Here is a 56,713-nt window from a genome sequence, read left to right on the forward strand (position 1 = left end):
CCGGCGTCGAGCTGACCCTCCACGTATCAGGCCCCACCGCCGGACCGGCCGGCCCCCTCGACGACAATCTCGTGATCCGCGCCGCTCGTGCCCTCGCCGAGGCCGTCCCCGGCCTTCGCATCGGTGGCTTTCACCTGATCAAGCGCCTGCCCGTCGCCGCCGGGATCGGCGGCGGTTCGTCGGATGCCGCTGCCGCCCTGCGGCTGCTCGCGCGCCTCAACGACCTTCCCCTCGATCACCCCGCCGTCGTCGACGCCGCCCGCGCCACCGGGGCGGACGTACCCGTCTGCCTCGATCCGCGCGGCCGGATGATGCGCGGAGCCGGAGAGGATGTCGGGCCGGCGCTGTCTTTCGCGCCCCTGCCGGCGGTGCTCATCAATCCCGGCGTACCGGTCGCCACCGCGCCGGTCTTCAAGGCCCTGGGGCTGACGGTGGGGCAGCGCCATGCCGGCGAGGCCCATCCGATCCTCGCGCGAGGGCTCGGCTCCGACGAGACCCTGGCGGCGGTGACGCCGGCTCGCAACGATCTGGAAGCACCGGCGCTCACGGTGGCCCCCGTCATCGCCGACACGCTCCTGGCCCTACGCGACCGTCCGGGATGCCGGCTAGCCCGCATGTCCGGCTCCGGGGCCACGGTGTTCGGTGTGTTCGCCACCCGATCCGACGCGGTTCGGGCGGCGGCGGCCATCCGCGCGATTCAGCCGTCCTGGTGGGTTCGGGCCGCCTTGCTGCGGTGACGGCACGCCCCTGCCCGGCTCAGGTGACGCGCCGGGATCGGCTCAGTGGGCCCGGGCGATGCAGAAATCGACCACCTGCAGCAGGGCCGACTTCATCGGCCCGTTGGGGAACAGCGCCAGGGCGTCACGGGCGATGGCGCCGTAATGCCGCGCCCGGTCGATCGTGTCCTCCAGCGCGCGGTGCTTCCGCAGGATCGCCAGCGCCGTATCGAGATCGGCCGGCTCGACGTTTCCGTCTTGAAGAGTCCGGCGCCAGAACGCCCGCTCCTCCTCCGTCCCCCGCCGGAACGCGAGCACGATCGGCAGGGTGATCTTGCCCTCGCGGAAGTCGTCGCCGACGTTCTTGCCCATGGAGGCGCTGGTGCCGCCGTAATCCAGCACGTCGTCGATGAGCTGGAAGGCGATGCCGAGATTCATGCCGTAGGAACGGCACGCCGCCTGCTCCGCCCGCGGACGGTCGGCGATCACCGGTCCCACCTCGCAGGCGGCGGCGAACAGTTCCGCGGTCTTGGCACGGATGACGGCGAGATACTCGTCCTCTGAGGTCTCGGTGTTCTTGGCGGCGGTGAGCTGCATCACCTCGCCCTCCGCGATGACGGTCGCGGCGGCCGAGAGGATGTCGAGGGCACGCAGCGAGCCGACTTCCACCATCATACGGAAGGCTTGGCCGAGGAGAAAATCGCCGACGAGCACGCTCGCCTCGTTGCCCCACTTGATCCGTGCCGCCACGCGGCCGCGCCGCATGTCGCTCTCGTCCACCACGTCGTCGTGGAGCAGGGTCGCCGTGTGCATGAACTCGACGCTGGCGGCGAGCTTCACCGCCCCCTCCCCGGCCCCGTATCCGCAGAGATCGGCGGTGGCGAGGGTGAGGATGGGGCGCAGGCGCTTGCCCCCGGAGGCGATGAGGTGGTTGGCCACCTCCGGAATCATCGCGACGTCTGACCCGGTCCGCGACAGGATGGTCGCGTTCACGCGCTCCATGCCCTTGGCGACCAGGGCCACGAGATCGTTCAGGCTCGACTCCGGATCGGAGCGGCCCTCATCGAAGGAAACGACGACACCCAAACGCGATGCCTCCCGAGCTTTTTCACACCGGGCAGATTCCGGCGGCGTACCCGCCGCTCGGGCCGATCCACTCGACCGGGCCATCTCCCGTGACCAACATCCACGCGGGCACCCCTTCGCATGCGCGCCGAGGCGCTGCAACATCCCGCGTTTCTCCCTGTATACAAAGGGCGGCGGCAGGGAGCCGCCGATGGGGCGGGTGGACGCATGACAGAGCTGATCCGGAGCAACGACATCGTCCTCATGGGCTTTGCCGAGTCGCTGTTGCAGGGGGCGGAGATCCCCGTCCTGATCGCCGACACTCACATGAGCCTGCTCGAAGGTTCGATCGGCGCTTTCGCCCGCCGGCTTCTGGTCCCCGACGATCATGCGTCCGATGCGCGACGGCTTCTGGAGGACGCAGGCCTCGCGCACGAACTGCGCGATGCCTGAATTCAGCACCGAGGCCGCGACCGCCGATCTCTGGCTTGGCGGCCGTCTTCGCCTGCATCAGCCGCCGCGCGGGGCGCATCGCGCCGGCACAGACGCGGTGCTCCTGAGCCGTTTGGTGAAGCCGCCACCCGGGGCGGTCGTCGTCGATGTCGGTTCAGCCACCGGGGCGGTGGGGCTGGCGATGGCCGCCTACGAGGCGACGGCGAACGTCGTCCTGGTGGAGCGTGATCCGGATCTCGCCGTCCTCGCGGCGAGGAACATCGACGAGAACGGCGTCGATGGCCGGGTCCGCGTGATAGCGGCCGACATTCTCTCCATCGAGGGGCGGAGAACGGCTGGCCTGTCGCCGAACATGGCGGAACTCGTCCTCACCAACCCGCCCTTCTTCGAATCCGGGCGCCACAGGCCATCGCCCGTACCGGGAAAGGCCTCGGCCCATACCTTTTCCGATGGTGATCTCGAATCCTGGCTGAAGGCCTGTCTTGATCTCCTGAAGCCCGGCGGGACGCTCGGCCTCGTCCATCGTGCCGATGCCCTGCCGGATTGCCTCGCCGCCCTGCATCGGCGTTTCGGCGGGATTGTCGTGAGGCCGGTCCAGGCACGAAGTGAGCGACCGGCGATCCGGGTGCTGGTGACGGGTATCAAGGGTAGCCATGCGCCGTTCAGCCTGGCGCCTCCCCTCATCCTGCAGGGCACCGACGGAGCGATGACACCGGAGGCCGATGCGCTTCACCGCGGGCTGCCCTGGCCGTCCTGATGGTCTTCGCGGCGAGGAAGACTCCTCGCCGCGAACGGATCTGTGTCAGCTCGATTGCTCAGTAGAACCGGCGCCAGTGATGATGGCGGCGGTGCCAGTGATGGCGATGCCAATGATGGCGCCGATGCCAGTAGGGACGGCGCCAGCCATAGACCGGACGGTGATAGCCGTAGACCGGGCGGTAGTACCGCGGCCGCCAGTAGTGCCGGCGGTAGCCGTAATGCGGACGGTGCCAGAAATGGCGCCGATGCCAATAATGATGGCGGCGCCAGTGGTGTCGACGCCAATGCGCCTTCTCCACGAGTTCCGTTCCGGCGGTGCCCGTGACGGCAGCCACGGGTAGCGGCGCCGCGCGTGCCTGGGACAGGGACCCGTAGGCCCCGCCCAGCACCCCGATCAAAACGATCATCCACGTCACGATACGCATGATGGTTAACCTCCCTGCTTTGGCGGATGACTCCCCGGTGACCGCTGGCCTGCGGCCGAGTGCTGCGATACCGGCAGAGTGAAACGGCGAAGCCTGTAAAACGGTTCGATCGTCGCCATTTCGTGATGTCTGGTCTGGAAGCGACGGCACTCCAACGCTTCCGTGCCGTTGACCTCACCGTTCAACCGAGACGAAACCGATGCCCCTGGCCCTGCCGCGCTACCTTCACCCGATGGTTCCGAAGGCATGGCGTAATCGTAAACCCACCGTGGCGGTAATCCGCCTCAACGGTGTGATCGGTGCCGTGTCGCCCCTGCGTTCCGGGCTCTCCATGGCGACGGTGGCGTCCAGCCTGGAAAGCGGCTTCGGCATGGCGGACGTGTCCGCGGTGGCGCTCGTGATCAACTCGCCCGGCGGATCGCCGGCGCAATCCCACCTCATCCACCGCCGCATCCGCGCGCTTGCCGTGGAGAAGAAGCTGCCCGTCTACGCTTTCGTCGAGGATGTGGCCGCTTCCGGCGGCTACATGATCGCCTGCGCGGCGGACGAAATCATCGCCGATCCGACCTCGCTGATCGGATCCATCGGGGTGGTCTCGGCCGGTTTCGGGTTCGACAAACTCATCGAGCGGATCGGCATCGAGCGACGCGTCCATACACAGGGCGAGGCCAAGGCCATGCTCGACCCGTTCCGTCCCGAAAATCCCGAGGACCTCGTGCGGCTCAAGGCGATCCAGGCCGACGTGCAGGATCTCTTCACCACGCTCGTCAACGAGCGCCGGCCCGCCGTGAGAGCGGGCCGCGAGAACCTGTTCACCGGCGCAGTCTGGACAGGGCGACAGGCGCTGCCCCTCGGTCTCGTCGATGAGTTGGGAGATGTGCGAACGACCCTGAGGGCCCGCTTTGGAGACGACGTCGTGCTGAAGCTTGTCGCCGAGAAGCAGGGCTCGTTCGTCGGCAGATTGCTCAGGCGGGCCGTGCCGGGCTCGACCATGATCGGCCTTGCCGGCACCGGTCTCGCGGCAGACGCCCTCGCCGCCATCGAGGAGCGGGCGGCCTGGGCGCGTTACGGGCTGTGACGGCTCAGCGGATGGCGATCGTGCAGGCCGACGACGGGGCGCCGTAGCCCGAGTAGACGACCCGAACCTTGCGCGTGCAGCTCTCGGTAGAGACCGGGGCCGGAACCGAGGAGACCTCGATGGCCGTCACGGGTGCCGGCATGGCGACGATGTCGGTCTTGTCGGTGGTCGCCAGGGCATTCGAGGCTCCGACGACGAACGGCGTGGCGGCCAAAGATGCTGAGAAAATTGCGGCGAATACAGTGATCGACTTGCGCATGGTCCGGCCTCCGCAATGTTCGCCGCTCTTTTGCGAGCCGGCTTATCCCTCGATTTGTGCTAAGAACAAGCGACAAGCGGGACAGTTCCGGCGATAAACCCGATCGTGGCGAAAATGTGTGTCGCCGCGCACCCGCATTCCGGAAACGGCTCGGCTTGACTCCGCAAGCCCGCCTCTTAAACGCTGCCGCCCTTTCCCGCTGACCGGAAGCTTCCCCATGTCGAGCGCACAAGCCCTGCCGAGCGCTGTCGATCTCGCACCCAGGACCTCGTTCCAGGGCCTGATCCTGACGCTGCAGAATTTCTGGGCCGCGCAGGGCTGCGTGATCCTCCAGCCCTACGACATGGAAGTGGGGGCCGGCACCTTCCATCCCGCCACGACCCTGCGGGCGCTCGGGCCGAAACCCTGGAAGGCGGCCTATGTCCAGCCCTCGCGACGCCCGAAGGATGGCCGCTACGGCGAGAACCCCAACCGGCTGCAGCACTACTACCAGTTCCAGGTGATCCTGAAGCCGAACCCGCCGAACCTGCAGGAGCTCTACCTCGCTTCCCTCGATGCCATCGGCGTCGACCTCAAGCTCCACGACATCCGCTTCGTCGAGGACGATTGGGAGAGCCCGACCCTGGGGGCCTGGGGGCTCGGCTGGGAATGCTGGTGCGACGGCATGGAGGTGAGTCAGTTCACCTATTTCCAGCAGGTCGCCGGGATCGAGTGTGCGCCGGTCGCGGGCGAACTCACCTACGGTCTCGAGCGCCTCGCCATGTACGTGCAGGGCGTCGAGAACGTCTACGACCTGAACTTCAACGGGGGCGAGGGCGACGCGAAGGTCACCTACGGCGACGTCTTCCTCCAGGCCGAGCAGGAATATTCGCGGCACAATTTCGAGGCGGCGGACACCGCCATGCTGTTCCGCCAGTTCACCGACGCGGAAAAAGCCTGCCGGAGCTACCTCGATGCGGGGGAACCAGCCGCCGCCGCCAACGACGCGCGCCACCGCATGGCGCAGCCGGCCTACGACCAGTGCATCAAGGCCAGCCACGTCTTCAACCTGCTCGACGCGCGCGGCGTCATCTCGGTGACGGAGCGGCAGAGCTACATCCTGCGGGTGCGCGAACTGGCCAAGGCCTGTGGCGCGGCGTGGCTGCGCACGGAGGGCGGCGGGGCTGCGTGAGGCCGGTCCTTTGACAAGATCTGACGAGCACGGCGGTGCGCTTCGATACACGCCGATGATACCCTGAACATCACCTCGGACGCCCCTCCCCCATGCCTGATCTCCTCCTCGAACTGCGCTCCGAAGAAATTCCCGCCCGCATGCAGCGGCGCGCGGCCGACGACCTGCGGAAGCTCGTCACCGACGCCCTGGTGGAGCGCGGCTTCCTCTACGAGGGCGCCAAGGCCTTCTCCACGCCGCGCCGTCTCGCCCTGCACGTGGCCGGCCTGCCGCCGCGCGGCAAGGATGTGCGCGAGGAGCGCAAGGGGCCCCGCGTCGGCGCACCGGACGGGGCGATCCAGGGCTTCCTGAAGAGCGCGGGCCTGACGAGCCTCGATCAGGCGAGCACCGTCACCGACCCGAAGAAGGGCGAGTTCTACGTCGCCGTCATCGAGCGGCCCGGCCGGGACACGATCGACGTGCTGGCCGAGATCCTGCCCGCGATCATCAAGAGCTTCCCTTGGCCGAAATCCATGCGCTGGGGCGCGGCCTCCACCCAGCCGGGCTCCTTACGCTGGGTGCGGCCGCTGCAATCCATCGTGGCGACCTTCGGCCCCGAGACCGAGACGCCCGAGATCGTGCCTTTCTCCATTGACGGGATCGCCGCCGGCACCACCACCTACGGTCACCGTTTCCTGGCCCCGAACGCTATCGAGGTGCGGCGGTTCGCCGATTACGTCCAGTCGCTCGAGCGCGCCAGAGTGGTGCTCGATCCGGAGCGGCGCAAGGACATCATCCTGCATGATGCCCGCGACCTCGCCTTCGCGCGCGGCCTCGAGCTCGTGGAGGACGAGGGCCTGCTCGACGAGGTCGCCGGACTGGTGGAATGGCCGGTGGTCCTTCTCGGGACGTTCGATCCGAGCTTCCTCGACATCCCGGCCGAGGCGATCCGCGCCACCATCCGGGCCAACCAGAAGTGCTTCGTCCTGCGCGAATCGGGCTCCGACACCCTGGCTCCCGCCTTCATCCTGGTCTCGAACCTGATCTCCAGCGACGGCGGCATGGCGATCACCGGCGGCAACGAGCGCGTGGTCCGCGCCCGCCTCTCGGACGCGAAGTTCTTCTGGGAGACCGACAAGGCGATCAAGCTCGAAGACCGTCTGCCGAAGCTCGACACGATCGTCTTCCATGAGAAACTCGGCACGCAGGGCGAGCGGGTGGCGCGTATCGCGTCGCTGGCCCGTGGCATCGCCTCCGCCATTGGCGCCGACGTACAACTCGCCAGTCGCGGCGCTCAGCTCGCGAAAGCCGATCTCGTCACCGAGATGGTCGGTGAGTTTCCGGAACTTCAGGGCCTCATGGGCCGCAAGTATGCGGCGCTTCAGGGCGAACATCCCAGCGTCTGTGCGGCGGTGGAAGAGCATTACAAACCGGTCGGTCCCTCCGACCGGGTGCCGGCCGATCCTGTTTCCATCGCTGTGGCCTTGGCGGACAAGTTCGATACCCTCGCCGGCTTCTGGTCGATCGATGAGAAGCCTACGGGCAGCAAGGATCCCTACGCGCTGCGCAGGGCAGCCCTCGGTGTGGTCCGACTCATTCTCGAGAATGGATTGCGTCTCAATCTCCGAGAGGATGTGTTGGAGGACGCGTTTTATGTTCAGAAGAACCGGCACGTCGTCGTCATGTCCTTTTCCGGAGATGACGACCGCGATAGGGCCGCACTGGAGAACCACGGGAGCCTCGATAATCCCCTTCCCGGCGATCTCCTCGCCTTCTTCGCCGACCGCCTCAAAGTCTATCTCCGCGACCAGGGCGCCCGCCACGACCTCATCGACGCCGTCTTCGCCCTGCCCGGTCAGGACGACCTCCTGATGGTGGTGCGCCGCGTCGAGGCTTTGGGCCAGTTCCTCGAGACCGACGACGGCAAGAACCTGCTCGCCGGCTACAAGCGCGCGGCCAACATCCTGCGGATCGAGGAGAAGAAGGACGGGCGATCCTACGAGGCCGAGCCGGATCGTGCCGCCATCGCCGCTTCCGGCGAGCCGGAGGAGCAGGCCTTGTCCCAGGCGCTCGTGGCCGCGCGTGACTCCGCTTCGACGGCCGTAATGGCGGAGGATTTCTCGGGGGCCATGCGGGCGCTCTCGACCCTGCGCGCGCCGGTAGACGCCTTCTTCGAGACGGTCATCGTCAATGCGGATGATCCGGCCTTGCGCGAGAACCGCCTCGCCCTGCTCAACGCCTTGCGGGCGGCCACCCGCGAGGTCGCCGATTTCTCGAAGATCGAGGGATAGCCCCTCGCGAGGCACGAGGGGCAGAATTCGGCCGTTCAGGTTCGATGACGGGAACGGTCTAGCTCGCCCCGTCGTTGGAGCGCATGGTTTCGAAGGAGATGTCCATGCGTCAATCGATCCTCACCACCGCCGCGCTGCTGACCCTCTTCGGCGCCTCCGCGGTTCAGGCCCAGACCACGATCATCGAGCGTGAGGTGCCCGAGCGCGTCATCGTCGAGCGACCGGCATCCGAGACCCGTACCGTCGAGACCCGCGAGACCCGTGACGGCTGTCGGGTCAAATCGGTGACCCGCGAGAACGAAGAGGGCGACCGCAAGACGGTGACCCGCGAGTCCTGCGACTGATCCGACACGGGACCGTTCCCCGTCCCGGATCTGCGATCCAGCCATTCCGCATCGTTCCGGGCTCCGCGAGGGGCCCGGAATGCCTGCAGTGGGAGGTTCGCTCGTTCGCCTGTCAGTAGCGCCTGGCTACAAGGCTTTCTCGTAGCGCCACGCTTCCATCCCGTCCTCGTAATACTCTTCGAGGACGGCAAAGCGCGTATAGCCATGGCGCTCGTAGAGACGAATGCCGGCGCCGTTGTCGGCTCTCACCTCGAGCCGCAGGGTCGTGCAGCCATGCGCTTTCGCATCGGCCTCCGCCGCGTCGAGCATGATGCCGCCGAGCCCTTGTCCCGCGCGACCGGGGGACACGGCGATGGACGACAGCCGGCAGGCGAGGCTTCCCTTCCGGCGCTCCAGGGTGGCCGCCGCCACGAGGATGGACGTGTCACCGCCATCGAGCGCCACCAGCAGCGACATCGACGGAGAGCCGATGGCGTGGCGGATCGCCCTCCGCTCCGCTCGGTCGCTGGAGAAGGCGGCGTGTTCGAGGGCGACCAGCGCGTCGAGGTCGCCCAATGTCGCCGGGCGGATCGTGACCGCGGCGACCGCAGGTCTCGCGGGAGCCAGGGCGCTCACGCTGCGGTCCAGGGATAGACCCAGGTTTCGGTCAGCGCTCTCCCGCCGGCACGCAGGAAGGCGCGGAGATCGGTCGATTGGCCCGCTGCGTCGAGGGTGATGTCGATCGCCGCCCGGAGCCCGCCCGTATGCGGGTTCGGGACGAGGGATGTCGCGGTGATCCGTCCCTGCGAGGCGCCGGCCACCACTTCCACCTTGCTTGGATCGGGGAGATAATAGGGCAGCTCGCCACCGGCGAAATCGACGAGGAAGCGATGGCTCAACGCTCCCTTCGCTTCCTCCCCCTTGGCGGCGCCGCTGGCGCTGGTCGCCGCCAGGAAGGTGTTCACCACACGTCCACCCGGATGCAGGTCGGTCCCCGAACTCAACGCACGCACGCGGTAGGCGAGACGGATCGGTTCGCCCGCCGGATAGGGCTGCTTCGGGCGCCAAGAGGCGACGATATTGTCGTTGACCTCGGTGTCAGTGGGCAGCTCCATCAGGGTGACGGCGCCTTCGCCCCATCCGCCTTCGGGCTCCACGAAGTAGCTCGGCCTCCTGCCATAGGAGGCTTCGAGATCCTGGTAAGATTCGAAGGCACGGTCGCGCTGCATCAAGCCGAACCCTTTGGGATCGCGATCGACGAAGGACGAGATGCGTCGCGCCGTCGGATTGTCCAGGGGGCGCCACAGCCATTCGCCCGATCCGGCCGCGATCTGGAGCCCGTCGGAATCGTGGAGCTCCGGCCGGTAATCGTCCGAATGGTGACGGTCGTTCTCGCCGATGAAGAACATGGAGGTCAGCGGCGCGAGCCCGACGGAGGGGAGCGCGACCCTCGGGAACAGGGTCGAGCGAACGGCGACGCTGGTCTCGTCGCCCGGCTTCACAGTGAAGGCGAAGGCGCCTGTCACCGAGGGGCTGTCCAGCAGGGCGTGGACCAGCAGGGCGTCGGCGTTCGTCTCCGGCATCGTCACCCAGAACTCGCGGAAGACCGGGAATTCTTCAGGCGCACCCTCCCCCTCCACATTGAGGGCGAGGCCCCGCGCCGAGAGGCCATAGAGCTGATCGCGCCCGAGGAAGCGGTAATAGCTCGCGCCGAGGAAGACGATAAGCTCGTCGAGGAGGTTCGGCTTGTTGAGGTAGCTGTGGAAGCGGAGGCCGGCAAAGCCGAGATCCACCGGCAGTGGCTTGTCGAGTTTCGTCCGCCCCATGTCGAACAGGCTCGACTGATAGGCGATCGGGGTCGCGATCCCGCGCCGCACGAGGTTCACCGTGACGGGGCGCGTGTAGAGAAAGCCGACATGGAAGAGCTGCAGCCGGAAGGGGCTGCCGTCCCCCCCGAGAAACGCCTTGTCAGGCCGGAAGCGGATGTCGCGCCAGGCATCGTAATCGAGCTTGGCGATGGGCGCCGGCAGGGTCGGCACGCGGGCATCGTAGGCGACCTTCGCGAGCTCCGCGGCGCGCCGCTCGACCGCCTCGAAATCGAAGGGTTTGGGTGCGCGCCCCTCCTGCGCCGTCGACACGGTGCCGGCGACGGACAGGGCGGCGATCCCGGTGAGAAGCGCGCGTCGGGTGGGCTCGGTCATGATCCTGCGCTTTTCGTGGGCGTGTAAGACGGTGAGATCGTATCGCATCGTCCCAACCCGACCAGCTCATCGGCAGGTGCCCGCGTCAGCGGGCCTCCGAGGCCTCTGCAACGCTTTGGCGCCCCGGGACGAGGTGGTGGATCGGACTGGTTCGAACAGCATGAGAACCGCCTGCTCAATGACCCGTTCGGCATCCCTTGGAAAGGGCCCACCGATCCGGGTGAGCCTTTTGGGTCACAATGAGGGGGCGACGGCCGGGTTTCCGGTGCAGGAGAACCCGTTTTTCCTTGTGGCGGAGGCGCATGAGACGTATATGCGCCTTGCCCAATTTCGCACGTGCCTGTGGCCGCGTGTCGGTTGGTGGGCATCCGGCCAACTGCCGGACAGCCGCCAGGGGTCTTAAAGGATCGATGGTCGACAGGGTGGATTCCCTCCGGCCGGCATCCAGGTGGCAACACCGGACCCCGACAACAACCGGCAGCCGGAGGCGAAACCGGCGAACCCCGCTCTCCACGGGGGACGCAGCTTAAAGCAACGACGAACGGGCTTTTTTGGTCTCGTCGGCCCTCCAAAGGCTGGCACCGAAGAGGCTTGTTTCTCTTTGCCCGGCGTGCGGTGGGGATCCCCCTTCCAATCCACGGCAGCTTCCGGGTGCTGATGCGCCCGCGGTCGACGACGTGTCTCCAAAGCACGCCGCCCGTCGCGTCGCATCGCCCCCAGACGCCGGACGGCTGATCGCCGTCCCGATTTCGACAGCGCGCCCCACGAACGGGCGCTCGCGAACCTGTGGGTTGGAACGACCATGACCGATCGTATCCGCGATTTTCTGCGCGCTCGCCGTGACATGGGCCAGGACGAAGGCCCGGTGATGGTGCTCGACCTCGATGTCGTGCGCGACAACTTCACCGCCTTCGCCCGCGCGCTGCCCGATACCCGCGTCTTCTACGCGGTGAAGGCGAATCCGGCTCCGGAAGTCCTGCGCCTGCTCGCCGAGATGGGCTCCTGCTTCGACACGGCCTCCGTGGTCGAGGTAGAGATGGCCCTCGCCTCCGGCGCCACCGCCGACCGGATCTCCTTCGGCAACACCATCAAGAAGGAGCGCTGCATCGGCCGCGCGCTCAAGCTCGGCGTGCGCCTCTTCGCCGTCGATTGCGAAGCCGAGGTCGAGAAGATTTCCCGCGCGGCCGATTCGATCGGGATCGAAGCCGGCGAGGTCCAGGTGTTCTGCCGCATTCTCTGCGACGGCGCCGGGGCCGAATGGCCCTTGTCGCGCAAGTTCGGCTGCATGCCGGAGATGGCCGTCGACGTGCTGGAACATGCCTGCCGCCAGGGCCTGCACGCCTACGGCGTATCTTTCCATGTGGGCTCGCAGCAGGGCAACACCGAAGCCTGGGACGGGGCGCTCGCCTCCGCCTCCGCGATCTTCCGCGAATGCGCGGACCGGGGCATCACCCTGTCCATGGTCAATCTCGGTGGCGGCTTCCCCACCAAGTATCTCAAGGCCGTGCCGGGTGTGGAATCCTACGGCGACGCGATCTTCCGCGCGCTCACCAAGCATTTCGGCAACCAGCTGCCCGAGACCATCATCGAGCCCGGTCGCGGCATGGTCGGAAATGCCGGCATGATCGAGGCCGAGGTGATCCTGGTCTCGAAGAAATCCGATGCCGAGGACGAGATCCGCTGGGTCTATCTCGATATCGGCAAGTTCGGCGGTCTTGCCGAGACCATGGACGAGTCGATCCGCTACGCGATCCGCACCGAGCACGACGAGGACCGCATGTCTCCCTGCGTGCTCGCCGGGCCGACCTGCGATTCGGCCGACGTGCTCTACGAGAAGATGCCCTACCCGCTCCCCGTTTCGCTTTCCATCGGCGACAAGGTGCTGATCGAGGGGGCCGGAGCCTACACCACGACCTATGCGGCGGTGGCGTTCAACGGCTTCCCGCCCCTTCAGCAATACGTCATCTGACGTGGATAGAATCGGCGGCCGAACGGCTTGACGGTCGTTCGGCCGCGGACGCGGACGGTTCCATCGCCCATCTCCGGCACAGAACCGCACGCCGTCACGTCAGTTGAGTTACCCGGTAGGACCTGGGAAAGGGCACGGCCTTGATCGAAATTCGCGACGAACGGCCGAGCGATGTGTCGGCTCGGGAGCAGTTGCTCGATACCTGCTTCGGCCCGGCGCGGGTCCTCAAGACGTCGGAGCGTCTGCGCGAGGGACGCATGCCCGCCAACTGTCTCTCACTGACCGCGGAACTGAGCGGCCGTGTCGTCGGCACCGTTCGTCTGTGGCATGTGCAGGCGGGCCCGGGGCGGCCTGCCCTGCTCCTGGGGCCGCTCGCCGTCGATCCCTCGCTCCAGGGCCACGGTCTCGGCAGCACCCTGATGTGGGCCTCGATCGGCAGGGCTCGCGCCCTCGGTCACGGCGCCATCGTCCTCATCGGCGATGCGCCGTATTACGCCCGCTTCGGATTTTCAGGTGATCTCGTGGCGGGTCTGGCCATGCCCGGCCCGTTCGAGCGGGCCCGGTTCCTCGGGGTCAACCTCCGCAAAGGCGCCCTCGACGGAGCGACCGGTATCCTCTCCGCTTCAGGCATCCTCGAAGAGGCGGCCTGTCCGGAAGGATTGGATGCACGACGACAGGCGGCGTGAGCGCTAGACGGCGGTCGTGGTCGTCGTCGCCTGATCGCAGCGGCGGCGGAAGGCGGCATCGTGCTGGCGGCGCACGGCGCGGATCAGGGCCGCAGCGAGGGTGATGACGCCCGGATCGCGATCGATCGGCTCTTCGGCCGGCGCGGGCGTATTGGCGATAAACAAGGATAACATCGGAACTCCGTCATCTGGCGTTCTGGCGTTTCCCGTCCCTTGGTCTTGATCGATATGGTGTTTGTTGCATTGCAATATCAACGTGGCGCAGACCGTTCGCAACGGCGTCCAACGGGAAGGCGACCCGCGTTTGAATCATGCGTCGGCGCAACGCCATGTTAATGCTCTTCCCCCTCGGCCCACTCGTGGTCCATGAGGCGGGACGCGGCGATGTGGTTGACCGCGCGCCCTCGACCCGCCACTAGCCCGTCGCCTGACCGTCATTTCCGCCGACTAAGGACGTGCCTCGCTCGTTGAGTTCGAGCGGGGCCGAGAAGAAGGAATGCCCGCATGACCGAAGCCGCCACCTCCTGGCCCGTCCACGGCCGCATCAGCGGTCCCATCGTGATGATCGGCTTCGGCTCGATCGGTCGCGGCACCCTGCCGCTCATCGAGCGCCATTTCGAATACGACAAGGCGCGCTTCACCGTCGTCGAGCCCTCGGACGCCCACAGGTCCCTGGCCGACCAGCATGGCCTCCGCTTCGAGCAGGTGGCGCTGACCAAGGACAATTACCGCGAGATCCTCACGCCCCTCCTCACCGAGGGCGGCGGCCAGGGCTTCTGCGTGAACGTCTCCGTGGACACCTATTCCCGCGCCATCATGGAATTGTGCCGCGAACTCGGCGCCTTCTACATCGACACCGTGGCCGAGCCCTGGCCCGGCTTCTACTTCGACAAGTCGAAGAGCCAGGGTGACCGCACCAACTACGCCCTGCGCCAGGACATCCTCGACGCGCGTGCCGCCAGCCCCGGCGGCACCACCGCCGTCTCGTGCTGTGGCGCCAATCCGGGCATGGTCTCCTGGTTCGTGAAGCAGGGGCTTCTCAACGTCGCCTCCGATCTCGGCCTGACCACGCCGGAGCCGAAGACCCGCGACGAGTGGGCCGCCCTCATGCGCGAAGTCGGCGTGAAGGGCGTCCACATCGCCGAGCGCGACACCCAGCGCGCCAAGGGCCCGAAGCCCATGGGTGTCTTCGTCAACACCTGGTCGGTGGAAGGTTTCGTCTCCGAGGGCAACCAGCCGGCGGAGCTCGGCTGGGGCACCCACGAGACCTGGCGCCCGGACAATGCCCGCGATCAGGAGAAGGGCTCGCGCTGCGCAATCTACCTGCTCCAGCCCGGCGCAGACACCCGCGTGCGGTCCTGGACGCCGACGGCTGAAGGTCAGTTCGGCTTTCTCGTGACCCACAACGAGGCCGTGTCGATCTCCGACTATTACACGGTGCTGGAGGGCGAGCGTGCCGCCTATCGCCCGACCTGTCACTACGCCTACCACCCCTGCAACGACGCCGTGCTCTCGCTTCACGAGATGTTCGGCAAGGCGGCCGAGGTGCAGGAGAAGCACCACATCCTCGACGAGAACGAGATCGTCGATGGGATCGACGAACTTGGGGTGCTCCTCTACGGCCATGAGAAGAACGCCTATTGGTTCGGCTCGCAGCTCTCCATCGAGGAAACCCGTCGCGTCGCGCCCTACCAGAACGCCACCGGCCTTCAGGTGACCTCGGCCGTGCTTGCGGGCATGGTCTGGGCCCTCGAGAACCCGGAGGCCGGCATCGTCGAGGCCGACGAGATGGATTTCCGCCGCTGCCTGGAAGTCCAGATGCCGTATCTCGGCCCCGTGGTCGGCGTGTACACCGACTGGACCCCGCTCACCGGCCGCCCCGGCCTGTTCCCCGAGAACATCGACGAGAGCGACCCCTGGCAGTTCCGGAACGTCCTCGTCCAGAGCTGAGGCGACCAAAGGAGGCGCAAGGCCCGGCCGCCTCGCGCCTCCCTGGCTCAGGGAGGACACGTCCGCCGCTCGGGGCGGTCGTGGAAAAGGGTCGGTATCGATCGCGATCCTTCCTGTCCCGCACGGAAGCAGCCCGGCGGAGGGTGGGCCGGAAGTCCGGCGCGATATGCGCCGCGATGAGGCCCGTCTATGCCCGCACGGATGTTGCAGGGCTTCTTCAGGATGCTACCATCGCGCATCCCATCGGGAGCCCCTGCCATGGCCGTCGCCGCGCGCCACGATACCCGCATGACCGTCGCCGAGTTCCGCCCCTGGGCCGAGCCCCGGCCCGACGAGGAACGCTGGGAACTGATCGACGGCATCCCCCTGCTGATGTCGCCGCCCTCGGCACGCCACCAGCGCATCGTTATGAACCTCGGCAGGCGCCTGGACGAACTCGCCGAAGGGCGGGGCTGCAACGCGCTTCCGGGCCTCGGTGTCCTCAGCGCGGCGGTGGACGATTTCGCGCCGATTCCCGACATCGTGGTGACCTGCGGCCCGCTGGGTCCGGACGGCTATACCAGCGACCCCCTGCTCGTGGCCGAGGTCCTGTCCCCCAGCACGATGAGCCTCGATCGCGGCCGCAAGACCGATTTCTACCGCTCGGTGCCGAGCCTGCGGACCTTCCTCATCGTTTCGCAGGACGAGGTCAGGGTCGAGGCCTGGCGTCGGACCGAGGCGGGGAGCTGGACGGTGGAGGCCCTGTATCGCGACGACAGTCTTGTCCTTCCCGAACTTGGTGGCGCCGTGCCGGTCGGCGCTCTCTACACCGGACTTTCCCTCTGAGCCTCTCCTCGCCCTCGCCGCGTCAGGTCCTGCCCTTGCCCCACTTTGAAGATTTCTACGCCGACAAGCTGCGCGGCTCTCTGGGAGTCACCGATGCGGAATCCGTTCTCGACCTGCGCGGGACGAACCGTCCGACGGCCGAAGCATCCCTGAACGACATGCTCGAACGCAGCCGCTTCGGCAAAGGCAAGACCGTGGCGATCCGCTTCGATCCCCCGCCGGAGGGCGGCGGCGAGACCCTGTTCCAGCCCGTCGGGCGGCTGCTGCTCGACGCGAAGCGGAAGGGCATCGTCGACAGGCTTCAGACGCTTCCGGCCGGTGACGGCCTCGGCTTCTACGTGGCACTTGCCGGCAAGGCGGCCCGCGCCGGCGAATAGGACGCGCCGGTCTCGCGCCGGCAAAGAAGTGATGACCATGCCGGAGCGGTCCGCGCCCGATCGGCGTTGGAGATGGCGCGGCCCGTCCGCTCCTCTCCACCACAGGTCATCGTGAAAGTCTCCCCGTGAAGCGACTGGGCCGCAATACGATCGAGCGCCTCGCCCGCATGGGGTTCGGCGCCAGAGGCATCGTCTATTGCATCGTCGGCGGCCTGGCGCTTCTCGCTGCCCTCGGTCAGGGCGGTCGGGCGGGGGATAGCGAGAGCGCGATCCGCTGGGTCTTCCTCGGACCGTTCGGGGCCATCCTCGTCGGACTCATCGCCCTGGGCCTGTTCTGCTTTGCGGCCTGGCGCTTCGTCGAATCCGTCACCGACGCCGACCGCCACGGCAATTCGGCCAAGGGGCTCGTCGTCAGGCTGGCGCATTTCGGCAGCGGCGTCGTGGCGACCGGCCTCGGCATCACGGCGGCGAGCCTCGCTCTCGGCCTGGGCCGGAAGGCCGGTGGCGGCGGCGGATTGCAGGACTGGACCGCTTGGCTCCTGGCAAAACCCTTCGGCCCGTGGCTGGTCGGCCTGATCGGCCTCGGCATCATCGGCGGCGGGATGGCCTTTCTGGTAAAGGCCGGGAAGGGCGATGTCACCGACCGGCTCTCCCTCGACGACGCCCATTGCCGATGGGTGAAGCCGCTGGGCCAGTTCGGCTATGCCGCGCGGGGGATCGCGTTCCTCATCATCGGCGGCTTCGTGATGGTCGCCGCGTGGTACCAGGCCTCCTCGGAGGTGAAGGGCCTCGCAGGCGCCTTCTCTGCCCTTCGAGCGCAGCCCTACGGTGCGGCTCTCCTCGGAATCGTCGCGGCGGGGCATCTCGCTTTCGGCGTGTTCGGCCTGATCCAGGCATGGTACCGGCACATCGACGCACCGGACCTCGACGAAACCGACGATGCGGTCCTGCGTGCGGTACGGTCCCTGACCTGACGGGCGGCATCGAGGTTCGCGGGATGCGTTGACAGAGGGGCGTTCCGTCGCCGATACCCCGCCCGGCCCGGAGCCCATGCAGCAGCGCATCTACAAGTCGGCGGTGATGGTGGTCCACGATTGCGTGGCGACCGTCCTGGCCGTGACACTCACTTTCGTTTTTCGGTTCAACGGTGAGTTGCTCGCCGAGCGTTTGCACGCGCTCCCGATCCTGCTGCCGCCCTTCGTCGCCTTCGCCGCACTGGTCTATGGCCGGTTCAAGCTCTACCGGACCAAGTGGCGCTTCGCCTCGCTTCCCGACCTCGCGGGAATCGTCAAGGCGGCGAGCGTGCTCGCCTTCACGCTCCTCGTCGTCGATTATGTGCTCGTTTCGGCGGACATGTATGGCTTCTACTTCTTCGGAAAGATTGCCATCGCCCTGTACTGGGTTCTGCAAATCTTCCTGCTGGGCGGTACCAGGCTCGCCTTCCGCTATCTGAAGTACTCTCGGTCGCGGCAGAGCCAGGCTCGCGGCGCCACGACCCCGACGCTGCTGCTGGGACGCGGCCGGGATATCGAGCTCCTCCTCCGCGCCATCGAATCGGGCTCGGTGCGGCGGCTGTCCCCCAAGGGAATCCTGTCGCCACGCATCAACGAGACCGGCCAGATCATGCGCGGAATCCCCGTGCTGGGCGGGTTTGCGGACCTCGAACGTGTCGTCGCGACTCTCGCTGCCGAGGGAAGTCCGGTGCGCCGCCTCGTGGCCGTGCCCAACGCCCTGACGCCCGAGGCCGGACCCGACGACCTGATCGCCCGCGCGCGACGCCTCGGCGTCCCGCTCTCGCGGGTGACCAGTCTCGGCGAGGGGATGCGCGATGCCGAACTGGCGCCCCTTGAGATCGAGGACCTGCTCCTTCGGCCCACCGTCTCCATCGATCGGCCGCGTCTGGAGCGCTTCCTCAAGGGAACGCGGGTCATCGTCACCGGCGGCGGCGGTTCGATCGGTTCCGAGATCGTCGCCCGGGCCGTCGCCTTCGGTGCGGCGTCGGTCCTGGTCGTGGAGAATTCCGAGCCGGCCCTGCACGGCATCCTGAGCCAGCCCGCAATCGCCACGGCGGACGTGACCGGCGCTCTGTGCGACATCCGCGACCGGGAACGCCTGCACGGCGTGTTCGCCGCCTTCCGGCCGGATTACGTGTTCCATGCCGCGGCCCTGAAGCAGGTGCCCTATCTGGAGCGGGACTGGTCCGAGGGCATCAAGACCAACGTGCTGGGCTCCATCAACGTGGCGGATGCGACGGTCGCGGCCAGCGCCCGCGCCATGGTGATGATCTCCACCGACAAGGCCATCGAGCCGGTCTCCCAGCTCGGCGTCACCAAGCGTCTGGCCGAGATGGTGGCGCAGGCCCTCGATGCCGAACAGGCCGCCGCGCCGCAGGAGAAGCCGACCCGGCTGATCGCCGTGCGGTTCGGTAACGTGCTGGGCTCCGTCGGGTCGGTGGTTCCGGTGTTCAAGGCGCAGATCGCGCGGGGCGGTCCGGTCACCGTCACCGATGCGGAGATGGTGCGCTATTTCATGACCGTGCGCGAGGCCGCCGACCTCGTCCTCACCGCCGCCTCCCATGGCGACCGCGAGGGACGCAGCCTTGCCCTGACCACCCCGGAATCCGACCAGCGCGCTGCGGTCTACGTGCTGAAGATGGGACAGCCCGTTCGGATCCTCGACCTCGCCGAGCGCATGATCCGGCTCGCCGGGTTCGAGCCCGGTGCGGATATCGAGGTGGTCTTCACCGGTTCGCGACCGGGAGAACGCCTAAACGAGATCCTGTTCGCCCGCGAGGAGCCGCGTGTCGCCCTCGACGGGATCGACGGCGTCATGGCGGCCAAGCCCGTCTTCGCCGACAGGTCCGTGCTGGAAGGCTGGATCGCGGCGCTGAAGCGGGCGGTGGAGACCGGTGACAGGGAAGCCGCCGATCGGGTGTTCGAGACCGCCATCCCGGATTACCGCAACCGGCCGAAATGCGTTCCCGAGCCGAAGCCGGCCTCGGCGACGGTGCCGGCCTAGCCGGCATTCTCGCTGCGAGCCAGGGCTGCGAGTCCCTGGGATGACGTCAGTTGCGGGGACCAACCCAGGGCCGACAGCCCGTCGGAACGCGCCACGAGGTCGCCCGACAGGCGCTCGAAGACCTCCCGGCGACCCGTCACCCGGCAGGCGAGGCCGAACAGGCTCGGCGGGCAGGGAACGAGGCCGGCGCGCCGTCCGAGGCCGGACCTCAGTGCCGCGATCATCTCGGGTAATCTGAGCGCTTCGGGTTCGGCTGCGACGAGGGGACGTCCGAGCCGCCCCTGGTGACGCAGCACCGTGACGATGGCGGCCGACAGATTCTCCACCGAGATCAGGGACCGGCGCCCCGTCAGGCTCGCGAACGGCAGCGGATAGGGCGTGCGCGCGAGCCGCAGGAGCGCGGCCATGTTGCCCTTCACCCCCGCGCCGTAGACGAGGACCGGGCGCAGGGCGACCCAGTCGATCCCGATGTCGGCCAAGGCTTCCTCGGCGGCCAGTTTCGACCGGCCATAGGCATCCGTGGGATGGGCCCGATCGTCTTCGGTGACGGTGCCCGCCGCGCTGATCCCGGTCTGCGCCCGGATCGAGGAGAGAAAGACGAAGCGGCCGACCCGTGCCTTGGCCGCGGCTTCGGCGAGACGGCGCGTCGCGTCGATGTTCGAGCTGCGGTAATCGTCCTCCGGCGTGCCGGACATGGCATGGGCGAGGCCGGCGGAATGGACCACGGCATCGACGCCGGACAGGGCCGCCGCCATGTTCATGGGACGGCTCAAATCCCCGACCACGGCCCCGCTGGCACCTGGCGGCAACTCCACCGGGCGCCGCAGCAACACGCGGACCCGGTAGCCCTGTTCGGACAGCGAGTGCAGCAGGTGGCGGCCGATGAAGCCGGTGGCACCGGTGAGCGCGATGACGTTTCCGCTCACGGGGCGTTTCCTCTTCGCATCGTCGAGAACTGCCGCAGGACCAGGGCGACGAGGGCCGTTCCCGCCCCCATCGCGGCGACCGTGACCGGCCAGGACGGCCAAAGCAAGGTCGCCCCCGCCAGGACCGCCAAGGCGATGTCGAGGAGGAAGATTCGGGTGACGACCTCCATCACCGAGAAGCCGTTCGCGGTGGCGCGCTGGTAGAAATGGCTGCGATGCGCCTGCCAGACGGGCTCGCCCTTGGCGGCACGGCGCAGCAGCGTCAGCGTGGCATCGGCGAGGTAATAGAGCGGAAGGAGTATGGCGGCCGCCAGTCCGCCCTGGAGGCTCAACCGGTACAGAAGCCAGGCCACGAGAAGGCCGATGGGCAGCGAGCCGACATCGCCGAGGAACAGGCGCGCCACCGGGCGGTTGAACGGCGCGAAACCGATCAGCGCACCGAGCAGGGATGCGGCGACGAGGGTCGGCAGAGGCGGCAATCCGCCGGCGAGCCCGAGGAGCATGAGCGCGCCGGCCACCGGTACCATGGCGGAGACCGTCAACCAGTCGAGCCCGTCCATGAAGTTCGTCAGGTTCACGAACCACACCCCGGCCAGCACGGCGAAAGCCCGTTCAGCGGCGAGCGGGACGTCCGGGAACAGCCGGCCGTCCACGGACAGGACGAGACCGGCGACGACGAGCGTCTGAAGACCGAGCCGGAGGGAGGCTGGCAGCGGCCGGATGTCGTCCACGGCGCCGACCACGGCGAGGATCAGGGTCGCGTGAGCGAGGACGAGCGCCTCCATCGCGTCCGGCATCGGCGGTGTCAGCGATACCAGGAGCCCGCTTGCGGCGAGGATGGCCAGCACGATGGCGATGCCCGCACCCTGGGGCGTCGGGATGCTGTGGCTCGACCGGGCGATCGGCCGAGCGAGGGCGTATCGCTGGAGGAGGGGTTTCAGAAGGACGATCAGGATTGCGCTGAGGCCGGCAGCCAGAGGGACGGCGACGAGCGGCGCGAAGGGCATCGTGTCGGGTTCCGCTGATGTCGAGGGCGTCGAGCGGACGCCGTACCGCGCCTCACCGCGGGAGAGAAGAGTGCCTTGCTCTGGCAACGGCGTCTCTCCCGCCCGCTTCGCAGGCACCTTTCCCCGCAAAAGCTACCGGATTCACGCGTCTCGCGGGCTGTGCGCCCCTCCCGCTGTGGAGGCTGGGGCGGAGCCACCCTCCTAACCTCTCCTCACGAGGGGGGAGAGGGACGCGGATCGCCCGGAAAAGCAGACGGGCGAATCAGATAGTCAGCAGAGGGGTGTGCTGCGCTAGAGCTGCGCCCGACCACGTTGGGTCGGGACGCATCTCCAAACCTTTGTTGTGCCGCGCTCTTCATCGCCGAACCGGCATCCACTTCGGCGTAGAGCGCTCTAGAACACCGTCTCGCCACCACCCCTTACCGAGGACCCGCCGATTCCAGCGGCCGCGTCCGCCTTCTCCGCGGCACGTTTGTCGAGGGCGCGGCCCACAACCTTGGCGATGCCGACCATGATCGTGTCGAGGATGTAGTCCTTCGGCGTGTAGACCGCCGTGACGCCCATGTTCTTGAGCACGAGTTCGTCCTCCGGCGAGATGATGCCGCCGACGACGAGGGGGACGTGGTCGAGGCCCGCTTCCCGCATCTTCGCCTTCACGTCGCGCACCAGGGGTACGTGACTGCCGGACAGGATCGACAGGCCGACCACGTGGGCCCCGGTTTCCTTGGCCTTTGCCACGATCTCCGCCGGGGTCTGGCGGATGCCGTCATAGGTCACGTCGAACCCGACGTCGCGGGCGCGGAGCGCGATCTGCTCGGCGCCGTTGGAGTGGCCGTCGAGGCCGGGCTTGCCGACGACGAGTTTCGGGGTCTGCCCCAGGCGCTCGCCGAGATCGGCGATGAGGAGCTTGGCGTCCTCGGCCGCCCCCGAGGAGATCGTGTCGAGGCTGACGCCGGTGGGCGCGCGATACTCGCCGAAGACCTGGCGCAGGCGTGTGCCCCACTCGCCGGTGGTGACGCCGGCCTTCGCCGCCGCGATCGAGACCGGCATGATGTTGGCGCCCGAGCGCGCGGCGGCTTCGAGTTCGTCGAGGGCCTTCTCCACGGCCTTGCCGTCGCGCTTCGCACGCCAGTCGCGGATGCGCTGCTCGGCTTCCATCTCCACCGTCTCGGAGACCGTGAAGATGGCACCCTCCCCGGCCGTGAGCGGCGAGGGCTCACCGGCCTGGAACTTGTTGACGCCGACCACCACCTGATCGCCCGCCTCGATGGCGGAGATCCGCTTGGCGTTGGATTCCACGAGGGCGCGCTTGAGCGCCCCTGTCTCGACCGCCGCCACCGCGCCGCCGATGCCGCCGATCTCCTTGAGCGCCGCGCGGGTCTCTTCCTTGAGGGACTCGACCTTGGCGTCGATGACCTTCGAGCCGTCGAAGATGTCGTCGTATTCGAGGAGGTCGGTCTCGAAGGCGAGGATCTGCTGCATGCGCATGGACCATTGCTGGTCCCAGGGGCGCGGCAGGCCCAGAGCCTCGTTCCAGGCGGGGAGCTGCACGGCGCGGGCGCGCGCCCGCTTCGACAGGGTGACGGCCAGCATCTCGATCAGGATGCGGTGGACGTTGTTCTCCGGCTGCTGCTCGGTCAGGCCGAGGCTGTTGACCTGAACGCCATAGCGAAAGATGCGCTTCTTGGGGTCGGTGATGCCGTAGCGCTCCTGGGCGATCTCGTCCCAGAGCTCGGAGAACGCCCGCATCTTGCAGATCTCGGTGACGAACCGCATGCCGGCATTCACGAAGAACGAGATCCGGCTGAACACGTCGGCGAAGCTCGCCTCGTCGAAATCGGGGTCGTCGCGCACCGTGTCGAGCACCGCGATGGCGATGGCGAGTGCGTAGGAGAGTTCCTGGACCGGCGTCGCTCCGGCCTCCTGCAGGTGGTAGGAACACACGTTCATCGGGTTCCACTTCGGCACTTCCTTGGTCGTGAACAGGATCACGTCCTTGGTCAGGCGAAGCGACGGCGCCGGCGGGAACACGTAGGTACCGCGCGACAGGTATTCCTTGATGATGTCGTTCTGCGTCGTGCCCTGGAGCCCGGAGAACGGCACGCCCTGCTCTTCGGCCACTGCGAGATAGAGCGACAACAGCCACGGCGCCGTGGCGTTGATCGTCATTGAGGTGTTCATCTGCGAGAGCGGGATCTGGTCGAACAGTGCCCGCATGTCGCCGAGATGCGCGATCGACACGCCGACCTTGCCGACCTCGCCGCGCGCCAGTTCGTGGTCGGGGTCGTAGCCGGTCTGGGTCGGCAGATCGAAGGCCACCGACAGGCCGGTCTGGCCCTTGGCGAGGTTGCCCCGGTAGAGAGCGTTCGATTCCTTGGCGTTGGAATGGCCGGCATAAGTCCGGATGATCCAGGGCTTGTCGCGCTTGACCTCGGCGACGGTCGCACTCGCGCTCATTCCACTGACTCCACTCGATTCCAAGGTCGCGCCATATCGCGCTTATTGCGCAGCACCCTATCCAAGCCTCGGGCATACGTCATCTGGCCGAAGGTCCGACTTCTCGGCTCATGGCCCAGAATGTTTCGAAAAATTCTAGACGTGAGGATCAAGCGAATTAGAGACCGCCATGCGACGCGACAGAGGTGAAGTCGTAGCAAATCATTGATTTCGATGCGGATTACGGCCTACTCGGCATGCCTCCGAAGCGATCTAATAATGAATACACTTATCGACCCGACTGGCAGCTCCCATGCAGGCGTGCAGGGACGGGTCATGGCCATTTAGGGGGCCTTGGAGCAGTTCAGGTTCGTCGATATAGGGTCGCTCAGAAGAAGAACTGGGAGAGCCAAGATGTCGGCGAGTGCGGCCTTGAATACCACCGAGGGCAAGGATCTTTACGAGTTGGGCGAAATCCCGCCCCTCGGTCATGTTCCGGCGAAGATGTATGCCTGGGCGATCCGGCGCGAGCGGCACGGGCCGCCGGAAGAGTCGATGCAGGTCGAGGTGGTGCCAACCTGGGAAATCGGCGACGACGAGGTGCTGGTCTACGTCATGGCCGCCGGCATCAACTACAATGGCGTGTGGGCCGGGCTCGGCGAGCCGATCTCCCCCTTCGACGTGCACAAGGCCGACTACCACATCGCCGGTTCGGACGCCTCGGGCATCGTCTGGGCGGTGGGCGCCAAGGTGAAGCGCTGGAAGGTCGGCGACGAGGTCATCGTCCACTGTAACCGCGACGACGGCGACGACGAGGAGTGCAACGGCGGCGACCCGATGTTCTCGCCCTCGCAGCGGATCTGGGGTTACGAGACCCCGGACGGCTCCTTCGCGCAGTTCTGCCGCGTGCAGTCGCGCCAGCTGATGAAGCGGCCGCAGCACCTGACCTGGGAGGAAGGCGCCTGCTACACGCTGACCCTCGCCACCGCCTACCGCATGCTGTTCGGCCACGCTCCCCACACGGTGAAGCCGGGCCAGAACGTGCTGATCTGGGGCGCGAGCGGCGGCCTCGGCGTGTTCGGCGTCCAGCTCTGCGCCGCCTCCGGTGCGAACGCCATCGCGGTGATCTCCGACGAGTCGAAGCGCGACTACGTGATGAGCCTCGGTGCCAAGGGCGTCATCAACCGCAAGAACTTCGATTGCTGGGGCCAGCTGCCCAAGGTGAACTCGCCGGAATTCCATGCCTGGACCAAGGAAGCCCGCAAGTTCGGCAAGGCAATCTGGGACATCACCGGCAAGGGCAACGACGTCGATATCGTCTTCGAGCATCCCGGCGAGGCGACCTTCCCGGTCTCCGCCCTCGTGGTGAAGCGCGGCGGCATGGTGGTGTTCTGCGCCGGCACCACCGGCTTCAACATCACCTTCGATGCCCGCTACGTCTGGATGCGCCAGAAGCGCATTCAGGGGTCACACTTCGCCCACCTGAAGCAGGCCTCGGCCGCCAACCAGTTCGTTCTGGACCAGCGCATCGACCCCTGCATGAGCGAGGTGTTCCCGTGGGACAAGATCCCCCAGGCGCACACCAAGATGTGGAAGAACCAGCACCCGCCCGGCAACATGGCCTGTCTCGTCAACGCTCCCCGCGCCGGGCTCCGCACGCTGGAAGACGTGATCGAGGCCGGTCCCCTGAAGCCCTGAGGTCGAGGATTCCGCTCAGCGCTTGCCGCCCTCGGCGGGCAAGTGCTGGGCATAGGCCTCGCGCTCTTCGCGCTCCTTGATCAGATCGGCATAGGCCTGGCGCATTTCCGGTGACACGGAAACGCTCCGGGCCTTTTCCTTTTTGCGCTTGGGCGCCTTCTTGAACTGGTTGGTGGTGTCGTTCATCGCGTCATCCCGGTCTTCGTCGCCGAGGAGCATACGCGGGTTGCGTGACGCCTGCGAGATGAAGCGCCCTGCTTTCGGCACGCCGACGCTGCTGATATGAAGCGGGGAAAGACGACATCCCGGTGATGACGTGCATCGAGGGGCGCAACGGCCCTCTCCCTCCCCATCAGGGAGAGGCGAGACGCGCGAGCAACCGGCGAACGGACGAACGGCGAAGCATCATGGAAAAGTTCACCACCCTCACCGGCGTTGCCGCGCCGATGCGCATCACCAATGTCGATACCGACCGGATCATCCCGAAGCAGTATCTGAAGACGATCAAGCGCACCGGGCTCGGCAAGGGCCTGTTCTCGGAGATGCGCTACAACGACGACGGCTCCGAGAACCCGGATTTCGTCCTCAACCAACCGGCCTATCGCACCGCGAAGGTGCTGGTGGCGGGTGACAATTTCGGCTGCGGCTCGTCGCGGGAGCACGCGCCCTGGGCCCTGGCCGATTTCGGCATCCGCTGCATCATCTCCACGAGCTTTGCCGACATCTTCTTCAACAACTGCGCCAAGAACGGCATCCTCGCCATCATCGTCTCGGCCGAGGATCTGGAGAAGCTGTTCGACGATGCCGAGCGCGGCGCCAACGCGACCCTGACGATCGATCTGGAGAGCCAGACGATCAGGGGGCCGGATGGCGGCACCCTGCATTTCGACATCGATCCCGGGCGCAAGGAGAGCCTGCTCAACGGACTCGACGAGATCGGCCTGACCCTCAAGCGCGCACCGAAGATCGACGCCTATGAGGAAAAGCTCGCCGCGCGCGGATTTGCCTGAGCCCCGGCTTCATCACGGTTCGTTTACCATGCGCGCGCCTTAAAGGTGGGGAAACGCCGAAAACCGCCGGGAGACCGCCCATGACGTCGCGCGCGAAGCTGACCGCCCTCCTCTGCCTCGCGAGTGCGGCAGCGTCCGTTCCGGCCAAGGCCGATTTCCGCTCCTGCCTCGCTTCGCTCCAGAGCGAGGCGGCCGCGCAGGGGATCTCGGCCCAGACCTTCCGCGCGGCGACGGACGGCATCGCCTTCGACGACAAGGTCATCGAACTCTCCCAGGCGCAGCCCGAGTTCAAGACGCCGATCTGGGACTACATGGCCGCCCTCGTCGACGAGGAGCGGGTGGATGACGGCAAGGCGGCGATGAAGCAGCACGCCCAGGCCCTCGCCAATGCCGAGGCCCGCTACGGCGTCGACCGCTACACCATCGCCGCCGTCTGGGGCGTGGAATCGAACTTCGGCAAGAATCTCGGCAAGATGCCGCTGGTTCAGTCCTTCGCCACCCTGATCTGCTCGAACCACCGCCGCGCCGGCTTCTTCAAGGGCGAGCTGATGGCGACCCTCAAGATCATCGAGCGCGGCGACATCGACCCGTCCCGCCTCACGGGATCATGGGCCGGCGCCTTCGGCCAGACCCAGTTCATGCCCACCACCTACCAGCGCCTCGCCGTCGACGGCGACGGCGACGGGCGCCGCGATCTCGTCGATTCGGTGCCCGACGCGGTGGCCTCCACCGCCAACTTCCTGCGCGTGGCCAAATGGTCGAACGGCCAGCCCTGGGGCTACGAGGTTCGGGTGCCGAAGGGCTTCAATGCCGGGGCCGCCGGCCGCAAGAACAAGCACGCCGTAGCGCATTGGGCCTCCCTGGGCGTCACCCGGATCGACGGGCGCCCTCTCTCCGGCGACGGTCCCGCTGGCATCCTGCTCCCGGCCGGCATCAACGGTCCGGCCTTCCTGGTGACCCGGAATTTCGACGCGCTCTATTCCTACAACGCCGCCGAATCCTACGGACTGGCCATCGCGGTGCTGTCCGACCGCCTGCGCGGTCGCTCCGGCGTCCAGGCGGAATGGCCCACCGACGATCCGCCCCTGTCGCGTGCCGAGCGTCGTGACCTTCAGACCCGGCTTGCGGCTCGGGGCTACGACGTCGGCGAGCCGGACGGCAAGGTCGGCGCCAAGACCCGCGACGCGATCAAGGCCATCGAGCGTGAACTCGGCATGCCGCAGACCGGACGGCCGGGCGGAAAGGTGCTCGAGACCCTGCGTCGGGGATAACGTTTCGCGGAGGTGGAGCGTCCTCTGCCCTTCGTTTCGCTGACCCGACCTCCGATGCCCCCGTTGTGGGCGCGGATGAAGCCCACCCCGCCTTCGAGACGGCGCCGGCCGCCGCCTCGGGCCATGACGGCCGGCGGCCCCGACCTGAGGGGGACGTTTCCGCAGACGTCCTTTCATCCCTTGGACTCACGGGGCATGATCGTTAATGCAAGATGACGCCGATCTCTATTGATCGTGTCGAGATCGATATTCGAAATAGAGCATCGATCGATCGGACCATTGGCCGTTAGTCTGCCAGTCGTCTACGTCATTCCACGTCGAAAGAATCACGCCCGGACCCCGTGAGGCGGTTAATCCACCCCTCGGAACGCGATGTCGGTCATTTCCTCTTGGCCCGTGTGACACCGCACCCTGTTCACGGACTGGGCTGGGTGACTTAGGATTAGGCATAATTGGCCGTCCGTTGATCCTTATGTAGCTGAAATATGCACTAAGGAAAATCATGTTGTACAAAAATGTAGCAATTGCGGTTGTGCTCGTTCTCGCGACAGCGTCCTCGGCTGCGGTTGCCCAGACCTCGGGAAAGCGCGGCGTTCAACAGCGTTATCAGGATATCGATGCGACCCACGCGATCGACCAGCGCTATGATCCGTCGCGGATGTTGAGCCCCGCACCTAAGCAGGAGATGAAAATGATCCCCTTCCCCCGTGGCGGGCGGATGGAAATGATCCTCGTGCCGGCCAATCCGTCCTCGTAGAGGGTGCGACCAGGGACGAGGCGGCCGAGCAAGTCTCGGGATGCCGGACTACCTTGGGATGCGAGACGGTTTTGGGGTGGATGCCGATGCGGCGTCCATCCGGCAACGAAAAAGGCCGGGCAATGCCCGGCCTTTCGCAATTCCGACGTGTCGCGCCGAAGATCTTACTCGGCAGCGGTCACTCCGCGGCGGTCTTGGCAGCCGACTTCGCGGCCTTCTCGGCCTTGCGGGCGTCCTTGTTGGCCTTCGAGGCATCGGCCTTGGCGGCCTTCTCGGCGGGACGGTCGGCGCGCTCGACGATACGGGCCGACTTACCGCGACGGTCGCGCAGGTAGTACAGCTTGGCGCGACGGACCTTGCCGCGACGCACGACGGCGATCGAATCGATCATCGGCGAGTAGACCGGGAAGACGCGCTCGACGCCTTCGCCGTAGGAAATCTTGCGGACGGTGAAGCTCTCGTTGAGGCCGCCACCGGAGCGCGCGATGCACACGCCTTCATAGGCCTGCACGCGGGTACGCTCGCCTTCCTTCACCTTGACGTTCACGGTCACCGTATCGCCGGGCTGGAAGTCGGGAATGGTCTTGCCGAGCGCAGCGATCTGCTCCTGCTCGAGCTGCTGGATGATGTTCATGGTCAAATTCCTGCCGGTGCGCGCCCGCGATCCCAGGAGGGGACTACGTGCGTCAGGATTTCGGCATCCTGTTTTGAGTTGCCGCGGGCCATACAGGAAGCATCGGCTCTTGTCGACATCCCCTCACCGCGAAAGCGCGCCGGCGTGTAGTCCCGCCTGGCCGTGCAGGTTGAGAAAATCCCGCGCGCGGTCCACATGGATAGAGAGGCGCGGGCCATTCCCGGCGCCCTTCCCGGCCGGCCTTGAACCGGCGCAGCGGACGAGGATACGTCAAAGCCATGTTCATCCAGACCGAAGCCACTCCGAACCCCGCGACCCTGAAGTTCCTGCCCGGCCGCGTGGTCCTGCCCGAATCGACCTTCGAGGCGCGCGATGCCGACGCCGCCGCCCGCTCTCCCCTGGCGCAGCGCCTGTTCGACGTGCCCGGCGTCGCGGGGGTGTATTTCGGCCATGACTTCATCTCGGTGACGAAGATCGAGAACGAGCATGGCTGGCCGCAGGTGAAGCCCGCGATCCTCGGTGCGATCATGGAGCATTTCCAGTCCGGTGCCCCGGTCCTGGCCGAAGGCGTCGTCCTCGGCGGCGACGACGCGGAGGAGTTCTACGACGAGGCGGACCACGACACCGTCGTCACCATCAAGGACCTGCTCGAGACCCGCGTGCGCCCGGCCGTGGCCAGCGATGGCGGCGACATCACGTTCCGCGGCTTCAAGGAAGGCGTGGTCTACCTCGAGATGAAGGGGGCCTGTTCCGGCTGCCCGTCCTCCACGGCCACTCTCCGGCACGGGGTGCAGAACCTGTTCAAGCACTTCCTCCCCGAGGTGCGCGAGGTCCAGGCGGTCTGATCGCCGTCGCAAGCGCGCAACACCCCGCGCCCTTCGTTGCTGTCGAGGCCGCCCCGCACTGACGGGGCGGCCTTTTCCGTCGTAAACTCCCGTGCCCGACGGGCATCCCGATCTGGAGTGACGTTGCGTATCCTGGCTATCGACACGGCGCTCGACGCCTGCTCCGTCTGCATCGCGACGGATCTCTCCGACGATCTCCTCGCGGAAGAATCCATGACGCTGGCACGTGGCCACGCCGAAGCGCTGCTTCCCATGCTCGAACGCGTGATGGCGCGGGTGGAGGGCGGGTTCGAGAGCCTCGACCGGGTCGCCGTCACCGTCGGCCCCGGTAGCTATACCGGTCTGCGCGTCGGCCTGTCGGCCGCCCGGGCCGTCGGCCTCGCGGCAACGATTCCGGTGGTCGGCGTCACGACCCTCTCCGCGCTCCTGGCTCCGCTCCTCGCCACAAACGGCCAGGGCCTGATCGCAGCCGCGATCGATGCCCGGCACGGCTCGGTGTATTTTCAGGCCATGAACATGGCCGAAGGCATCGTCGTGCCTCCGAGCCTGTTGCGGCTCGAGGAAGCGGCGGATCACGTCGGCCGCGACACCGCCACCCTCGTCGGGTCCGGGGCGCCCGCTCTCGCGAGCCTGCTCAGATCCCGCGGCATCGCCGCGACGGTCAGCGATGCCGGGCCGCCGCAGATCGCCTGGATCGCCTCCCTCGGCATGCTGGCCGACCCCGCCCAAGCCCTGGCTCGCCCCCTCTATCTGCGCGGACCGGACGCCACTCCCCAGGATCACGCGAGGCTGGCCCGTCGATGATTCGTCCCGTCTCTCCGCTCTGGGCTCTCGATTGGTGGGTGGCCTGGTGGGACGCCTGGGGCGGCGAGCCCTATGTCGCGCCCCTGCGCGATTCCGCCTCCGCCTCCGCCCTCGCCCGCCTCCATGCCACCGCCTTCGCGCGGCCGTGGGACGCCCATGAATTCGAGCGGATGCTGTGCGAGCGCTCCACCGAGGCCCATGCCCTGTGGCGCGCCGGTGCGATCCAGGGCTTCATCCTCTCGCGCCGTGTCGCCGACGAGGCCGAGATTCTCACCGTCGTCCTGGCGCCCGCCATGCGCGGCGGGGGGCTCAGCCACAAGCTCGTGCGCGAGCATCTCGGCCATCTCGCCCTGAACGGCGTGCGGAATGTCCATCTCGAAGTCGACGAGGGCAACGCCGCCGCCCTGAAGCTTTATGCCCGGCACGGGTTCAGGCAGGTCGGCGAGCGGACGGGGTATTATGCCCGCCCCGATGGCAGCCGCGCCACCGCCTTCACCATGACGGCGTCCCTGTCGTGAGCTGCGATCCGTGACCGGCGGCGGACGATGACGCGTCTCGGCACCGTCTTCCGGCTCCTGATCTGTCTCCTCGCCTTCGGCGTGCTGGTCGGGCCGCATCTCCTCAGCCTGAAATTCGGGCGGGGGCGCATCGCCGCCCATACGCCCACCTATTTCCACCGCATCGTCCTGGCCCTGTTCTCGGTGAGGGTGACCCAGAGCGGTACGCCGCCCGCCCTGGGCGAGCCGGCCCTCGTCCTGTCCAACCATATTTCCTGGCTCGATATCCTCGTCCTCGGGTCGCTGCGGCCGCTCTCCTTCGTGGCGAAATCGGAGATTTCCGGCTGGCCCGTGGTGGGAACCCTGGCGCGGCTGCAGCGCACCGTCTTCATCGACCGGGCGCGCCGTGCCGCCACCGCCAGCGTCAACGCCACGGTGGCGAACCGGTTGACCGACGGCGATCTCATCGTCCTCTTCGCCGAAGGCACGACGGGGGACGGGACGCGGCTGCTGCCGTTCCGCTCCTCCCTCGTGGGCGCCGCCCGCGCCGCCATCGATGCCGAGGGCGGCACCCGTGACCGTATCCGGCTTCAGCCGCTCGCTCTCACCTATCCGCGCCGCAACGGCCTACCCGTGGTCCGGTCCGAGCGGCCGGGCATCGCCTGGTATGGCGACATGGAACTCGCGCCGCATCTTGCGGTCTTCCTGAGAGAGGGGCCGATCGACGTCCACGTGGTCTGGGGGGATCCCATCGGCTTCGAGGCCGGCACCGACCGCAAGCGCGCCACCGCCATGGCCCAGGCGTCGGTGCGCAGGGCGATGCAGGCTTCGGTGACGGGGCGATGGGACGGCGGGGCGGCGGGGGCTCCCGGCGCAGCGCCCGTCGTCGCGACGCTCGTTACCTCCGACATCGCGGCCTGAGCCCCGTCAGCCGCGTGCGTAGTGTCGCAAGGAAGCGACGGGCCGGGTGAAACGTGCTAGCACCGCCGACAACAGAGGACGTCCGAGCGACGCCCGAGGATCCTACGGTGCTGGAACGGTCGCGTTGAAGAAAGCCTTCGTCAAATCCTACGGCTGTCAGATGAACGCCTACGATGCGGGCCGCATGTCGGACCTGCTCGCCAGCCAGGGCTATGCCGCCACGGAAAGCGTCGAGGAGGCGGATGTCGTCGTCCTCAACACCTGCCACATCCGTGAGAAGGCCGCCGACAAGGTCTATTCCGAACTCGGCCGCCTGCGCGTTCTGAAGACGGCCCGGGCCGAGGCCGGCCTCGACACCCGGATCGTGGTGGCCGGCTGCGTCGCGCAGGCCGAAGGCAAGGAAATCCTGGCGCGGGCGCCCTCGGTCGACGTCGTCGTCGGCCCGCAGAACTACCATCGCCTCCCCGATCTCCTCACCCGCTCCGCCTCGACGCGCGTGGTCGACACGGAGTTTCCCGTCGAGGACAAGTTCGATCACCTTCCCATCCGGCGGACGGCGGCGGTTTCGTCCTTCCTCACCGTGCAGGAAGGCTGCGACAAGTTCTGCGCCTTCTGCGTCGTGCCGTATACGCGCGGCGCCGAAGTCTCCCGCTCCGTGGAGGCGATCCTGGACGAGGCGCGAAAGCTCGTTCGGGGCGGGGCCCGCGAACTCACGCTGATCGGGCAGAACGTCAACGCCTATCACGGGATTGGTGCCGATGGCGTTCCGGTGACGCTTCCCGCGCTGATGCACGCCCTGGAGTCGATTCCCGGCCTCCTGCGCCTGCGCTACACCACGAGCCACCCCAACGACATGGCCGACGACCTGATCCGGGCGCATGGGGAGATCGCCGCGCTGATGCCCTACCTGCATCTACCGGTTCAGTCGGGCTCCACCCGCGTGCTGCAGGCGATGAACCGCAAGCATACGAGCGACGCGTATCGCCGGCTGATCGAGCGCGTTCGTCGGGTCCGGCCGGACATCGCCCTGTCCTCCGACTTCATCGTCGGGTTTCCCGGTGAGACCGATGTGGAGTTCGAGGAGACGATGCGCCTCGTGGCGGAGATCGGCTTCGCGTCGGCCTATTCGTTCAAGTACAGCCCGCGCCCCGGCACACCGGCCGCCGAGCGGGAGGACGCCGTGCCCGAGACGGTGAAGTCCGAGCGGCTGGCGGCGCTCCAGGCCCTGCTCGACGCCCAGCGTCACGCCTTCAACGCGTCCGCCGTGGGCCAAGTGGTCGAGGTGCTGGTGGAGAAGGCCGGACGTCATCCGGGCCAGGTCGCCGGCAAGACGCCGCATCTCCTGCCCGTCCAGTTCGATGCCCCGGCCGCCGCCATCGGTACCGTCGTGCCCGTGCGCGTGGTCCGCGCCGGCTCGAACAGCCTGTTCGGCGAAGCCGTCACCGACGAGGCGGCGGCCGCTTGAGCGTGCGCATGCCCGGCAACCCCCTTTCCACGCCGGGCGGTGGGCCGCCCGCGTCGTGCCGTCCCCGATCCATTCGCGATGCTCGCGATACCCACAGCAAGGAGCCCCGGCGTGCCGGCATCTGACGGTCTGAGTGGACGGGGGGCGCCCCTGCGCGGGCGTGGGCCGGCAGCGCGCATCGGAGAGATCGTGGAGACGGTGGACGTATCGCTGACCTTCGACGACAACCGGCTCGCCAGCCTTGTCTTCGGCCAGTACGACCAGAACGTGGCCCATATCGAGCGGCGCCTCGCCGTCACCGCCACGGCCCTGGGCAACCACCTCGTGGTGAAGGGTCCGCCGGATTCCGCCGAGAAGGCGCGCAAGGTGTTCGAGCGGCTCTATGCCCGCGTGACGGCGAGCGGCACCGCCCTCACCCTCGGCGATGTCGACGGCGCCATCCAGGAGACCACGCTCCAGGGCAACCTCTTTCCCTCCGCCGAGGTGAGCGCCGAGCCGGATCGTCCCCATTTCGACCAGATCGCCACGCGCAAGCGCGGCGCCGTGCGGGCGCGCAACGCGGCCCAGGACACCTACATCAAGCTCCTGCGCAACCACGAACTCGTCTTCGCCGAAGGCCCCGCCGGCACCGGCAAGACCTGGCTCGCGGTGGGCTATGCGGTGTCCCTGCTGGAACAGGGCCATGTTGAGCGGCTGATCCTGTCCCGTCCCGCCGTCGAGGCCGGCGAACGCCTCGGCTTCCTGCCCGGCGACATGCGCGAGAAGGTAGACCCCTATCTGCGCCCGATCTACGATGCGCTCTATGACTTCATGGAGGCGCGGCACGTGGATCGCAGCCTGCAGACCGGCGTCATCGAGATCGCGCCCCTCGCCTTCATGCGCGGGCGGACCCTGACCAACGCCGTCGTCCTCCTCGACGAGGCGCAGAACACCACCTCGATGCAGATGAAGATGTTCCTGACGCGTCTCGGCGAGAACTCGCGGATGATCATCACCGGTGATCCGAGCCAGGTGGATCTGCCGCCCGGCCAGAAATCCGGCCTCGTGGAGGCCGTGAACATCCTCGACGGCGTCGAGGGGATCGGGCGGGTGACCTTCCGCGACGTCGACGTGGTGCGCCACGACCTCGTTCGCCGCATCGTCACGGCCTATGAGACCGCCGCCCATGGCCAAGGCGATGCCGATCGCTCACCCACGTCCCGCCGCCGTCCCCTGGCCTGACGCCGATGCCCGAGATCGAATCCGAGATCGACGTCGCCGTGGAGGACCCGCGCTGGGATTCCGTGGTCCCCGACCTCGAAGCCTTCGTCATCCGTGCGATCGAGGCGGGCCTCGCCATCGCCCCCGACGCCCCGGATCATCCGGTGGAGGTGAGCGTGCTCCTCACCACCGATGCCGTGGTCCAGGACCTGAACCGCACCTGGCGCGGCAAGGACAAGCCCACCAACGTCCTGTCCTTTCCCGCCCCGCCGCAACCCGCCCATGCCGGTGTCGCGGTGCCCCTCGGCGATGTCGTTCTTGCGTATGACACGATGCTGCGCGAGAGTGCCGAGCAGGGAAAACCGCTTCAAGACCACCTCGCGCACCTTCTGATCCATGGCACGCTCCATCTTCTCGGCCAGGACCATGAGACCGGCGACGCGGACGCGAACGCCATGGAGGCCCTGGAGACCGAAGCCCTGCACGGCCTCGGTATTCCCGACCCTTATGCCGACTGAGGGGCGATTCCGCCCGCAATCCCAGATCAGAGAGACATGACGAACGATCGAAGTCGCGGCGCGGCTCAGGCTGCGCCCAGTAGCGGTGATGGTGAGGTACAGGCGCGCGAGCCCTGGTACGATCGCCTGCTGCACGCCTTCCATCTCCGACCGCGCGATTCGTTGCGCGACGACATCGAGGATGCGCTGGCCGAACCCGATTCGGGCGAGAACGTGTTCTCCCCCCTCGAGCGGGCCATGCTCAAGAACGTCCTCGGTCTGCACAAGGTGCGGGTGGATGACGTGATGATTCCGCGCGCCGACATCGTCGCCGTCTCCATGGAGACGAGCCTCGGCGACCTGCTCAAGCTCTTCCGCACCGCCGGCCATTCGCGGCTTCCGGTCTACGGCGAGACCCTCGACGACCCGCGCGGCATGGTCCACATCCGCGACTTCGTCGACCACATCGCCGCGAGGGCCGAAGCGACCATCCGTCGCCCGAGCGCCGCCGCCGCCAGCGCCCTCCCCGACACGTCGGGCGATGTCGTCGCCGTGGTTCCCCCGCGCCCGCGCCGGGGCACCCGCGCCTTGAAGGCGCTCAATCTCGGCAATGTCGATCTTTCCGCGACCCTCGCGTCGACCCGGATCCAGCGTCCCGTCCTGTTCGTGCCGCCGTCCATGCCCGCCATCGATCTCCTGGTGCGGATGCAGGCGACGCGCACGCACATGGCCCTCGTCATCGACGAGTATGGCGGGACCGATGGCCTCATCTCCATCGAGGACCTCATCGAGATGGTGGTCGGCGATATCGAGGACGAGCACGACGTGGCCGAAGGCCGCCTCGTCCAGCGCGTCGACGGCGATGCCGACGTGTTCGTGGCCGACGCCCGCGCCGGGCTCGCCGAGGTGTCGGAGGTGAGCGGCGTCGATCTCGTGGCGGCGGTGGGGGAGATGGCCGAGGAGATCGACACGATCGGCGGCCTCATCGTCACCCTGGCCGGGCGCGTGCCCTCGCGCGGCGAGCTCATCACCGGGCCGGGCGACCTCGAATTCGAGGTGCTCGATGCCGATCCGCGCCGGGTGAAACGGCTGCGGCTGCATCGCGGCCCGATGAAGATCGCCCCGCTCATTCCCCTGGCCCTGCCACCGCCGAGCAGTGGCCCCGTCGCCGAAGCCTCGTAGCGCCTCGCGCTCGATGGCGCGCCGCGGACATTGCGCCAGGCTTTCGTCTCCCATCAGCCTCCCCCGAGACGTGACGGATACAGCTCGGGCCGACGCTCCAGCCGGGATGACCCGAAGATGAGCCACGCCTTCGACGGTGCCGGGTCGCGCCCGGCGCCCGTGCGCGGAAGCGCGACCGGGCCGCTCGCTCACCTCGCGCAGTGGATCATGCTCACCTCCGGCTGGCGCCGCATCCTCGTCGCCATCGCCGCCGGTGCCCTCGGCGCATTGGCGATGCCGCCGTTCGGCGCCCTGCCCGCCCTCGTCGTTTCGCTGAGCACCGCCGTCTGGCTGATCGACGGGGCGGCGACGGGGCGGCGGGGAAACCGTGGTGCGGTTCTCGCTTGCGCCGTCATCGGCTGGGCCTGGGGCTTCGGCTATCTCACCGCCGGCCTGTGGTGGCTCGGTTCCGCCTTCCTGGTGGAGGCGGACGAGTTCCTGTGGGCGTTGCCCCTCGGCGTGATCGGCCTTCCCGCCGTCCTGGCGCTGTTCTACGCGGCGGGGTTCGCGCTGGCGCGCCTGCTCTGGTCCCGTGGACCCGCGCGTCTCGCCGCTCTCGCCGTCGGCCTCTCCGCCTGCGAGTGGCTGCGCGGTCACCTCTTCACCGGGTTTCCCTGGAACACGCTGGGCATGGCCCTCGGCCAGAGCCTGTGGCTGATGCAATCCGCTTCGGTGATCGGGCTCTACGGACTCACGCTTCTGGCCGTCGTGATCGCGGCCGCGCCCGCCACCCTCGCCACGGCGGAGACGGCGCGCGGGCGCTACGCGCCGGCCCTGCTGGCCTGTGTCGGATTGGCGATGATGGCCTCGTTCGGCGCCACTCGCCTGCCGGCGAGCCCCACCGCCACCGTGCCGGGGGTGCGCCTGCGGCTGGTACAGCCGAACCTCAACCAGGACGCCAAGTTCAGGCCCGAGAACCGGGCCGACATCATCGACTGGTACATCGGTCTCAGTGATCGCGCCGCCGCTCCCGACCGGACCGGCATCGCCGACGTCACCCATGTGATCTGGCCAGAATCGGCCTTTCCGTTCCTGATCCAGCGCGACCCGGACTCCCTGGCCCGCATCGCCGCCGCCTTTCCCGCCGGCCGCCAGCTCATCACCGGCGCGGCCCGCGCCGAGGAGCCCTTGCCGAACGAGCGGCCGCACTTCTTCAATTCGATCCTGACGATCTCGTCCGGTCCGACGCTCGGCGATATCTACGACAAGGTTCATCTCGTTCCGTTCGGCGAGTATCTGCCGGGTCCCCTCGACGCCGCCCTGAGGGCGGTGGGGCTGCGCCAGTTCGTCTCGATCCCCGGCGGATTCACGCCCGGCACCCGCTCCGGCCAGCGCCTTCTCGACGTGACGGGGCTTCCTCCCGTCGTCGCCACCATCTGCTACGAGGCGATCTTCCCCGGTGAAATCCTGCCCGGACATGCGCCCGACGGTCCGGCGCCCGTACCGGGGCTGATCCTGAACCTCACCAACGATGCCTGGTTCGGCGATACGCCGGGGCCGCGCCAGCACTTTGCCCAGGCCCGGTTGCGGGCCGTGGAGGAGGGGCTGCCCCTGGTCCGTGACGCCAATACCGGCATCTCGGCGGTGGTCGATCCCTATGGCCGCATCACGGCCAGCCTGCCCGTGGGCGTGGAGGGCATCCTCGACGCGGATCTCCCCGTCCGGTTGCCTGGCCGCACCACCTATGCCGCCCTGCGTGACCTGCCCTTTGCCGGGATGCTCGCCGGCCTCGGCCTCATCGCCCTCCTGGCCAAGCGTCGCTCCTCGTGAAAGCGTCGTCACTGGCGAAAGCGCCGCATCGCATGACCGAACCGACATTCCGAAGCGCCCGCCCCGTCCTCGTCGGGCTCGGGATGATGCTGGTCGCGTTCAACATGCGCCCCGCCCTCACCTCCGTCGGCCCCCTGCTCGATGCCATCCGGGCCGAGACCGGCCTGACCGCCGCGGGAGCGGCGTTCCTGACGACCCTGCCGGTCCTGTGCCTCGGCCTCGCCTGCGTGCTCGGCCCGGTCATGGTCCGCCGGACGGGGGCGGAGCGCGGCGTGCTGGTCGCGGTCCTGGTCATCGCCCTCGGCTCGGCCCTGCGCGGGCTCGGCGGGCTCCCTCCCCTGTTCGCCGGGGCCTGTATCGCGGCCGTCGGGATCGGCCTTGCCGGCGTCTTGTTGCCGGGATTGGTGAAGCGGGATTTCTCCGGGCAGGCCGGGTTGATGACAGGCCTCTACACGATGGTCCTCTGTCTCGGCGCGGCCACGGGTGCCGGATCGGCGGTGCCCCTGGCCGATGCCTTCGGGGGCTGGACGCGGGCAATGGCGGCCTGGGCCGTGCCCGCCGTGGCGGCGGCCATCGCCTGGATCGTCTTCGTACCCCACCGGGAGAAAGGGCCGCCCCCCGCCCGCCGCCGCCCGCTCTGGCGCGATCCCCTCGCCTGGCAGGTCACCGGGTTCATGGGCCTGCAATCCTCGCTCGCCTACATCACCTTCGGCTGGCTCCCGGTCGTGCTGCAGAGCCGCGGCCTCTCGGCGGTGGAGGCCGGGTTCGTCACCTCCATCATGAGCATCGGGCAGGCACCGAGCGCCCTCCTCGTGCCGGCCTTCGCGGCACGCCTGCGCGATCAGCGCGGAATCGCGATCGCCCTCCTCGCCCTCTCTGCGGCAAGTTTCCTCGCCCTCGTCGATGCCCCTGTGGCCTTCGTCCTCCCGTTCGGCATCGGGCTCGGGCTGGGGATCGGCGGCCTGTTCGGTCTCGCCCTCACCATCGTGGTGCTGCGCGCCCGCGACGGGGTCGGCGCGGCCGATCTCTCGGCGATGTCCCAGGCGGTGGGCTATTCCATCGCCGCCCTCGGCCCGCTGGGATTCGGACTGGCGCACGACCTGTTCGGCGGGTGGCGCGTCTCGGCCGGACTGTTCTGCGTCATCGCCGTGGCGTCGGGACTCTTCGCCCTCGGCGCGGGCCGCGACCGGAAGGTCGGAGCGCCTTCCGCCGCCGGATGACCTCATAAAAAATCCCCGCGATCACGAGGATCGCGGGGAGGTCATGGCTTGAAGCATTTTCCGCAATCTCCGGATCACGGAAAATTCTCTAACCTGCTGTGTAGCCGCATTTTCTTCACGCGAGCCGGCATCCACCTCGCTTGAAAATGCTCTAGTCCGAATGACCGAAGCTTATACCAGACCTCGATGAGTCTGACTCATCGAGGTCTGCCCGCGCGACTGCGCGGCAGCGGTCGTCCGCCGGACCTCACTGCCCCTGACCTATGGGTCAGGGGCAGTGAGACTTGGTATTACTCGGCGGCGACGCGGTGGGCCTGGCTGCCATCGGTGTAGGTCTCGGCCTGGAGACGCTTGCCCGGAGCCGCGCGGCCCGGTAGCGGCGGCAGGGCCTTGGCCTTCTCCAGATCGATGCCCGCACCCTCGGCGACGCGGCGGCCATAATCCTCGTCGGCATGCCAGAAGTGCCAGACCATCCGCAGCTGGATGGGCTCCGGGCACTGCTTCATGTCGCCGACGAGATTGGCGATCAGGTCGTCACGCTCCCAATCCTGGAACGAGCGGTAGCGCACGCCCGCCTGGGTATAGTCGTCCTCGGTGCGCGAGGTCTGATAGCGGCCGAGCTGGCCCTGGACCGGCTGGTGGTAGTCCTTCGCCGGCTTTGGAGCCTCGCGCAGGCCTTCGGCCAGGGTCGAGGGCTCGTAGTTGATGTGACGGTTCGGGCCGGTGCCGTCGACGCCGTAGGTCATCTGGCCGTCGCGCTGGTTCGAGTAGACCTTCACGCCGGGCTGCGGCGCGTTGATCGGCAGCTGCAGGTAGTTGGCGCCGACGCGGTAACGCTGGGTGTCCGAGTAGGACAGCGTGCGCCCCTGGAGCATCTTGTCGTCCGAGAAGTCGATGCCGTCGACCAGCACGCCAGTGCCGAACGCCGATTGCTCGACTTCCGCGAAGAAGTTGTCCGGCACGCGGTCCAGCACCATGCGGCCCACGGGCAGCAGCGGGAAGTCTTCCACCGGCCACAGCTTCGTGTCGTCGAGGGGATCGAACGACAGGTGGTCGTTCGGGCCGTCCGGCATGATCTGCACGCAGAACTCCCACTCGGGGAAGTTGTCCTTGGAGATGTTGTCATAGAGGTCGCGGGTGGCGTGACCGACATCCTTGGCCTGGATCTCTGCCGCCTGGGCCGAGGTGAGGTTACGGATGCCCTGCTTGGGCTCCCAGTGGAACTTGCACAGCACGGCCTCGCCCTGGTCGTTGACCAGCTTGTAGGTGTTGACGCCCGAGCCCTCCATCTCGCGGTAGTTCGCGGGGATGCCCCAGGGCGACTTCAGGTGCGTCACCATGTGGATGGCTTCGGGGTGCTGGGCCACGAAGTCGAAGAAGCGCCACGCCTCCTGGCGGTTCGTCACCGGGTCCGGCTTGAACGCGTGGATCATGTCAGGGAACTTGATCGCGTCGCGGATGAAGAAGACCTTCAGGTTGTTGCCCACGAGGTCCCAGTTGCCGTCGACGGTCTTGAACTTCACCGCGAAGCCGCGCGGGTCGCGCTCGGTCTCAGGCGACTCCTTGGCGCCGGCCACGGTGGAGAAACGCACGAACATCGGCGTCTTCACGCCGGTCTCGTTGAGCACCCGGGCGCGGGTGTACTTGGAGGCGGGCTCGTTGCCGATCTTGCCGTAGGCCTCGAAGTAGCCGTGCGCGCCGGCGCCGCGGGCATGCACGACCCGCTCGGGAATCCGCTCGCGGTCGAAGTGGGTGATCTTCTCGATGAACTGATAGTTCTCGAGGGTCGCAGGTCCCCGCTCGCCGACCGTGCGCGTGCTCTGGTTGTCGCGGACCGGATGGCCCTGGCGGGTGGTCAGAATCGGGCGTTGATCGCTCATGCGGAACTCTCTCCTGAAATGTCGGGACGATCCAGATCGGCCATGCGGCGTCGCCACGCCATCCTGGAATCGTTCTGAGACACCCTTATGAACCGCTCCGCATCGTTTGGCTAATGCATCGTCGCAAAGGCTGCGATAGATAGAGCCTATGAACGTATCGGGTCTGTCCCTCAGGGATCTGGAATATGCCGTGGCCGTCGCCGAGGAGAACCACTTCGGCAGGGCGGCCGAACGCTGCAACGTGAGCCAGCCGACCCTGAGCGTGCAGGTCCGCAAGCTCGAAGAGGCCCTGGGCCTCGTCCTGTTCGAGCGCGGCAACCGGCGGGTCATGCTGACACCGGCGGGGCAGAGCATCGTCCGGCAGGCGCGCACGGTGCTGGCGGAGGCGCAGCGCCTGCTGGCCCTGGCGAGCGAAGGGCGCGGCGCGCCGCTCACCGGGCGGTTGGTCCTGGCCGCGATCCAGACCCTGGGACCGTATCTCTTTCCCCTCGTGCTCCGGATGTTGAGGCAGGAATTTCCCGTCCTGTCCCTCGCGTTGAGCGAGGCGAAGACGGCGGAGATCCTGGAGGGGTTGCGCGACGGCAGGGTCGATGCGGCCTTGATCTCCCTGCCGATTCCGACCTCCGGGCTCACCGTCTCGCCCCTGTTCATCGAGCCGTTCCTGCTGGCCTGCCCCGCCGACCATGCCCTCGCCCAGGGCGGGGCGTTGCGGGCCACCGACATCGCCGGGCCGGACCTGCTTCTCCTCGACGAGGGCAATTGCCTGCGCGACCAGGCCGTTGCCGCGTGCGGTGCCGGTTCGGCGGCGGGCCGCCACGCCACCTCCCTCGAGACCCTGCGCTCCATGGTGGCGGCCGGTGCGGGCTACACCCTCCTCCCCGCCCTCGCCGTGCCGGCCGGGGCCGATGCCAGCGGGCTCACCGTGACGCGCAGCTTCGATGTGGATGGACCGGGCCGGACCATCGCGCTCGCCTGGCGCTCCAGCGACCCGCGCGCCAGCGGTTTGGCGCATCTGGCGAGCTTCTTCAGGGCGCATGCGCCCGCCGGCACCGCGGCGTTTCGCGACGATGCCCCGGCGGGCCGTGACAGCGTCGCCGATCCGGTGTAGCGCCGGCTGCCTTTCCAAGAACGGTCTCCCGTGCCCAGCCCGCGCTCCCTCGGCCTCTGGACGGCGCTCGTCGCCGCCTCGGCAGCCATCGCCTATAGCCTCACGTTGGCGCAATTTCCGGCGGCGCTCCTTCTGGGGCCGATGCTCGTGGCCATCGCTTTCGGGGTGGGCGGGGCGAGCCTCTCCTTGGCGAGGCCCGGTTTCCAGGCTGCGCAGGCCATCATCGGCTGCCTCGTGGCCAAATCCGTGACCGCCGACATCGTCGGGACGATCCTCGATGACGGGTTGCTGATCCTCGCCGTGGTCCTCGTGACCGTGATGGCCGGCGCCCTAGTCGGCTGGGCGCTGACCCGCCTGCGCATCCTCCCCGGCAGCACCGCCGCCTGGGGCTCCTCCCCCGGCGGTGCCGCCGCCATGACGGCCATGGCAGAAGAGTACGGTGCGGATCCGCGCCTCGTCGCCTTCATGCAATATGTCCGCGTCGCCGCCGTCGTCCTCTCGGCCTCCGTCGTCGCTCGCATCCTCACGGACACGTCGGTCCCGGCAAAGGCCGCATCCCCGACCCATGCCGGCCTCCTCCCCGTCCTCGCGACCCTCGCGGTCGCCGGGATCGGCGTCGCGCTGGCCAGGCTTCTGCGCCTGCCGGCGAGTGCGCTTATCGGGCCGATGATCCTGGGTGCTGTCCTCCATGCCATGGGCCTCGTCGCGATGGCCCTTCCCGATCCGATCCTCGACCTCGCCTATGCCTGTATCGGCTGGTATGTCGGCCTGCGCTTTACCGCGCAGACATTGCGCGAGACCTTCGCGGCCCTGCCGGGCATCCTCACCGCGACCATCGCCGTCATTGCCCTCTGCGGCGGCTGGGCCTACGGCCTGACGTTCCTGCTTCCGGTGGACTTCCTCACCGCCTTTCTCGCCACCAGTCCGGGCGGGCTCGACTCCGTGGCGATCATCGCGGTCGGCTCGAAGGCCGACGTGTCCTTCGTCCTCGCCGTGCAGACCCTGCGCCTGTTCGTGGTGCTCCTCACAGGGCCCCTCCTCGCGAAATGGATCGCCCGCGGCGCTCCCGCGGATTTTTGACCCCATGCGCGCGCTCTATCTCGCTTTCCTCAACTCCTGGCGGGGCCTCGTCTTCGGTGCCCGGACCGAGCGGGCCCTGCGCCTGGAACTCGTCCTGCTGGTGTTCGGCGTTCCGGCCGCGTTGGTGATGGGCACCACGCTCTGGATTCGCGTGGCGCTCCTGGCGAGCCTGCTCCTGATGCTGGCGGCGGAGTTCCTGAACACGGCGATCGAGAAGCTCTGCGACCACCTCCACCCCGCTCACCACGCCAGGATCGGCATCGTGAAGGATCTGGCCTCCGCCGGCGCCTTCATGGCGCAAGCTCTCGCGGCCCTTGTCTGGGCCGCGTCCGTGCTGGATCGCGTCATGGGATCGTGAACCGTCCCGGATCGGCGCTCAGCGCGCCATCAGGAACTTCTGCACGCTGGCGTTCAGCCCCGCCGAGTGGCCGGCGAGATCCGAGGCGACGGAGCGGACCACCTCCGCGAGTTGCCCGGTCGAGGTCGCCGCCGAGGAGACGCCGCCGATATTGACCGACATGTCCTGCGTCGCCGCCGATTGCTCCTCGACGGCACTGGCCATGGCCAATGTCAGCTTGGACAACTCGTCCACGGCGCCGGCAATCGTCTCGATGGCGCCGACGGCCTGATGGGTCGAGGCCTGGATGTCGGCGATCCGGCGGGTGATGTCGTCGGTCGCTCGCGCGGTCTGCCCTGCCAGTGCCTTGACCTCGGTCGCCACCACGGCGAAGCCGCGCCCGGCTTCCCCCGCGCGCGCCGCCTCGATGGTGGCGTTGAGCGCCAGCAAATTCGTTTGGCTGGCGATGGACTTGATCATCCCGACCACCGCGTCGACCCCTCGGGCGTTGTCGGCGAGTTGCCGGACCGTGGAATCCGTCGCTGCCGCCTGGGTGGCGATCTGCTGGGCACGCTCGGAGACGAGGCTGACCTGACCGGAGATTTCCCGGATCGAGTTGTTCATCTGCTCGGACCCGGACGCCACCGAGGTCGCGCGATGCCGGGCATCGTCGGCCGAGCGCGTCAGCCCCTCGGCGGATTCCTGCATCTTCTCGACGGCGGCGCCGACGGCGCCCACGACCCGGGACACGTCGTCCGCCATGGTGACCTGGCCCGTCACGATGGACCAGGTGAGCATCGGACCCACATACTCCCCCCTCGGCCCATTGATGGCGGAGACGCGCAACTCCAGGACCTCCGGTCCGAGCGTGATCCTGGTACGATGCGGCAGGTGGCTCGCATCCTTGAGCATCTCGCGCTGGTGGTGCGGGTTCTTGTGGAAGACGTCGATGGACGAACCGAACATCTCGGCCACTTTGATCGGCAGATGCTGTTCGATGGAGCCGAGGGTCGTGCGCGACGTCTCGTTGAGATAGTTGATCTTGAAATCGTTCGTCGGGTCTGCCGTCATGACCGCGACCGGCATGGAGTCGATCATGGTCAGCAGCTGGGCCACTTCGTTCTTCTTGACGGTGATGTCGCTGGCGAACTTCATCACGCGCTCAGGTCTGCCGCTTCGGCCCAGTACCGGATTGTAGGTCGCCTGGAGCCAGATCGACGCCCCCTGCTTGGTCACCCGCAGAACTTCGTCCGAGATGAACTCGCCCTTCCGGAGTTTTGTCCAGATAGCAGCATAGTCTTCACTTTCACGATATGCCGCCTCGCAGAACATCCGGTGATGCTTACCCACGATTTCAGCCAGGGTGTAGCCAAAGATACCAAGAAAGTTCTCGTTCGCGTCGATGACGGTGCCATCCATATCGAACTCGATCTTCGCCATCGAACGATCGAGCGCATCAAGCTTGGATTGGGCTTCGCTGTATCTCGGGCCGGAAAACATATTCATCTCCGTAAGGGCACTACTAAATTATTGAAAAAAATTAATAAAAAGCTAACTGTTAAGTTTTCTCATTGATACTATGTTGGACTTGATATTATTACATGTGCTTGTTGCATCGTCTCGATGAAGATGACGGTGTGACGCCATCGGACTACTCGCGACGGTAACACTCTGCCCGGATGTTGCAGTCGTCACGGCTCGCGCAGCCGATCGTCGCGCCTCCTGCCGCCGTGAATGATGGGTGCTCGCTTCTTTGCGACGGAAGGCTTAGTTCATCGCTACGAAACCCGGCCTCCCCAGAGTGGCTCCCTGTCGTGGCACGATTGCGCGGTAGGCTGCGTCGTTCAGAAGTACCGAATTCGGCGCGGACATCATCGATCGCCGCGCCCGTCAAACCGGAGTCCTGTCTCCTTGACCGACTACATCCGCAAGATCCTCACCGCCCGCGTCTACGACGTCGCCATCGAGAGCCCGCTCGATCCGATGCCGCGCATGTCCGCGCGCCTGGGACGCCCGGTCCTGCTCAAGCGCGAGGATCTGCAGCCGGTCTTCTCGTTCAAGCTGCGCGGCGCCTACAACAAGATGTCGGGCCTCTCGTCCGAGGTGCTGGCCCGCGGGGTCGTCTGTGCCTCCGCCGGAAACCACGCCCAGGGCGTCGCCCTGGCAGCGGCACGGCTCACCGTCCGCGCCGTCATCGTGATGCCGCGCACGACCCCCGCCATCAAGGTCGATGCCTGTCGCGCGCGCGGGGCCGAGGTGGTGTTGTTCGGCGATACGTTCGACGAGGCGCTGGGCCGTGCCCGCCAATTGGAGGTCGAACAGGGGCTGACCTTCCTCCACCCGTTCGATGATCCCGATGTGATCGCCGGACAGGGCACCATCGGCATGGAGATCCTGACCCAGCATTCCGGGCCGATCGAGGCGATCTTCGTGCCGATCGGCGGCGGCGGCCTCGCTGCCGGCATCGCCACCTTCGTGAAATACCTGCGGCCCGAAACCAAGGTCATCGGCGTCGAGCCCGACGATGCCGCCTGCATGGCGGCCGCTCTGGCTGCCGACGAGCGCGTGACGCTGGCCACCGTCGGCCTCTTCGCCGATGGCGTCGCCGTGCGTCAGGCCGGTGAAGAGACCTTCCGCCTCTGCCGCGAGCATCTCGACGGGGTCATCACCGTCGATACCGACGCGATGTGCGCGGCGGTCAAGGACATCTTCGACGATACCCGCGCGGTCTCCGAGCCCTCCGGCGCGCTGGCTCTGGCCGGTGCGAAGGTCTACGCGGCGCGCGAGGGCAACTCGGCGGGGACGCTGGTGGCGATCTCGTCCGGTGCCAACCTCAACTTCGATCGCCTGCGCCACATCGCCGAGCGCGCCGAGATCGGCGAGCAGCGCGAGGCACTCCTCGGCGTCACGATCCCTGAGCAGGCGGGCTCCTATCGCGCCTTCATCCGCCATCTCGGCCCGCGCGCGATCACCGAGTTCAACTACCGCTACGCGCCCTCCGCCGAGGCGCAGATCTTCGTGGGCATCAACCTGCCCGGTGGAATCCCGGAGAAGCGCGACCTCATCGCGGGCCTTCGGGCCGACGGTTACCGCGTGGTCGATCTCAGCGACAACGAGATGGCCAAGGTGCACATCCGATACATGGTCGGCGGCCGTTCGACCGAGCTCACCGACGAGCGCATCTACCGGTTCCAGTTCCCGGAGCGTCCCGGTGCCCTCCTGCGGTTCCTCGACGGCCTGGCGGACGGGTTCAACATCACCCTGTTCCATTACCGTAACCATGGTGCCGATTACGGACGGGTGCTCGCCGGGATCAGCGTCCCGGCCGACGAGCGCCAGCGTTTCGACACCGCCCTGGACGCTCTCGGATACCCGTGTGTCGATGAGACGGACAATCTTGCCTATCGCCTGTTCCTGGCGACGGGAGAGACCGCCCGGCCGGAAATCGCGACATCCGACGCCGCCTCCGGCCTTTGAGGGCTCTTCGATGACGCTCGTCCCGGGCGTCCTTCGTGGCGACCGGGAGATGACGAATCGGCATTTTTGCCGGGAGAAATACGTAGCCGCGGCTCCGGGGAACACTTTCTAAATTCGGCCGAGGATAACGTGCGCCCAGTTTTTTCAGGGGCTCACGTCTTTATGTCGATCGCCAGCAGTCTTAATGTCCGCCTCCCCGTGATGATCGTCGGTCTGGCGATGGTCAGTACCGCCGTCATGGGAAGCCTGAGCTGGTATTCGGCGAGATCCGGCTTGACCTCTGCCGTGCAGGAACGGCTGGAATTCGCTGCCACGGCCCGCAAGACAGGTCTGGAACTGATCGCCGACCGCGCCCTCGGCGATCTTCTTGCCACCGCCGGCAACAATCAGGTCTCGAGCAATGTCGGCGATCTGGTCGAGGCTCTCGATCCGGCGAAGGCCGAGTATGCGGGTCTCGTGCAGGCCTTCACCGGCCCGGCGACCGCGCAGGAACGTATGGCCGTCGAGGGCGCCGGCACCATGTATGGCCGTCGCCACGCCAAGGTGCAGGAAGTCGCCCGCAAGCTCTTGGAGCGCCCCGGCTATGCCGACCTCGTCTTCGTCGATGAGGGAGGTCGCATCGTCTATACCACCACGAAGGGCGCGGATTTCGCCCATAGCCTGTCGGAACCCGATCTGCAGAAGTCCGGTCTCGCCAAGCTCTTCGAACGCCTCATGACCGCCGAACCCGATGCGGTGCTGACCCAGGATTTCGCCGCCTATCCCGCCGATTCCGGTCCTTCCGCCTTCCTGGGTCGCGCTATCTACCGGCGCGCCAACGTCGCCATGGGAACCGGGCAGGACGCCTCGCGGATCGGCTTCCTCGTTCTGCGCGTGACGCCCGCCCTCTTCGACGCCTCGTTGTCCGAGCGGAACGGCTTGGGCGCCACGGGACAGGTGATGGCCATCGGTTCCGATGGGCTGCTGCGCGGCAATCCGCCCCTGAACCCAGCCGTGAAGGCAGGCATGCCCGTCGCGACGACGGGCCTGGACTCCGAGAGCCTCAAATCCGGCAAGCCCTTCGTCTACGGCAGCGGCGACAAGGCCCGCCTCGCCGCGACCGCCTCGATCTCGATGCTCGGGTCACCTTGGACGATCGTCGCCGAACAGGCCCAGAGCGAGGCCCTGCATTCCGTGAACAGCCTGACGCAATCGCTGCTCATGTCCGCCTTCGCGGTTCTCGCCGCCACCGCCCTTCTCGGCCTGCTCTTCGCCCGCAGCATCGTCCGCCCCCTCGGCGCCCTCGCCCGTGCCCTCCAGGCCTTGGCCCGTCGCGAGATCCTCGACGAGGTCCCCGGTAGCCGTCGTGCCGACGAGATCGGCGAGATCGCCCGCGCCGTCGTCACCATCCGCGACATCTCGCTCGAAGACGCCGCCCAGCAGCTTCAAACGACCGAAGCCTCCCGCATGCGCGCCGAGATCGAACGCCGGACCCTGCTCAACGAACTCGCCGACAATTTCGAGCGCTCCGTCGGTCGCATCGTCGATGGCGTGTCGTCCGCCTCCGCGAGCCTGCACGATGCGTCGAACAGCATGACCATGACGGTGGACGGCACGGTCAGCCGTTCGACGTCGGTCGCCACCACTGCCCACGAGACCGCCGGCAACGTCAACGCGGTGGCCGCGGCCGCCGAGGAACTCGGCGCCACGGTGCAGGAGATCGGCCGTCAGGTCGAGCAGGCCGCCGACATGTCCCGCTCCGCCGTCGAAGAGGCGAGCCGCACCGCGGACACCATGCGCACGCTGTCGGTTGCCGCCACGCGCATCGGCGACGTGGTCGGCATGGTCCAGCAGATCGCATCGCAGACCAACCTGCTGGCCCTCAACGCCACCATCGAAGCCGCGCGTGCCGGCGAAGCCGGACGCGGGTTCGCCGTCGTGGCGGCCGAGGTGAAGAGCCTCGCCGAGCAGACCTCCCGTGCCACGGCCGAGATCCACCAGCAGGTGGAAGCGATCCAGGGCGCGACCAACGGCGCATCCGGCGCGATCCAGGGCATCGTCTCGCGGATCGAGAGCATGAGCATGGTCACCAGCAGCATCGCCGCGGCCGTGGAGGAGCAGAGCCTCACCACCCAGGAGATCGTTCGCAACATGGGGCAGGCATCGGCCGGCACCGGCGCCATGACCTTGGATATCGAGGAGGTCGCCCGCTCCGCGACCGAGGCCGGCACCTCCGCCGGCCGGGTCCTAACGGCCTCGGAAGAGCTGTCGACACAGTCCGACAGCCTGCGGTCGGAAGTCGGTCAATTCCTCGCGACGGTGCGCGCCGCCTGACCCGTCATGGGCCTCCCGCGTCGACCGAGGGTTGACGCGGGAGGCCCGGCGCGTCCAAAGCCGGCCCCCATCCTGGAGGCCAGCCGATGCCGCCGTTGCTCGCCCTGCCCTTCCCCGCCATCGATCCGGTGGCGGTGGCGATCGGCCCGATCACCATCAAGTGGTACGCCCTGTCCTACATCGTCGGCCTCGTCGGCGGATGGTTCTATGCCCGCCGGCTGGTGGCGGCGGACAGGTTCTGGGGTGTCGTGCGGCGCCCCAGCCTCAACGACATCGACGACCTCATCGTCTGGGTCGCCCTCGGCGTCGTCCTCGGCGGCCGCATCGGCTACGTCCTGTTCTACAATCTGCCGCTCTATCTCGACGATCCCCTCGAGATCCTGGCGATCCGCAACGGCGGCATGTCGTTCCACGGCGGCTTCCTCGGCGCCGTGCTGGCGATGGTGCTGTTCGCCCGCTCGCGGAAGCTTTCGCCCTATACCCTCCTCGATCTCGCGGCCGTCGTCGTCCCCATCGGCCTGTTCTTCGGCCGTATCGCCAACTTCGTGAACGGCGAGCTCTGGGGGCGGATCGCGCCGGATTTCGCCTACGCGATCGTGTTTCCCTCCGGTGGCCCCCTGGCCCGGCATCCGAGCCAGCTCTACGAGGCGGCCACCGAAGGGGCCCTCCTCTTCGTGGTGATGGCCATCGCCGTCCGCCGCTTCGGCTTCCGCAAGCCGGGCCTGCTCGGGGGAATCTTCGTCCTCGGCTACGCCGTCGCCCGCACCTTCTGCGAGTTCTTCCGCGAGCCCGACCGGCAGCTCGGATACCTGTTCGGCACGGAAACCTGGCCCTATGGCGGCGTCACGATGGGGATGCTTCTCTGCGTGCCGATGGCCCTGATCGGCATCACCTACATCGTCCTCGCTGTCCGGGGCGTGACGCGGCCGCGCCATGAACAGGCGGAGACCGTACGGGCCGACGTCGCGTGACCACGCCGCTGTTCGCCGCGATTCGCGACGAGATCGTCGAGACCGGCCCGATCGACATCGCCCGCTACATGGCGCTCTGCCTCGGACATCCGGTCCACGGCTATTACCGGACCCGCGATCCCCTCGGCGCCCGCGGCGATTTCGTCACCGCGCCCGAGATCAGCCAGATGTTCGGCGAGCTGATCGGCATCTGGATCGCCCTGACATGGGCCTCCATGGGCGGACCGAACCCTCTTGTCCTGGCGGAGCTCGGCCCCGGTCGCGGCACGCTGATGGCCGACGCCCTGCGGGCCCTGGGCCGGGCGGCGCCGGATGGGAAGCCCGCAATCCACCTCGTCGAGACCAGCCCCGTTCTTCGGGCCGCCCAGGCGTCCCGCCTCGGAGCCGCGTTCCCGACCTGGCACGACGGGATCGAGACCCTGCCCGACGGGCCGATGATCGTCATCGCCAACGAGTTCTTCGACGCCCTCCCCGTCCGCCAGTTCCAGAGGACGGAGCGTGGCTGGTGCGAACGCCTCGTCGGGCTCTCGCCGGATGGCGGCCGTCTGGCTTTCGGCCTGGCGGCGGAGCCCGACCGGGAGATCGCGGCCCAGGCGCCCGTCGGAGCGCTGATGACCGTTCCGGGACCGGCCCTCGACATCGTCCGGACCCTGAGCCGCAGGATCGTCGCCCAGGGCGGTGCACTCCTGGCCATCGATTACGGCCATGTGCGACCGGGATTCGGCGATACGCTCCAGGCGGTCTCGGCCCATCGCTTCACCGATCCCCTGCTGGCCCCCGGCGAAGCGGATCTGACGACCCATGTCGATTTCGCCGCCCTCGGTCGGGCCGCCGCGGGCGAGGGGGCTCGTATCGATGGTCCTCTCGACCAGCAGGCGTTCCTCTTGAACCTGGGTCTGCGCCAGCGCGCGGATCGCCTGAAAGGCGCGGCGAGCCACGCTCAGGCCGAAGCCATCGATGCGGCCTTCCATCGTCTGACCGCGTCGGGAAAGAGAGGAATGGGCAGCCTGTTCCAGGCCATTGGAATCGTCGATCCAAGACTCGCCAGTCTCAGCGGCTTCAACTCGGTTGCTTCGACAATAAAGACCTAGCTGAAATACTTTTTATCATTTGCTTGTATAGCATATGTTATGTTTATTGGTACGTTGAATTTCAATCTTTTGCGACATCTTCTTCGCGATGTGGTGATTTGGAACAATTCCGGATTAACGAATTTTTCAGGGCCGCGTGTTCTGATTATTTTATAAATATGAATATTGTGGGGGTTGGAATGTTCGCGTCATTGACGATCCGCGTGCGGCTTGTCGCCCTGCTCGCTGGTCTTGCCGCCCTGATCGCCGTTGGCATCGGTGGCGGCTGGTGGGGAATCGTCGCGATGCACGACACCGTGACGACGATCCACGATGACCGCGTCGTTCCCCTGCGCGACCTGAAGTCCGTCTCGGATCTCTATGCCGTTCAGATCGTCGATGCCTCGCACAAGGTCCGCGACGGCGGCATGACCTGGCCCGCGGGCCGGAATGCGGTGGAGGCCGCTCTCGCGACGATCCACACGCGCTGGTCCGCCTACAAGGCCACCACCATGGACGCCCGCGAGAAGGCGCTTGCCCTCGACGTCGAGGCGAGGATGCAGCGTGCCGCGCCCGCGATCGAGACATTGCTCGCCTTGCTCCGGAAGCAGGATACTCCGGCTCTCGCGGCCTTCACCGCCACGGATATCTATCCCGCACTGGACCCGATCTCGGACCTCATCGGCAAGCTCGTCGAGCTGCAGCTCGACGTCGCCGGTGCCGAGGCCGGAAAGGCCGAATGGATCTACGGCACCCTCTCCGTCGCCTTCATCGTCGTCGCGGTCATCGCGTGCCTGGCGACCGGGTTCGCCACACACACCGTCTTGCGCAAGGTCTCCGTTCCGCTCGGCCGCATCACCGGCCAGATGCAGGCGCTGGCCGGCGGCGACCTGACGATCGCGGTGAGTGACGCGGGCAAGCGCGACGAGATCGGAACCCTCGCCCGCGCGCTGCGGGTCTTCCAGGACTCTCTGATCGCCAAGCGGGACGCGGACGAGGCGGCGGCGCGTGGGGCGGAGGACAAGATCCGGCGCGCCCAGCATCTCGACACCCTGACGCGATCGTTCGAGGCCAACGTGTCCACCCTGAGCCAGGGCGTATCCTCGGCTGCCACGGAGATGGAGGCCACCGCCGCCGCCATGGCGGGGACGGCGAACGAGACCAATCTCCAGTCGGCCGGCGTCGCGAGCGCGGCCCAGCAGACATCGGCCAACGTGCAGACCGTGGCCGCGGCCACGGAGGAACTGTCCGCGTCCGTGCAGGAGATCGCGGGCCAGGTGACGCATTCATCCAACGCGGCCACCGCCGCGCGTCAGGAAGCGGAGCGCACGAACGCCATGATGCGCTCCCTGGCCACCGGAGCGAGGAACATCGGCGACATTGTCGGCCTGATTTCCGGGATTGCGTCCCAGACCAACCTGCTGGCTTTGAACGCCACCATCGAGGCCGCACGGGCGGGAGCGGCGGGGCGCGGCTTCGCCGTCGTCGCCACGGAGGTCAAGGCGCTGGCCGAGCAGACGACGCGGGCGACCGACGAGATCGCCGTCCAGATCGCCGCGATCCAGACCGAGACCGACGCGGCGGTGACGGCGATCGCCGGGATCGGGCGAACGATCGGAGAGATGAGCGCGATCGCCGCCGGCGTGGCTGCCGCGATCGAGGAACAGGGCGCGGCGACCCGGGAGATCGCGCGCAACGTCCAGCAAGCCGCTCAGGGCACGCAATCGGTGAGCGATACGATCCTGTCGGTGCGCGATGGCGCCAGGGGAACGGGCGAAGCAGCCGGACAGGTGCTCGACGCCGCGCAGGATCTGTCGCGGACATCCGAACGGATGCGGCGGGAGGTGGAAGCGTTCCTGGCGGATGTGCGCGCCGCCTGAGCGGTTTGGCATCCGCACGCCGATGCGTTCCTTGCTCGCCCCAGTGATGGGGCCTCGGTCCCGCCCACCGGCTGGCCGCGTCGGGGCGTCGGCTCCCTTAGGGATTTGCCGTGATGACGCCTGACGCATAAGAACATTCGCCACGGGTTACAAAGTGGCGACGAAGCGAGGGCCAAGCGCATGAAGGTTGTCGATCTCGACCGGGAGACGATCAAGCGGGGGCTCGACGATCGCTCGATTCTGCTCATCGACGTGCGGGAGCCGCACGAGTATTCGGCCGGTCACATTCCCGGCTCCGTCCCGCACCCCCTGTCGACCTTCGACACCCGCGCCTTGTCGGCGCTGATCGCGGAGGACGGACGTCGCCCGGTCTTTTCCTGCGCGGCCGGTGTCCGCTCGGTCCACGCCCTTGCCGCCGCTCAATCCGCCGGCATTCCGGTGGAGGAGCATTACGTCGGCGGGTTCAAGGACTGGTATCTGGCCGGGGAAACGGTCGAGTCCTGAACGTTCCGCGTCCCAGATTCGGTCGAATGGCGGTCTGGCGACCGTTCCACGCCTCAATCCCATCGCTCCACGGGCTATGTGCGGCAGCGCACGACATCACGGGAACGGTGCCTTTAGCTCGCAGGGCGCAGGGAAAAGCAACATGATCAAGCGTCCGCTCTCCGGATGGTCGTCCGCGATCCTCCTGTCCGCCGTCCTTCTCGCCTTCACCGCTCCGGTTTCCGCCCAGGCGCCCGGTGGTCCGCCCCCGAAGGTGACCACGGCCAAGCCGGTGGTGCGCGAGATCGTGGAGACCGATATGTATACGGGACGCTTCGATCCCGTGGAGATCGTCGACGTGCGGGCCCGGGTCACCGGCTATCTCGAGAAGGTCAATTTCGTGGACGGCGCCACGGTGAAGAAGGGCGACCTGCTCTTCGTCATCGACCGTCGCCCCTACAAGGCGGCCCTCGACCAGGCCAAGGCCGCCCTCACCTCCGCCCAGGCCGGATTGACCTTCTCCCAGACCGATCTCGAGCGCGCTCAGACCCTGAGCCGGTCCGGCAACATTTCCGAGCAGGTGACGGATCAGCGCCGGCAGGCGTCGCAGACGGCTCAGGCCAATGTGGACAGCGCCGATGCGCAGTTGCGCCAGGCGCAGCTCAACTACGATTTCACCGAGGTCCGGGCCCCGATCTCGGGCCGCATCAGCCAGCGCCTCGTCACAGAGGGCAACATCGTCATCACCGACCAGACCCAGCTGACGACGATCGTCTCCCTGGACCCGATCTATTTCGGCTTCACTGTGGATGAGCGCTCCTTCCTGAAGTACCAGGGCAGCCTCGGCATCGGCATGGGCCAGACCCAAAAGGGCAAGGGCGTTCCGATCCTGATCGCCCTGACCAACGAGGCGAAGCCGACCCGCAAGGGCACCCTCGACTTCGTGGACAACCGCGTCGACAACGCCACCGGTACGGTGCTGCTGCGCGCCACCGTCGAGAACCCGGACGGCTTCATCAAGCCGGGCCTGTTCGGCATCGTCTCGCTGCCGGCGACGAAGCCCTTCCAGGGCATCCTTCTGCCCGACGAGGCCATCTCCGCGAACCAGGACAAGCGCATCGTCTACATCGTGGCCGACGATGGCTCGGTGACCACCCGCGACGTGAAGCTCGGGCCGAAGGTCGATGGCTACCGCGTGATCCGCGAAGGCCTGAAGGGCGACGAGAACGTGGTCGTCAACGGCCTGTCCCGCGTCCGCCCCGGCGCCAAGGTGACGGCGGAAGCGAGCACGCTGCCGCCGAGCCGCACCTGACGCGCACCCCATTCTAGACCGGACCCGCCGGTTTCCGCCTTTCGTTTCAGGGGCGTGACATCCGGCGGGTTCTTGACGGCGAACGAAGAAACATTCCCGCGGAGGTGCCCGAGGGCTCCTGTGCGGCGAGAGGTTTGACCGATGCGCTTTGCCCACTTCTTCGTCGATCGGCCGATCTTCGCGTCGGTGACGTCGATCATCTTCCTGATCCTCGGCTACGTCTCCTATGAGTCGCTGCCCGTCGCGCAATATCCCGAGATCGTGCCGCCCACCGTCGTCGTGCGCGCCTCCTATCCCGGCGCCAATGCCGAGACGGTGGCGGCGACGATCGCGACGCCCATCGAGCAGGAGGTGAACGGCGTCGACAACATGCTCTACATGACGTCGCTGTCCACCAACGACGGCAACATGCAGCTGACCGTCACCTTCAAGGTCGGCACCAACCTCGATATCGCCAACGTGCTGGTGCAGAACCGTCTCTCGGTGGCGCAGCCGCGCCTTCCGCCCGACGTGCGCAACCTCGGCGTCACCGTCCGCAAGTCCTCGCCCGATCTGATGATGGTCGTGCACCTGCTGTCACCGGACAACACCTACGACCAGAACTACCTCTCCAACTACATCTACCTGCGGATCCGCGACGAGTTGCTGCGCCTCGACGGCGTCGGCGACATCACGGTGTTCGGCGGCAGCGAATACGCCCTGCGCATCTGGCTCGACCCGAACAAGCTCTCCGCCTACGGCCTCTCGACCACCGACGTCATCTCGGCCCTCCAGGAGCAGAACGTCCAGGTCGCCTCGGGAGCTCTCGGTGCCCCGCCCGCGCCGAAGGACAATGCCTTCCAGCTCGTCGTCCAGTCCCAGGGGCGCTTCCAGACTCCGGAAGAGTTCACCGAGGTCATCGTCAAGGCCAGCGACGGCCGCCTCGTGCGCGTGAAGGACATCGCCCGCACCGAGATGGGCCAGAAGGACTACACCACCCAGTCCTTCCTGAACTCCACCCCCGCCGTCGGCGTCGGCGTGTTCCAGCGTCCGGGGACCAACGCCCTCGAAGCCGCCACGCAGGTGCGGGCGACGATGG

Annotated in this window: 52 protein-coding genes (2 of these 52 running past the window's edge); 39 read left to right on the forward strand and 13 right to left on the reverse strand. The window is 67.4% G+C overall.

Features of this window, described 5'->3' with window-relative positions; genetic code table 11:
• Nucleotides 1-737: the 3' portion of a 4-(cytidine 5'-diphospho)-2-C-methyl-D-erythritol kinase gene (locus tag MKK51_RS24635; protein ID WP_243981960.1), read on the forward strand. Its footprint begins 139 nt before the window's first position; only the last 737 of its 876 coding nucleotides appear in the window; its start codon lies off the left edge, out of view; the stop codon is at nt 735-737.
• Between the two features lie 42 nt (nt 738-779).
• Here the strand turns inward: MKK51_RS24635 and MKK51_RS24640 are convergent, their stop codons facing one another.
• A complete protein-coding gene (locus MKK51_RS24640) occupies nt 780-1,802 on the reverse strand; it encodes a polyprenyl synthetase family protein (RefSeq protein WP_243981962.1) in 1,023 nt (340 codons plus the stop codon).
• Nucleotides 1,803-2,009: 207 nt separating this feature from the next.
• Between MKK51_RS24640 and MKK51_RS24645 the strand changes: the two genes are divergently transcribed.
• Both MKK51_RS24645 and MKK51_RS24650 read left to right on the forward strand, forming a co-directional pair.
• Complete coding sequence (locus MKK51_RS24645; protein ID WP_243982278.1) at nt 2,010-2,234, forward strand: DUF2007 domain-containing protein; 225 nt, start codon at nt 2,010-2,012, stop codon at nt 2,232-2,234.
• Nucleotides 2,227-2,991, forward strand: a complete 765-nt coding sequence (locus MKK51_RS24650) for a tRNA1(Val) (adenine(37)-N6)-methyltransferase (protein WP_243981964.1) — start codon at nt 2,227-2,229, stop codon at nt 2,989-2,991. The genes MKK51_RS24645 and MKK51_RS24650 overlap by 8 nt, the downstream gene beginning before the upstream one ends.
• A gap of 58 nt (nt 2,992-3,049) precedes the next feature.
• Here the strand turns inward: MKK51_RS24650 and MKK51_RS24655 are convergent, their stop codons facing one another.
• The gene (locus MKK51_RS24655; protein WP_243981966.1) at nt 3,050-3,418 is read right to left on the reverse strand and encodes a hypothetical protein; all 369 of its coding nucleotides are present in this window, start codon (nt 3,416-3,418) and stop codon (nt 3,050-3,052) included.
• 199 nt (nt 3,419-3,617) lie between these two features.
• On the opposite strand from MKK51_RS24655, the gene MKK51_RS24660 reads away from it, so the two are divergent.
• Nucleotides 3,618-4,496 (forward strand): S49 family peptidase, encoded by an 879-nt coding sequence (locus tag MKK51_RS24660; RefSeq protein WP_243981968.1) that lies wholly within the window; start codon nt 3,618-3,620, stop codon nt 4,494-4,496.
• Nucleotides 4,497-4,500: 4 nt separating this feature from the next.
• On the opposite strand, the gene MKK51_RS24665 is transcribed toward MKK51_RS24660, so the two are convergent.
• Nucleotides 4,501-4,755: a hypothetical protein gene (locus MKK51_RS24665; RefSeq protein WP_243981969.1), complete on the reverse strand. Its 255-nt coding sequence runs from the start codon at nt 4,753-4,755 to the stop codon at nt 4,501-4,503.
• A 217-nt stretch (nt 4,756-4,972) separates the two neighbouring features.
• On the opposite strand from MKK51_RS24665, the gene MKK51_RS24670 reads away from it, so the two are divergent.
• The 3 genes from MKK51_RS24670 to MKK51_RS24680 all read left to right on the forward strand — a co-directional run bounded on the left by MKK51_RS24670 (nt 4,973) and on the right by MKK51_RS24680 (nt 8,540).
• On the forward strand, nt 4,973-5,926 hold the full coding sequence (locus tag MKK51_RS24670) for a glycine--tRNA ligase subunit alpha (RefSeq protein WP_243981972.1): 954 nt from the start codon (nt 4,973-4,975) through the stop codon (nt 5,924-5,926).
• Nucleotides 5,927-6,018: 92 nt separating this feature from the next.
• The gene (gene glyS, locus MKK51_RS24675) at nt 6,019-8,196 is read left to right on the forward strand and encodes a glycine--tRNA ligase subunit beta (protein ID WP_243981973.1); all 2,178 of its coding nucleotides are present in this window, start codon (nt 6,019-6,021) and stop codon (nt 8,194-8,196) included.
• Between the two features lie 104 nt (nt 8,197-8,300).
• Entirely contained in the window at nt 8,301-8,540 is a 240-nt protein-coding gene (locus MKK51_RS24680; protein WP_243981975.1) for a hypothetical protein, read from the forward strand.
• A 126-nt stretch (nt 8,541-8,666) separates the two neighbouring features.
• Here MKK51_RS24680 and MKK51_RS24685 read toward each other — a convergent pair whose 3' ends face one another.
• Both MKK51_RS24685 and MKK51_RS24690 read right to left on the reverse strand, forming a co-directional pair.
• Nucleotides 8,667-9,155, reverse strand: coding sequence for a GNAT family N-acetyltransferase (locus tag MKK51_RS24685; RefSeq protein ID WP_243981976.1), 489 nt, complete (start codon nt 9,153-9,155; stop codon nt 8,667-8,669).
• Nucleotides 9,152-10,720, reverse strand: a complete 1,569-nt coding sequence (locus MKK51_RS24690) for a glucan biosynthesis protein (RefSeq protein WP_243981978.1) — start codon at nt 10,718-10,720, stop codon at nt 9,152-9,154. The genes MKK51_RS24685 and MKK51_RS24690 overlap by 4 nt, the downstream gene beginning before the upstream one ends.
• 802 nt (nt 10,721-11,522) lie before the next feature.
• Between MKK51_RS24690 and MKK51_RS24695 the strand changes: the two genes are divergently transcribed.
• Complete coding sequence (locus MKK51_RS24695; RefSeq protein WP_243981980.1) at nt 11,523-12,689, forward strand: type III PLP-dependent enzyme; 1,167 nt, start codon at nt 11,523-11,525, stop codon at nt 12,687-12,689.
• Nucleotides 12,690-12,829: 140 nt separating this feature from the next.
• On the forward strand, nt 12,830-13,375 hold the full coding sequence (locus MKK51_RS24700) for a GNAT family N-acetyltransferase (RefSeq protein WP_243981982.1): 546 nt from the start codon (nt 12,830-12,832) through the stop codon (nt 13,373-13,375).
• A gap of 3 nt (nt 13,376-13,378) precedes the next feature.
• Here the strand turns inward: MKK51_RS24700 and MKK51_RS24705 are convergent, their stop codons facing one another.
• Entirely contained in the window at nt 13,379-13,549 is a 171-nt protein-coding gene (locus MKK51_RS24705; RefSeq protein WP_243981984.1) for a hypothetical protein, read from the reverse strand.
• 330 nt (nt 13,550-13,879) lie between these two features.
• Here MKK51_RS24705 and MKK51_RS24710 point away from each other — a divergent pair, with 330 nt between their 5' ends.
• The 5 genes from MKK51_RS24710 (at nt 13,880) to MKK51_RS24730 (ending at nt 19,545) form a co-directional block, all read left to right on the forward strand.
• A complete protein-coding gene (locus tag MKK51_RS24710; RefSeq protein ID WP_243981986.1) occupies nt 13,880-15,325 on the forward strand; it encodes a homospermidine synthase in 1,446 nt (481 codons plus the stop codon).
• 258 nt (nt 15,326-15,583) lie between these two features.
• A complete protein-coding gene (locus MKK51_RS24715; protein WP_243981988.1) occupies nt 15,584-16,150 on the forward strand; it encodes a Uma2 family endonuclease in 567 nt (188 codons plus the stop codon).
• Between the two features lie 35 nt (nt 16,151-16,185).
• A complete protein-coding gene (locus MKK51_RS24720) occupies nt 16,186-16,527 on the forward strand; it encodes a hypothetical protein (RefSeq protein WP_243981990.1) in 342 nt (113 codons plus the stop codon).
• A gap of 167 nt (nt 16,528-16,694) precedes the next feature.
• Complete coding sequence (locus MKK51_RS24725; RefSeq protein ID WP_243982280.1) at nt 16,695-17,501, forward strand: DUF1206 domain-containing protein; 807 nt, start codon at nt 16,695-16,697, stop codon at nt 17,499-17,501.
• Nucleotides 17,502-17,577: 76 nt separating this feature from the next.
• The gene (locus MKK51_RS24730) at nt 17,578-19,545 is read left to right on the forward strand and encodes an SDR family NAD(P)-dependent oxidoreductase (protein ID WP_243981992.1); all 1,968 of its coding nucleotides are present in this window, start codon (nt 17,578-17,580) and stop codon (nt 19,543-19,545) included.
• Here the strand turns inward: MKK51_RS24730 and MKK51_RS24735 are convergent.
• The 3 genes from MKK51_RS24735 to MKK51_RS24745 form a co-directional block, all read right to left on the reverse strand.
• A complete protein-coding gene (locus tag MKK51_RS24735; RefSeq protein WP_243981994.1) occupies nt 19,542-20,471 on the reverse strand; it encodes an NAD-dependent epimerase/dehydratase family protein in 930 nt (309 codons plus the stop codon). The genes MKK51_RS24730 and MKK51_RS24735 overlap by 4 nt on opposite strands.
• Nucleotides 20,468-21,478 (reverse strand): MraY family glycosyltransferase, encoded by a 1,011-nt coding sequence (locus MKK51_RS24740; protein ID WP_243981996.1) that lies wholly within the window; start codon nt 21,476-21,478, stop codon nt 20,468-20,470. The genes MKK51_RS24735 and MKK51_RS24740 overlap by 4 nt, the downstream gene beginning before the upstream one ends.
• A gap of 393 nt (nt 21,479-21,871) precedes the next feature.
• Nucleotides 21,872-23,935 carry a protein meaA gene (locus MKK51_RS24745; RefSeq protein WP_243981997.1) on the reverse strand — a complete coding sequence of 688 codons (2,064 nt, stop codon included), beginning with the start codon at nt 23,933-23,935 and terminating at the stop codon, nt 21,872-21,874.
• A 393-nt stretch (nt 23,936-24,328) separates the two neighbouring features.
• Between MKK51_RS24745 and ccrA the strand changes: the two genes are divergently transcribed.
• Nucleotides 24,329-25,612 (forward strand): crotonyl-CoA carboxylase/reductase, encoded by a 1,284-nt coding sequence (gene ccrA / locus MKK51_RS24750; RefSeq protein ID WP_243981999.1) that lies wholly within the window; start codon nt 24,329-24,331, stop codon nt 25,610-25,612.
• A gap of 15 nt (nt 25,613-25,627) precedes the next feature.
• Here the strand turns inward: ccrA and MKK51_RS24755 are convergent, their stop codons facing one another.
• Nucleotides 25,628-25,798, reverse strand: a complete 171-nt coding sequence (locus MKK51_RS24755) for a hypothetical protein (RefSeq protein ID WP_243982001.1) — start codon at nt 25,796-25,798, stop codon at nt 25,628-25,630.
• A 221-nt stretch (nt 25,799-26,019) separates the two neighbouring features.
• Between MKK51_RS24755 and leuD the strand changes: the two genes are divergently transcribed.
• The 3 genes from leuD to MKK51_RS24770 all read left to right on the forward strand — a co-directional run bounded on the left by leuD (nt 26,020) and on the right by MKK51_RS24770 (nt 28,650).
• Nucleotides 26,020-26,622 (forward strand): 3-isopropylmalate dehydratase small subunit, encoded by a 603-nt coding sequence (gene leuD / locus MKK51_RS24760; RefSeq protein WP_243982003.1) that lies wholly within the window; start codon nt 26,020-26,022, stop codon nt 26,620-26,622.
• Between the two features lie 80 nt (nt 26,623-26,702).
• Nucleotides 26,703-27,893 (forward strand): lytic murein transglycosylase, encoded by a 1,191-nt coding sequence (locus MKK51_RS24765; protein ID WP_243982004.1) that lies wholly within the window; start codon nt 26,703-26,705, stop codon nt 27,891-27,893.
• Nucleotides 27,894-28,395: 502 nt separating this feature from the next.
• A complete protein-coding gene (locus MKK51_RS24770) occupies nt 28,396-28,650 on the forward strand; it encodes a hypothetical protein (protein WP_243982005.1) in 255 nt (84 codons plus the stop codon).
• Between the two features lie 178 nt (nt 28,651-28,828).
• Here the strand turns inward: MKK51_RS24770 and rplS are convergent, their stop codons facing one another.
• Entirely contained in the window at nt 28,829-29,284 is a 456-nt protein-coding gene (rplS, locus tag MKK51_RS24775) for a 50S ribosomal protein L19 (protein ID WP_018042354.1), read from the reverse strand.
• 278 nt (nt 29,285-29,562) lie between these two features.
• Between rplS and MKK51_RS24780 the strand changes: the two genes are divergently transcribed.
• The 10 genes from MKK51_RS24780 to MKK51_RS24825 all read left to right on the forward strand — a co-directional run bounded on the left by MKK51_RS24780 (nt 29,563) and on the right by MKK51_RS24825 (nt 39,724).
• Complete coding sequence (locus tag MKK51_RS24780) at nt 29,563-30,129, forward strand: NifU family protein (RefSeq protein ID WP_243982006.1); 567 nt, start codon at nt 29,563-29,565, stop codon at nt 30,127-30,129.
• Nucleotides 30,130-30,252: 123 nt separating this feature from the next.
• Entirely contained in the window at nt 30,253-30,933 is a 681-nt protein-coding gene (gene tsaB, locus MKK51_RS24785) for a tRNA (adenosine(37)-N6)-threonylcarbamoyltransferase complex dimerization subunit type 1 TsaB (protein WP_243982008.1), read from the forward strand.
• On the forward strand, nt 30,930-31,451 hold the full coding sequence (locus tag MKK51_RS24790; protein WP_243982010.1) for a GNAT family N-acetyltransferase: 522 nt from the start codon (nt 30,930-30,932) through the stop codon (nt 31,449-31,451). Before tsaB ends, MKK51_RS24790 begins: the two co-directional genes overlap by 4 nt.
• A 27-nt stretch (nt 31,452-31,478) precedes the next feature.
• Nucleotides 31,479-32,351 (forward strand): lysophospholipid acyltransferase family protein, encoded by an 873-nt coding sequence (locus MKK51_RS24795; protein WP_243982011.1) that lies wholly within the window; start codon nt 31,479-31,481, stop codon nt 32,349-32,351.
• Nucleotides 32,352-32,475: 124 nt separating this feature from the next.
• Nucleotides 32,476-33,816 (forward strand): tRNA (N6-isopentenyl adenosine(37)-C2)-methylthiotransferase MiaB, encoded by a 1,341-nt coding sequence (miaB, locus tag MKK51_RS24800; protein WP_243982013.1) that lies wholly within the window; start codon nt 32,476-32,478, stop codon nt 33,814-33,816.
• Between the two features lie 78 nt (nt 33,817-33,894).
• Nucleotides 33,895-35,037: a PhoH family protein gene (locus tag MKK51_RS24805; RefSeq protein ID WP_279601300.1), complete on the forward strand. Its 1,143-nt coding sequence runs from the start codon at nt 33,895-33,897 to the stop codon at nt 35,035-35,037.
• A 5-nt stretch (nt 35,038-35,042) separates the two neighbouring features.
• A complete protein-coding gene (ybeY, locus tag MKK51_RS24810) occupies nt 35,043-35,534 on the forward strand; it encodes an rRNA maturation RNase YbeY (protein ID WP_243982017.1) in 492 nt (163 codons plus the stop codon).
• Nucleotides 35,535-35,570: 36 nt separating this feature from the next.
• A complete protein-coding gene (locus MKK51_RS24815) occupies nt 35,571-36,695 on the forward strand; it encodes a hemolysin family protein (RefSeq protein WP_243982018.1) in 1,125 nt (374 codons plus the stop codon).
• A gap of 117 nt (nt 36,696-36,812) precedes the next feature.
• Nucleotides 36,813-38,504 carry an apolipoprotein N-acyltransferase gene (lnt, locus tag MKK51_RS24820; RefSeq protein ID WP_243982019.1) on the forward strand — a complete coding sequence of 564 codons (1,692 nt, stop codon included), beginning with the start codon at nt 36,813-36,815 and terminating at the stop codon, nt 38,502-38,504.
• 32 nt (nt 38,505-38,536) lie between these two features.
• On the forward strand, nt 38,537-39,724 hold the full coding sequence (locus MKK51_RS24825; RefSeq protein ID WP_243982020.1) for an MFS transporter: 1,188 nt from the start codon (nt 38,537-38,539) through the stop codon (nt 39,722-39,724).
• Nucleotides 39,725-40,014: 290 nt separating this feature from the next.
• Here the strand turns inward: MKK51_RS24825 and MKK51_RS24830 are convergent, their stop codons facing one another.
• Nucleotides 40,015-41,604, reverse strand: coding sequence for a catalase (locus MKK51_RS24830; protein ID WP_243982021.1), 1,590 nt, complete (start codon nt 41,602-41,604; stop codon nt 40,015-40,017).
• A gap of 148 nt (nt 41,605-41,752) precedes the next feature.
• On the opposite strand from MKK51_RS24830, the gene MKK51_RS24835 reads away from it, so the two are divergent.
• The 3 genes from MKK51_RS24835 to MKK51_RS24845 are packed head-to-tail and all read left to right on the forward strand — an operon-like array spanning nt 41,753 to nt 44,150.
• A complete protein-coding gene (locus MKK51_RS24835) occupies nt 41,753-42,712 on the forward strand; it encodes a LysR substrate-binding domain-containing protein (protein WP_243982022.1) in 960 nt (319 codons plus the stop codon).
• A gap of 30 nt (nt 42,713-42,742) precedes the next feature.
• Nucleotides 42,743-43,792, forward strand: coding sequence for an AbrB family transcriptional regulator (locus tag MKK51_RS24840; protein ID WP_243982023.1), 1,050 nt, complete (start codon nt 42,743-42,745; stop codon nt 43,790-43,792).
• Between the two features lie 4 nt (nt 43,793-43,796).
• Nucleotides 43,797-44,150 (forward strand): diacylglycerol kinase, encoded by a 354-nt coding sequence (locus MKK51_RS24845; protein ID WP_243982024.1) that lies wholly within the window; start codon nt 43,797-43,799, stop codon nt 44,148-44,150.
• Nucleotides 44,151-44,168: 18 nt separating this feature from the next.
• Here MKK51_RS24845 and MKK51_RS24850 read toward each other — a convergent pair whose 3' ends face one another.
• Nucleotides 44,169-45,629 (reverse strand): methyl-accepting chemotaxis protein, encoded by a 1,461-nt coding sequence (locus MKK51_RS24850; protein WP_243982025.1) that lies wholly within the window; start codon nt 45,627-45,629, stop codon nt 44,169-44,171.
• Between the two features lie 411 nt (nt 45,630-46,040).
• Here MKK51_RS24850 and ilvA point away from each other — a divergent pair, with 411 nt between their 5' ends.
• From ilvA to MKK51_RS24890, 8 genes are all read left to right on the forward strand, one after another.
• Nucleotides 46,041-47,606 carry a threonine ammonia-lyase, biosynthetic gene (gene ilvA / locus MKK51_RS24855; protein ID WP_243982026.1) on the forward strand — a complete coding sequence of 522 codons (1,566 nt, stop codon included), beginning with the start codon at nt 46,041-46,043 and terminating at the stop codon, nt 47,604-47,606.
• A gap of 162 nt (nt 47,607-47,768) precedes the next feature.
• On the forward strand, nt 47,769-49,919 hold the full coding sequence (locus MKK51_RS24860; protein ID WP_243982027.1) for a methyl-accepting chemotaxis protein: 2,151 nt from the start codon (nt 47,769-47,771) through the stop codon (nt 49,917-49,919).
• A gap of 86 nt (nt 49,920-50,005) precedes the next feature.
• Nucleotides 50,006-50,890, forward strand: a complete 885-nt coding sequence (lgt, locus tag MKK51_RS24865; RefSeq protein ID WP_243982031.1) for a prolipoprotein diacylglyceryl transferase — start codon at nt 50,006-50,008, stop codon at nt 50,888-50,890.
• Complete coding sequence (locus tag MKK51_RS24870) at nt 50,887-51,981, forward strand: class I SAM-dependent methyltransferase (protein ID WP_243982040.1); 1,095 nt, start codon at nt 50,887-50,889, stop codon at nt 51,979-51,981. The genes lgt and MKK51_RS24870 overlap by 4 nt, the downstream gene beginning before the upstream one ends.
• A 179-nt stretch (nt 51,982-52,160) precedes the next feature.
• Nucleotides 52,161-53,840 (forward strand): methyl-accepting chemotaxis protein, encoded by a 1,680-nt coding sequence (locus MKK51_RS24875; RefSeq protein ID WP_243982042.1) that lies wholly within the window; start codon nt 52,161-52,163, stop codon nt 53,838-53,840.
• Nucleotides 53,841-54,020: 180 nt separating this feature from the next.
• The gene (locus tag MKK51_RS24880; RefSeq protein ID WP_243982044.1) at nt 54,021-54,344 is read left to right on the forward strand and encodes a rhodanese-like domain-containing protein; all 324 of its coding nucleotides are present in this window, start codon (nt 54,021-54,023) and stop codon (nt 54,342-54,344) included.
• Between the two features lie 142 nt (nt 54,345-54,486).
• Entirely contained in the window at nt 54,487-55,635 is a 1,149-nt protein-coding gene (locus tag MKK51_RS24885) for an efflux RND transporter periplasmic adaptor subunit (RefSeq protein ID WP_243982046.1), read from the forward strand.
• 141 nt (nt 55,636-55,776) lie between these two features.
• A protein-coding gene (locus MKK51_RS24890; protein ID WP_243982049.1) for an efflux RND transporter permease subunit crosses the window boundary here: on the forward strand, nt 55,777-56,713 show its start. 2,273 nt of this gene lie beyond the right edge of the window; the window shows 937 of its 3,210 coding nt (coding positions 1-937); its start codon is at nt 55,777-55,779; its stop codon lies off the right edge, out of view.

It is taken from the genome of Methylobacterium sp. E-045, from assembly GCF_022829685.1.
GTDB lineage: Bacteria > Pseudomonadota > Alphaproteobacteria > Rhizobiales > Beijerinckiaceae > Methylobacterium.

What these genes read in the sequence shown, in the direction of transcription:
- MKK51_RS24645 (WP_243982278.1), top strand. Translation starts at nt 2,010, where the DNA reads ATGACAGAGCTGATCCGGAGCAACGACATCGTCCTCATGGGCTTTGCC.
- MKK51_RS24650 (WP_243981964.1), top strand. Translation starts at nt 2,227, where the DNA reads ATGCCTGAATTCAGCACCGAGGCCGCGACCGCCGATCTCTGGCTTGGC.
- MKK51_RS24655 (WP_243981966.1), bottom strand. Translation starts at nt 3,418, where the DNA reads ATGCGTATCGTGACGTGGATGATCGTTTTGATCGGGGTGCTGGGCGGG.
- MKK51_RS24660 (WP_243981968.1), top strand. Translation starts at nt 3,618, where the DNA reads ATGCCCCTGGCCCTGCCGCGCTACCTTCACCCGATGGTTCCGAAGGCA.
- MKK51_RS24665 (WP_243981969.1), bottom strand. Translation starts at nt 4,755, where the DNA reads ATGCGCAAGTCGATCACTGTATTCGCCGCAATTTTCTCAGCATCTTTG.
- MKK51_RS24670 (WP_243981972.1), top strand. Translation starts at nt 4,973, where the DNA reads ATGTCGAGCGCACAAGCCCTGCCGAGCGCTGTCGATCTCGCACCCAGG.
- glyS (WP_243981973.1), top strand. Translation starts at nt 6,019, where the DNA reads ATGCCTGATCTCCTCCTCGAACTGCGCTCCGAAGAAATTCCCGCCCGC.
- MKK51_RS24680 (WP_243981975.1), top strand. Translation starts at nt 8,301, where the DNA reads ATGCGTCAATCGATCCTCACCACCGCCGCGCTGCTGACCCTCTTCGGC.
- MKK51_RS24690 (WP_243981978.1), bottom strand. Translation starts at nt 10,720, where the DNA reads ATGACCGAGCCCACCCGACGCGCGCTTCTCACCGGGATCGCCGCCCTG.
- MKK51_RS24695 (WP_243981980.1), top strand. Translation starts at nt 11,523, where the DNA reads ATGACCGATCGTATCCGCGATTTTCTGCGCGCTCGCCGTGACATGGGC.
- MKK51_RS24705 (WP_243981984.1), bottom strand. Translation starts at nt 13,549, where the DNA reads ATGTTATCCTTGTTTATCGCCAATACGCCCGCGCCGGCCGAAGAGCCG.
- MKK51_RS24710 (WP_243981986.1), top strand. Translation starts at nt 13,880, where the DNA reads ATGACCGAAGCCGCCACCTCCTGGCCCGTCCACGGCCGCATCAGCGGT.
- MKK51_RS24715 (WP_243981988.1), top strand. Translation starts at nt 15,584, where the DNA reads ATGGCCGTCGCCGCGCGCCACGATACCCGCATGACCGTCGCCGAGTTC.
- MKK51_RS24725 (WP_243982280.1), top strand. Translation starts at nt 16,695, where the DNA reads ATGGGGTTCGGCGCCAGAGGCATCGTCTATTGCATCGTCGGCGGCCTG.
- MKK51_RS24730 (WP_243981992.1), top strand. Translation starts at nt 17,578, where the DNA reads ATGCAGCAGCGCATCTACAAGTCGGCGGTGATGGTGGTCCACGATTGC.
- MKK51_RS24740 (WP_243981996.1), bottom strand. Translation starts at nt 21,478, where the DNA reads ATGCCCTTCGCGCCGCTCGTCGCCGTCCCTCTGGCTGCCGGCCTCAGC.
- MKK51_RS24745 (WP_243981997.1), bottom strand. Translation starts at nt 23,935, where the DNA reads ATGAGCGCGAGTGCGACCGTCGCCGAGGTCAAGCGCGACAAGCCCTGG.
- ccrA (WP_243981999.1), top strand. Translation starts at nt 24,329, where the DNA reads ATGTCGGCGAGTGCGGCCTTGAATACCACCGAGGGCAAGGATCTTTAC.
- MKK51_RS24755 (WP_243982001.1), bottom strand. Translation starts at nt 25,798, where the DNA reads ATGAACGACACCACCAACCAGTTCAAGAAGGCGCCCAAGCGCAAAAAG.
- leuD (WP_243982003.1), top strand. Translation starts at nt 26,020, where the DNA reads ATGGAAAAGTTCACCACCCTCACCGGCGTTGCCGCGCCGATGCGCATC.
- MKK51_RS24765 (WP_243982004.1), top strand. Translation starts at nt 26,703, where the DNA reads ATGACGTCGCGCGCGAAGCTGACCGCCCTCCTCTGCCTCGCGAGTGCG.
- MKK51_RS24770 (WP_243982005.1), top strand. Translation starts at nt 28,396, where the DNA reads ATGTTGTACAAAAATGTAGCAATTGCGGTTGTGCTCGTTCTCGCGACA.
- rplS (WP_018042354.1), bottom strand. Translation starts at nt 29,284, where the DNA reads ATGAACATCATCCAGCAGCTCGAGCAGGAGCAGATCGCTGCGCTCGGC.
- MKK51_RS24780 (WP_243982006.1), top strand. Translation starts at nt 29,563, where the DNA reads ATGTTCATCCAGACCGAAGCCACTCCGAACCCCGCGACCCTGAAGTTC.
- MKK51_RS24790 (WP_243982010.1), top strand. Translation starts at nt 30,930, where the DNA reads ATGATTCGTCCCGTCTCTCCGCTCTGGGCTCTCGATTGGTGGGTGGCC.
- MKK51_RS24795 (WP_243982011.1), top strand. Translation starts at nt 31,479, where the DNA reads ATGACGCGTCTCGGCACCGTCTTCCGGCTCCTGATCTGTCTCCTCGCC.
- MKK51_RS24805 (WP_279601300.1), top strand. Translation starts at nt 33,895, where the DNA reads ATGCTCGCGATACCCACAGCAAGGAGCCCCGGCGTGCCGGCATCTGAC.
- ybeY (WP_243982017.1), top strand. Translation starts at nt 35,043, where the DNA reads ATGCCCGAGATCGAATCCGAGATCGACGTCGCCGTGGAGGACCCGCGC.
- MKK51_RS24815 (WP_243982018.1), top strand. Translation starts at nt 35,571, where the DNA reads ATGACGAACGATCGAAGTCGCGGCGCGGCTCAGGCTGCGCCCAGTAGC.
- lnt (WP_243982019.1), top strand. Translation starts at nt 36,813, where the DNA reads ATGAGCCACGCCTTCGACGGTGCCGGGTCGCGCCCGGCGCCCGTGCGC.
- MKK51_RS24825 (WP_243982020.1), top strand. Translation starts at nt 38,537, where the DNA reads ATGACCGAACCGACATTCCGAAGCGCCCGCCCCGTCCTCGTCGGGCTC.
- MKK51_RS24830 (WP_243982021.1), bottom strand. Translation starts at nt 41,604, where the DNA reads ATGAGCGATCAACGCCCGATTCTGACCACCCGCCAGGGCCATCCGGTC.
- MKK51_RS24835 (WP_243982022.1), top strand. Translation starts at nt 41,753, where the DNA reads ATGAACGTATCGGGTCTGTCCCTCAGGGATCTGGAATATGCCGTGGCC.
- MKK51_RS24845 (WP_243982024.1), top strand. Translation starts at nt 43,797, where the DNA reads ATGCGCGCGCTCTATCTCGCTTTCCTCAACTCCTGGCGGGGCCTCGTC.
- MKK51_RS24850 (WP_243982025.1), bottom strand. Translation starts at nt 45,629, where the DNA reads ATGTTTTCCGGCCCGAGATACAGCGAAGCCCAATCCAAGCTTGATGCG.
- MKK51_RS24860 (WP_243982027.1), top strand. Translation starts at nt 47,769, where the DNA reads ATGTCGATCGCCAGCAGTCTTAATGTCCGCCTCCCCGTGATGATCGTC.
- lgt (WP_243982031.1), top strand. Translation starts at nt 50,006, where the DNA reads ATGCCGCCGTTGCTCGCCCTGCCCTTCCCCGCCATCGATCCGGTGGCG.
- MKK51_RS24875 (WP_243982042.1), top strand. Translation starts at nt 52,161, where the DNA reads ATGTTCGCGTCATTGACGATCCGCGTGCGGCTTGTCGCCCTGCTCGCT.
- MKK51_RS24880 (WP_243982044.1), top strand. Translation starts at nt 54,021, where the DNA reads ATGAAGGTTGTCGATCTCGACCGGGAGACGATCAAGCGGGGGCTCGAC.
- MKK51_RS24885 (WP_243982046.1), top strand. Translation starts at nt 54,487, where the DNA reads ATGATCAAGCGTCCGCTCTCCGGATGGTCGTCCGCGATCCTCCTGTCC.